Raw genomic sequence first — 57,671 nt, forward strand, 5'->3', positions numbered from 1 at the left:
CTCTACGGGGCAGGGGCTGACGGCCGTCCGGGGCGGTCGGCCAGCGACCACCGGTACGGCTCAATCGTATAGCCGTGCAACGGAAAAGAGCCGCCCTTTCGGACGACTCAAACTGTAATGGGGTTAAAAAGACTGGGGGAGTACATGAGCTGGTGAGTGAGAACGTCGCTGAGCCAGTCGTTTGTTTCCAGACTGTGTATCTGCGCGTTGGAGAACCCGTCTCGCGCGCACGCCATGTTGTCAATGGGTTACAGTATGAACGGCGGTTATGTTTCCGCCAACGCACGAGAGGGTCGTCAACAAGGAGGATGCACGACGATGCAGCGTGCCAAACAGATATCAGAGTCCATCGAGCTTGGCATTATCTTGGCGCTCGCCGGTGGCTTTATGGACGTCTATTCGTACATTGGGCGCGATCATGTTTTCGCCAACGCGCAGACAGGCAACATCCTGCTCGTGGGCGTGAGCATCTCGGAGGGCAACTGGGCACTTGCGGGACGCTATTTCTTCCCCGTGGTGTCGTTTGCCGTGGGCATTATGCTTGCCGACCTGGTACACGAACGGTTTGGCAGCGTGATTCACTGGCGCCAAGTGACGGTGTTCTTTGAAGCCGTTATCTTGCTGGGCGTGAGCTTTATCCCCGGCGGCAATTTCAACCTGCTCGCCAACTGCCTCACCTCGTTTGCCTGCGGCATGCAAGTTGAGAGCTTCCGCAAGATCCACGGTCACGGCATCGCTACGACCATGTGTATCGGCAACTTGCGCAACGCGCTGCAAAACGTGGACGATTACATCATCACCCACAGGCGCGGCTTTTTGGAAAACGGCCTGCTGTACTTTGGCGTGATCTTTACCTTTGTGTTTGGCGCCGTGTTGGGCAACTGGTGCATTGAGCGCATGGGCCTGCACGCCATCGTCGTGGCGAGCTTGCTGCTGTTTGTCGCGTTTGCCATCATGTTCATCGACCGCGAGCGCGACTTGCGCTTACGCTGGAAGGTTGCGGCCGAGGCTTGGAAAGAGGGCTGCCGAAAGTAACCGAATGCGGCAAAGGGGCTGTCCCTTTGCCGCAATATTTTTCATCGTCTGTTGAAACGCTTTAAATAGTTTGACGTTCTCACGCGTTTTTTGTTTCAAAAGCGTTAGGATGGGACTCATAGCGTGGGGCGTAATGGATGCCCCGCACACGATGGGAGGCTATCAATGGCTAATCGTTTCGTTCTCAATACCATCTCTTATCATGGTTCCGGCGCCATCAAGGAGATCCCCGGCGAGCTCCAGCGTCGCGGCTACAAGAAGATCTTCGTCTGCTCCGACCCCGATCTGGTCAAGTTTGGCGTTACCGCTAAGGTGACCGACGAGCTCGACGCCGCCGGCATCGCTTGGAGCCTCTACTCCGAGATCAAGCCCAACCCCACGATTCAGAACGTCAAGGACGGCGTCGAGGCCTTCAAGGCCGCCGAGGCTGACGCTATCGTGACCATCGGTGGCGGCTCCTCCATGGACACCGCCAAGGCCATCGGCATCATCATCAACAACCCCGAGTTCGCCGATGTCCGCAGCCTCGAGGGCGTTGCTCCCACTAAGAACCACGCCGTGTTCACCATCGCCGTGCCGACGACCGCCGGTACCGCTGCCGAGGTGACCATCAACTACGTCATCACCGACCCCGAGAAGGTCCGCAAGTTCGTGTGCGTCGACACCAACGACGCCCCCGAGGTCGCCGTCGTCGACCCCGACATGATGGCTTCCATGCCCGCCGGCCTGACCGCCTCCACCGGCATGGACGCTCTGACCCACGCCATCGAGGGCTATACCACCAAGGGCGCTTGGGAGCTCTCCGACATGTTCCACTTTGAGGCCATCAAGCTGATCAGCGAGAACCTACGCGACTCCGTTGCCGAGGCCAAGTCCGGCCAGCCCGGCTCCGGCCGCGAGGGCATGGCCCTTGGCCAGTATGTCGCCGGCATGGGCTTCTCCAACGTTGGCCTGGGCATCGACCACGCAATGGCTCACACCCTGTCTGCTCACTACGACACCCCGCACGGCGTCGCTTGCGCCATGCTGCTGCCGATCGCCATGGAGTTCAACAAGCCGGTTTGCGCTGAGCGCCTGGCCAAGGTTGCCCTTGCCATGGGTGTTGACACCACGGGCATGAGCACCGACGAGGCTGCCGACGCCGCTATCGCCGCCGTCAAGCAGCTTTCCGCCGACGTGAATATCCCGCACGTCTGCGAGGCTATGAAGGCCGACGAGATCGAGGTTCTGGCCAAGGACGCCATGGCCGACGCCTGCTTCCCGGGTAACCCGCGCGAGGCAACGCTCGACGACGTCATCGAGCTCTTCAAGAAGATCTGCCCGGCTGCCTAGCCCAGTTTGGTGGTCCTTCGCCCGTAGGTGTATGGTCTTTTGACGTGCCGCTGGCCCCGCCGTGCTACGCACGGCGGGGCTTTTTGTGCTGCGTCGATGCCCTGAGACGGACAAAACCAAGGCGTACTGCCCGCTGCGGATAGGTGGTGCACTTCCCAGCGTGCATTTTTGGGAGTATTCAGCAAGCTCTTAAAAATGCATAACGTTTTGAATGGCCCGTAGTGGCCCGCAGGCGCCCATCGACAGCCATTGTGGGCGGGCTATCGATGAGTGGAGGGGGTTGTTACTGAGTTTTTGCTTTGCGACGACCTGCAACACTGCTGTAACCACGTCGTTTTGTCGTTCGTGATGGGGCCGTTGGGGCCCACGGTGCTGAATACTCCGTTTTTTGCACGGCCCAAGGTGGGGTACCCTGAGACGAAGCAAAAAGACTCCTCATTTCTATGCAGATACCGATAGGATTTATGCAAGATTGGGATTGTAAGCCGTGCGCGTGCGCAAAATCGGCGCGAGGACGTCTGGAGGTGGCTCGGCTCCCAGAGCCTTGCGCGTGCAGAACGGTTAAAATCGGGACTCGGTCTTAGTTTTGCTTGGAAGGATGCACATGGCTTCTGTAATCGATGCTTCTCTAGAGGAGACGCTCTCCTATATCGCGGGACAGCTTAAGACACTGACTTCTATTGCTTCGCCGACGGGCTATACCCGTGCGGCGACTGATTATCTGATGGAGACCCTGCGCGATATGGGGTTTGGGCCTGAGCGTTCCAATAAGGGTAACGTGCTCGTTGAGCTTGGTGGCGAGGGTGAGCCGCTCGTACTGGCGAGCCATGTCGATACCCTGGGCGCCATGGTGCGTTCCATTAAGGACAATGGTCGCCTGCGCCCCACGACGCTCGGCGGGCATCAGTGGTCTACGGCCGATGGCGAGAACTGCACCGTCTACACGCGCGACGGCAATGTCTACACGGGCGTGGTCCTCAATACCGAGCCTTCGGCGCATGTGGCCGACGAGCCGGTCAAGACCATCGAGAAGAACATGGAAATCCTGCTCGATGAGAATGTCGACAGCAAGGACGATGTGCTTGAGCTGGGCATTCAGACCGGCGACATCATCGCTATGGATCCGCGTACCACGGTGACGGAGAGCGGCTACATCAAGAGCCGCTTCCTGGATGACAAGCTGTCGGCGTCGATTCTGCTGGGTCTGGCCCGCGCTGTTGCTGACGGCGAGGTGTCGCTTTCGCGCAAGGTGTCGCTGCTCTTTACCGTGTACGAGGAGGTCGGCCACGGCGGTGCTTTCGTGCCGGCCGACACGCGCGAGATGATCAGCGTTGACATGGGCTGCGTGGGCGACGACCTGGGCTGCACCGAGCGCATGGTGTCGATTTGCGCCAAGGATTCGGGCGGTCCGTACAACTACGACCTGGTAACCACGCTGTCCAACATCGCGCGCGAGCTGGAGCTCGATTACGCCATCGATGTGTATCCGCACTACGGCTCGGACGTTGAGGCCACGCTCTCGGCCGGCTACGACATCCGTCACGGCCTGATCGGCCCCGGCGTGTACGCGAGCCACAACTACGAGCGCAGCCACATCGACGGCGTGCGCAATACCTACGAGCTGGTCCGCGCCTACGTACAACGCTAGCGATGCAGCGGCCTCGGCTGATACGGCAGTACCGACCGAGGCCGTCCTCTCTAAGTTGCGGTGAAATAGGGACTGTTTGGCGGTTTTAAACGCTTAAACAGTCCCTATTTCACCGCAATTTATGAAGGGGATGGGGCTACTTAAGTGCGCCGGTCACCGTGCCGCCGCCCAGGACGACGTCGCCGCGGTAGACGACGACGGCCTGGCCGGGGGCGATGGCTCGTTGCGGCTCGTCAAAAGTTAGCAGCATTTGCCCGTCTTCGTCACGCGTAAGGGTCGCTGCCTGGTCTTTCTGACGGTAGCGGTACTTGGCACCTACGCGAATGCCGCCGGCATCCAGCTCGGCCTCCATGCGTGCGTCCGGCGCGCTCCAGATCCACTCATCGGCCGTGAGGGCAGCGGCGGTCAGGTCCTCGGCCTCGCCCAGATGCACGGTGTTGTTAGCGGCGTCGACGCCCGTCACATACACGGGATGCGCCATCGCGACGCCCAGGCCCTTGCGCTGGCCGATGGTATAGCGCAGCGCGCCGTTGTGGCGCCCGACCACGCTGCCATCGCGCCATACGATGTCGCCCGGTGCAGCGGGATGTCCGCAGCGGCGCTCGATATAGCCCGCGTAGTCACCGTCTGGAATAAAGCAGATATCCTCGCTTTCGGCCTTCTTGGCGTTGGCAAAGCCCTGCTCGGCGGCAATCCGGCGCACGTCGCGCTCTTTGTCCAAGCCTGCCAGCGGAAAGATTGTGCGTGCCAGGCGCTCTTGCGTGAGCGAATACAAAAAGTAACTCTGGTCCTTTTTAGGGTCCTCGCCGCGGTGCAGCCGCCAGGTGCCGTCGGATGCCTGACTCGTTTTGGCGTAGTGACCTGTGGCGACGTAGTCGCAGCCCATGTCCAGCGCCGCATCGAGCAGCGCGCCAAACTTAATGTGGCGGTTGCAGATGATGCACGGGTTGGGCGTCAAACCCTCCTGATAGGCAGTCACAAATCGCTCGATAACATTGCGGTCGAAGGTCTGCTGCAGGTCGAGCACATGGTGGGGTATCCCCAGGCGCTCGGCGACGGCCTTTGCATCGGCGATGTCGCGGTCGACTTTGCTCATACCCGTTGCAGGATCGGGCGCGGGGCAGGTGAGGCGCATGGTGGCACCGACGCATTCGTAGCCCTGGCGCTTGAGCAGATACGCGGTCACGCTGGAATCGACGCCGCCACTCATGGCGACGAGCACGCGCTTGTTGTGCATGGGGAGGTTCTCCTTGGTGGCATGTGGCCAAAAAAGAAAAGCGGCGCGGGAGGCTGGTTCCGCGCCGCAGACATTGTAGCAAGTTCGGACGTCTCGTGGGACACCCTGATTGGATGGGCTCAGGCTGCCGGGAGAGAGGAGACCGGCTCGTCCCTGGGCTCAACCTATGGGCGACAGACCTTAGTCCTGGAACAGTGCCGTGGACAGGTAGCGCTCACCGGTATCGGCGAGCAGCGCCACGATGGTCTTGCCCTCGTTCTCGGGGCGCTTGGCCAGCTGCAGTGCGGCCCACACGGCGGCGCCGGACGAAATGCCCACGAGCACGCCCTCCTTGTGGCCCACGGCGCGGCCGGTGGCAAAGGCGTCGTCGTTCTCGACGGGGATGATCTCGTCGTAGACCTGGGTGTCGAGGACGTCGGGCACAAAGCCGGCGCCGATACCCTGGATCTTGTGCGGGCCGGCCTGGCCCTTGGAGAGCACTGGGGAAGTGGCGGGCTCGACGGCGACAACCTGAATCTCGGGGTTCTGCTCCTTGAGGAACTCGCCCACGCCGGTCACGGTGCCGCCGGTGCCAACGCCGGCGACGAAGATGTCGACCTTGCCGTCGGTGTCATCCCAGATCTCGGGGCCGGTCGTGGCCTTGTGGATGGCGGGGTTGGCGGGGTTTACAAACTGGCCGGCGATAATGCTGTTGGGTGTCTCCTTCTGCAGTTCCTCGGCCTTGGCGATGGCGCCCTTCATGCCCTTGGAGCCGTCGGTGAGCACGAGCTGTGCGCCGTATGCCTGCATAAGTTTGCGGCGCTCGACGGACATGGTCTCGGGCATGGTGATGATCACCTTGTAGCCGCGAGCCGCCGCCACCGAGGCGATGCCGACGCCGGTGTTGCCACTCGTGGGCTCGATGATGGTGTAGTCGCCGCCGCGCACGAGCTTGCCGGCCTTCTCGGCCTCGTCGATCATGTTCTTGGCGACGCGGTCTTTGACGGACCCGGCGGGGTTGAAGTATTCCAGCTTGACGAGCACGCGGGCCTTGAGGTCTTCATCGGCCTCAAAGTGAGTGAACTCCAGAAGCGGAGTGTGGCCGATAAGCTGATCGATGGACGTGTAAACATTGCTCATGGTGAACCTCCAAAGTGTTCAAATGACTGGATACCGTGTGGTTTTACGGTGTGTGTAACAGCGAAACCCACAAACCTTATAGGTTGTTCGTTTGCTGTTGGCAAGCATAGTAGGCACTAAAGCCTAGTAACGCAATAGGAAATAGAAGATTATTACGAGTCGATTAACCAGCTTGACGGGAATAGGTATTTTCAAAACCAATTTTTCGGCTAGAATTTCTACGAATTAAAAGACCGAAAGGCAGCAATATATATGTTGGTTTCCACAAAGGGCAGATATGCCCTGCGCGTTATGGTTGACCTGGCCGAGCACCAGGCGGCAGGCCGCATTCCCCTCAAAGAGATCGCGGCGCGTCAGGGGATTTCTGAGAAATATCTGGAGAACATTTTGGCTACGCTCGTCCGCGCCAATATGCTCTCGGGCATGCGCGGCAAGGGCGGCGGCTACGTGCTCACGCGTCCGCCCGAGCAGTACACGGTGGGCGAGATCTTGCGCCTGACCGAAGGCAGCCTGGCACCGGTCGCATGCCTGGACGGCGACTGCAAGGGCTGCTCGCGTTCGGACGAGTGTCCTACACTCGGCGTGTGGAAGAACCTGGACAAGCTCATCAACGACTACCTCGATGGCGTGACGCTCGATGCGCTCGTCGCCCCCAACGAGGGTTACGACTACGTCATCTAGCCCCACCTGCCATTTGGGGACGGGGCAGAAATGGTAGATTTTCTTGCCCTCTGAGGCTTGACAAATGACATGGCCGCCCATCGTTGCGATGGACGGCCTTCGTTTTGGCGTGTTGTGGCGGTCCGTATCTGGTCGCTTTAGTTCCTGGCGATGCTGTCGAGAATGCTGCGCATGATGGATACCAGGATGCTGCCCATAAAGGCCGATCCAAAGCCGGCAATGGAGATACCCGCTCCCAGCAGATTGACCGACAGGTAGCTGGCCAGCTCGAGCATAAAACTATTGACTACGAGCTGAAAAATACCAAGCGTGATAATAGTGAGCGGCAGTGAGATGACCGTCAGGAATGGTTTGACGAGCGAGTCGACGATGTTGAGGAACAGTCCCACGAAGGCAGAGCAGACCCAGGCATCGGCCATGCCGAAGGGCTGAATGCCGGGGACGAGAAACGTTGCAATCGCGATGGCGATTGAGGTCAAAAGCCAGTTGAGCAAAAAGCGCATGGTGGAGATCCTTTCTTGCGCAAGACGTGGCAAAGAGGCGTGAGAGGCGCATGCCTTTGCAACTCGGATAGATGCGCGGGCACGGTCCTGTTTGGGCGCCCATTGTCTCAGATATTCGTGGAGCTTGCGTGCGCATTCGGTTTCAAACCGGCGTTCGTCCTAAAAAACGCGCCGCTGGCAGAGAGTCTTGTCGCTTTAGTTTGGTGGTGTGCTACACTGCTACGGGCAAAAGCCACAGGCGTTGCCCTATTGCATAGAACGGGCGAGCGATGCCCGATGTCAGTATCAACTTCGATGCCTTTTGGCGGGTTTGGCGGTGATCGATGAATATCGAGAACATGTTTGACAAGCCTGATGTCAAGCAGCTGGTCCACGCATTTAGCCTTTTGGACGACGAGAAAGATATCCAAGCGTTTTTGACCGATATCTGCACGCCGCGCGAGATTTGCGATCTATCGCAGCGTCTGCAGGTCGCGCGTTACCTGGACGAGGGCGAGCCCTATGTCGAGGTTCAGGCGCGTACCGGCGCTTCGTCCACCACGGTGAGCCGTGTGTCCAAGGCGCTCAACGGCGAGTACGGTGGCTACCGCAAGATCCTCATTAAGCTGGAGGATGGCGAGTAAGCCGCGCCAAAAAACCGATTTGTACAAAACCGCTCCTCCGGGGGCGGTTTTTTGATCCCCTGGGGACGGAGGAAAACGGATCACGGGGTTAGACAGACCCCCTCGGTGATCCGTTTTCCTCCGTCCCCAAGGGATCAAATCTGTTGGCGTGGGGCAAATCTGTCCGCTTGGGCGGGTAGGATGGATGCATTGATTATTGCGAACAGTTTGAGCGGAGGACCATGCCTGTTCGAATCTATACCACCAATGACGGCACGGATTTGAGCGATGCCGAGTCGGCGTTGCTTGCCGATCTTATTGCCCGCCACGGGCGTGCCGTGTTGCTGGCACCTACGTTTGCCGAGCTCGACCTGTGCCGTCATGATGCGGCGGAAGCCGGCGTTTCGCTGGGTATCGACTACAAGACGCCTACATCGTGGCTTCGCTCGCTTTGGGAGCTTTTGGGCGACGGGCGCGGTTTCGTCGACAACCTGCAGCGCCAGATGCTGTTCTCGGACACGGTCACGCGTCTCGACGATGCCGACCTGCAGCCGCTTTCGCGCAGCCAGGGCACGGTGCGCATGCTTGCGCGCATGGCCCGCGATGTGCTGCCGGGTGTGGCGGGGACGACGGCCGAGCGATGCGGTGGCAACAATTGCCAGCCTGAGCCAAAAAGCGATGCCGAGGCTCGCGTGTTCGAGCTTTTGCGCGCCTACGCGGGCGGTTTGGATCGTCGAGATATGGTCGAGCCCTGCGAGGCGGCTGACATTATGGCCGGTGCCCTGGCCGATAACCTGCCGGCGTGCACCCGCGCCGTATGCGTGCGCGGTATCACGTCGTTTACGCACGGCCTGCTCGAGCTGCTGTCTGCCGTGGCGAACAATGGGGGAGAGGTCGTCGTGCTGCTTGCCCGCGAGCAGGCGGCGATGCGCGAGGAGCTTGCCGCGGCATTTGATGCCCGCGGCGTGCTGTTTGAGGCCGCGCCGCTGGAGGAGGATGCCGTCGCGCCTGATGTCGCTTGCGGGACTGCCGCTCAGCCTGTCTTTATTGAGGTCGCCGGTCCCCATGCCCGTGCTCATGTCTATGCGGACGCCATCGATAAGTTGGTGAAAGTGCACAAGGAGTCCAAGGCCGATAAAGCTACTGCAACGCCCGCCGACCCCGTGCGCGTGCTCGTTGTTTCTGCCCGGGCACCCCAGCTGTTCGGTGAGCTCGCCTCTCGTCTGGCGGCTCGTCATATCGCTGCCGAGACGGTTGAGTTCACGGCGTTTTCCCAATCCATTGCGGGCAGGCAATTTGCGGCGCTTGCCGGCCTGATCGAGCGCATGAAGGCCGCCGATGAGGGCGTGGCGTCAAAGACCGAGTGGTGGCCCGCGCCGGAGCTTACCGACTGGATCTACAGTCCGCTTTCGGGCGCTGATGCCGTCAATGCTCGTGCCTTCGATAAGAATATGCGTCTCTCGCGCAGCAAGACTACCGCGGGCGTTAAGAGCCTGCTGCAGAGCGTTCAGGGCCAGGTGAGGGGCGCGCGCAAGGCGGCGAGCGACGACAACTGGTTTAAGAACGTACCGTGTGTGGTTTCGGACGTGTTCCAAGCGCTGTGGCGTGACAAGCCCGTGACGGCGCTCAAGGCCATGCTTGCCGTTGCCGAGGCGTTGCCCGATCGCGCCCTTGGAGGCCTTGACGGTCAGGCTCGTCACCAGGCGGAGGTGGCCTTGCTGCGCCACGTCATCGAGATCCTTATGAATGGCGCCCGCGCGCTCGACGTGTCGCAGGCCGCGACCGTACCCGTGCTCGATGGCATTCGCACCAAGGTGGACAAGCGTAGCACCGCCTACGATTACGAGACCCACGAGGTTGACCGTGCGCCACGTGCTCAGGTTCGTTTTGCTTCGCTTGCCGATGCGGCAGCTCTGCGCCCCGGCAGCTACGATGCCGTGCTGTTTGCCGATGTCGATCTGGACAGCTATCCGCTCTCGCACGAGGAGGGGCCGCTGGCCACGCTGACGGCGAGCCTTGGTCGCGAGGGCGTGACGCTTGAGCCCGCGGCCTTGCTGCGCGCGCGCTTTGGCCACGCGATGCAGGCGTCACGTGGCTCGGTTGCGCTTGCCCGCGTGACGCACGATCGCCAGGCGCGCGAGTGCTATCCGGCTGCCGTGTGGACCGAGTTGCGGGCGCATGCCGAGGCCGCTGACAACGCTAAGGCCGCTGACGACGCTAAGGCCGCTGACAACGCTAAGGCCGCTGACGCCGACAAGGCGAAGTGCGTGGGTGAGGGTGATATCGTAAGGGACTTCGATCCCGCGGCAGGCGAAGGTCTCAAGCGCGAACGCGTGACCTGTGAAGCCCCTCAGCATCTGAGTGCCGAGGCCGTGCCGTATTTGGTCCTGCGTCGTCGCGATGGCGAGGGCGAGGACGCGCCACTCGTGCCGCGCCTGACGTCCGCCTCGCAGATCGAAGCCTATTCCACCTGCCCGCTGTGCTGGTTCGTCTCGTATCGCGTCAAACCTCAGTCCATCGATGCGGGCTTTGGCAACATGGAGAAGGGCAACTTTGTCCATGACGTGCTGGAGCACCTGCATGCACGTCTTCCGCAGGAGGGCATGGAGCGCGTGACGCCCATGAATCTGCCGCGCGCGAAGGAGCTGCTGCACGAGGTCTTTGCCGAGACCCTGGCTGAGCACGCCGGCAAGCGCGGTACCGAGGGCCCGCTGGTGCCGCTCTCTCCAGTGGAGGAGCGCCAAGTGGCCGAGATCTTGCCGCAACTGGAGGGCGTGCTCGCCTACGAGTCCGAGGCGCTCGCGCCCTTCGCGCCGCGCTACCTGGAGTTTGCGTTCAACGAGCTCCAGGTCGAGTATGCCGGCTGGCCGCTCGGCGGGCGCATCGACCGCGTGGATGTGGACGCCGAGAACCGCGCTGTGGTGATTGACTACAAGCATCGTTCGGGTGTCGAGGAGTTTAAGCTCGCCGACCCCACGGTGCGCGACGAGGAGTCGGGCGAGGCCCCCATCGACGATCCGCGCTGGCTGCCGCCCCATACCCAAACGCTCATCTACGCCCAGGCCATGCGCCGGGCGCTGGGTCTAGATGCCCGTGCGGCGCTCTATTTTTCGACCAAGGGCGGCAAGCCCGCACTGCGTGGTGCCGCAAGTGCCGAGTTGCTCGAGGAAGAGCGCGGCGACGGCCGCATTCCGGGCCTTAAGAAGGGCTTTCCGGGCGAGGGCGGCAACATGGACTTCGATGCGCTGCTCGACCGCGTGGAGGCCGGCATCGCCGAGCGCTTGCGCGAACTCGAGGCGGGCATCGTCGCCGCCGTCGACCCGACGTCGGCGCAAGCCGCGCATGCGCGCTGCTCGTATAACCACGAAGGAACGTTTGTAAGGAGGGACGTGTAGACCATGGATTTTTCGACCTTGATGCCGCAACAGCTGCAAGTCGTCAAAACGCTCGACCGCCCGCTGTTTGTCTCGGCAGGTGCCGGCTCGGGCAAGACCTTTACCCTCACGCGCCGCATCGTCTATGCGCTCTCGCCCGAATCCGGTCCGTTTGTCGAGCATCTGGACCAGGTGCTCGCCATTACCTTTACCAAAGACGCCGCGGCCGAGATTCGCGACCGCGTGCGCCGTGCGCTTATCGAAGAGGGTATGGACGAGGAGGCCCTGACCGTCGACGACGCTTGGATCTCGACTATTCACGGCATGTGCTCGCGTATCCTGCGCGCGCATGCGCTGGAGCTGGGCATCGATCCTGAGTTCACGGTGCTCACCGATACCGATGAGCTTATGGATCAGGCTGTCGAGCATGTGCTGGGGCGCGCGACGGCGCCCGATGCCGCGCCCCAGCTCGCCGCCTCGCTTAAGGCCCTCTACGCCTGGTATCCCATGGCGGGCGAGGGCGGGTCGTTTGGCGCCGGTACCACCATCAAAGGCCTGGTGCGCGACCTGTTGGAGCTATCGAGCCAGCTGCCGGGCGGCATGGACGATGTGTGCGTGGCGCGCGGCCAGGCCGACACCTCGGCGCTTGCCGATGCCTATCGTGCGGCGCTGGGCGCAAGCAAGGCCACGACCGAGAAAGCGCAGGCGGCACTCGACGCCATCGACGCGTTTGAGGCGAGCGGCAAAACCATGGAGGATGCGGCGCGACTCATGATGTCGTGCAGCATGCCACGCGCGAGCAAGGCGTTTCCTAAGGAGCAGGTGGAGCTACTCAAGGCCGAGGCGGCTGATGCGTTTATCAATATCGTGCTTGCCTGCGGCGGTCCGGCGGTCGATGCGCTGGTGGGGCTTGCCCGTGCTGTGGAGGCGGAGTACCGCGCGCTCAAGGCCGGCCAGTCCGCGCTCGATAACAACGACCTGCTGCGCATGGCGTACGAGGCGCTGCGCGACTACCCGGCTATTCGAGCTGCCTATGAGGACCGCTTTAAGATGGTCATGATTGACGAGTTCCAGGATACCGACCAGATGCAGGTCGATCTGATTCGCTATCTGACGGGTGCGGGGGAGCGCGCGCTGTGCACCGTGGGCGATGCGCAGCAGTCGATCTATCGCTTCCGAGGCGCCGAGGTCGAGGTGTTCCGTCGCCAAGAGCGCAAGGTGGGCTCCTCTGCTGCGCCCGAGGCGACTGCCGTGGCCGACGCCCCTGCTGGCGAGCTCGTCAAGCTTGTGCGCAACTTCCGCAGCCATGACGAGGTGCTGCGTTACGTAGCACGCGTCTTCGACGGCGATACCGGTGGTTTGATGCAGGGGTTCTTGGATCTTGAGCCGAGTGACGATCGCGAGGACAAGTTCAAGGCAAAGGCTTCGCGCCGCCAGGCGCTGCTCGTTGCCGGCGGCAGCACCCAGGAACGAACGCAGGCGAAAGCCCGTGCGATTGCGGAGCGGTTCCAAGCGCTCGTTAAAGCGGGCCAGCCCCAGGGCAGCATGGTGTTGTTGCTGGGCCGTATGACTAATGCCGACGTCTACGCGCAGGCTTTCCGCGACCAGGGACTCGACTGCGTTATCGCGGGCGGCTCGGTCTTTGCCCAGGCAGCCGAGGTGCAGACGGTGCGTGCCCTGGTCTGCGCGCTCGCCAATCCGGCTGATACGGCCCAAGGTCTTATGCCGTTGCTGGCCTCGCCGATGTTTGCACTCGGCGTCCAGGAGTTCCTGGCGCTGGCGACCAAGCTCGACGAGCGGACGGGCGAGACGTCGCGCCGCAATATCGATGTGGGCATCATGAGCGATTCCGATGTGCCGGGTTTGCAGAACCTGCCGCTCGTGACGCGTGCCCGCGAGGTACTGCGCTACGCGCTTCGTCGCGTGGGACGCGATTCGTTCGCCGCCATCGCGCGCGACGCGGTCAATGCCTCCGGCTGGTTCGTGCGTCTGGCGCAGCGCGGCCCCGAGGGGAAGGCCATTGCCGCCAACGTGCTCAAGGCGCTCGACGCCGTGACCGAGGCAGAGGCCGAGCTCGGCAACTCGCCGCGCTCCATCGCGCTCGCCTTCGACCGCTTCTTGGCGGGCAAGGAGGCCCCGGGCGCGCTCAACGAGGAGGGCGACGGCGCGGTGCGCATCATGACCGTGCATGCGTCCAAGGGTCTGGAGTATCCGGTCGTAGCGGTTGCCGAGTGTTTTGGCGTGCGCAAATCGTCCGGTGCGGCACAGATGGGTCGCGTCGACGGTGGGGCGCATGTCGTGGCGCTGCCGGCGCGCTTCGATGGCGTTAAGCTTGCCGACGGGACCTTCGTGAAGGGCGATGACGTCAAAAAGCAGTTTGAACACGCGTTTAAGGGCAAGGGCACGTCGCTGTGGCTGCCGCCAGAGCTTATGGAGGACGTATGCGCGACGGGCTCTCCCGCCGAGGCATTTGCTCGCCTGCGCAACGACGACCTGCGGCTTTCGCTCGAGGAGCGGGCCCGCCTGCTCTATGTCGCCATGACGCGTGCGCGCGAGCTGGTGATCTTGGCGATGGATGCCGGCGTGAGCCGCGGCAAGGTGACGGCGCCGACCTTCGACGTCGAGACCGATCTGACCTATGACGTGCTGCGTCGTATTCTGCCGACGGACGGCCTGGACACGCCGCAGCTCGATAGCGACCGCCTGGTGTTCGACAACTCCCAGCCGGGCGACTACGAGCTCATTTCGCTCGCGGACTTTACCTTTGGCGAGCGGGCGTTTGAGGCCAACGCTTCGCTGGATGCCGAGGGTAGGCTCGTTCGCGGCGATGCGGAGCCGGAGGGTGCCGGTGCGGATGCCCGCGCCGCCGTTCCCGGTCCTGCCGACCCCGAGCCCGATTCGTTTGAGCTTGTGTATCCCCAGGCAGTGGGCGTGCGCATGGGCACCTGTCCATTCCCGGCGCGTGACTCATATAGCTACTCGTCAATCGCCGCGGCACTGCATGCCGAGACGGAAGACCGTGCCGCCGAGACGCGCGTGCCCATGGACGAGGCTGGCGATGATGCGGAGTCGGATGGTTCCGAGATGACGGATGCAGACGTGGCCGCCGTTGAGCCCGCCGGCAACCCTATGGCGCTGGGCTCGGCGTTCCATGCCGCCTGCCAGTGGCTGATCGAGATGGGTTCCGATGCACTGCCCGCTGAGCGTGCCGATGCGCTGGCGCGTCTGTGGTGCCTGACGCCGGAGCAGCGCGAACGCTTCGACGTTGCCCTGGACCGCTGGCTCAAGTCGGCTGTTCGTGCCGACCTGCTCGCGTGGCCGTGCGTTCGCGCCGAGGTGCCGTTCTTTTCACTGGGCTGCGAGGACGAGGACATTGCCCGCTACGGTGTCTATGCCGAGGGCGCCATCGATGCACTGGCGACCGACCCGGCCGATCCGTCGCGCGCACTGGTCATCGATTACAAGACAGGTGGCACGCCGGATGAGACGCCGGACCAGCTGCTCGAGAAGCACGCCCTGCAGGCGCGCGTCTACGCCGATGTGTTGCACAAGGCGGGCTTTGAGGCCGTGACCGTCAAGTTCGTCCGCGTGGAGCAGGCGAATCCAGCCATCTTCGTCGAACCCGCCGAACCTCAAGTGGTCACCTACAACCTCTAGCCACCTCAGGCTTTACGGTGCTATTTGGGTAGTTTTGCGGCTGTAAAGCCCTCAATCGTCCAAATGGCACCGCAACGCATGGGAGAGCCTGGGGCGTTACAATGACTCGAACGGTTCAAACGAATAAGGAGCCATCATGCAGCTCACCAAAACGCTTAAGGTGACACCGGAGGAGCTTTTTGACGCTCTGGCGGGGTCCATCATGCAGGATATCGAGAACGCCACGGGCAAGCGTCCCAGCCGCAACAAGCTCAACGGCTATAAGTACGAGAAGCGCGCCCAGTCCGCAAAAGGCAAGGCCAAGGGCACGGCGATCAAGGTTAAGATCAAGCACTTTGACTACCCGTGCCTCTATGAGGTCCGTTTTCAGTATGCGGCGGGCATCAATACCATGCGCTATGAGGCTGCACCTGCTGGCGATGGTGCCTGCGAGCTCACCTATACCGAGGATTTTCAGGGCGTGGGTGGCAACACGTCTGGCACGCGCGGCAAGCTCGGCCTCTTCTTCTATGAGCGCAAGCTCAAGAGCCACGCCAACCAGACGATTGATCAAATCGTCAAATACATCGAGGGTGAGCGTCGCGTAAAGGCTAATCCCGCCTTCGCCGATGATACTGCCGAAAACGCTTCGGATGTACTCCATTGATACCCTGTGCAAAAGCTTTACCGCTCTTCACATCAACTGTGAACACTTCAGGTTTCGAATCAGTAGCGAGCGGCCCGACAAAAATAGTTGTTGGTAGTGCCAAATGAATAAGAATGCCACTACGCAACTGCACGTCTATTCCGCCTTTTTCGTTCTCACGGGATTTGTTTTAAATCGGGGAGTGTTTCTACTTTTCCTTGCGGAGAAAGGAATGTCTGTCACGGAAATCGCGCTTTATCAAGCCCTGTTCAACATAGCAACGGTCGTCCTCGAGCTGCCAACAGGGCTGATAGGCGATTTCTTTGGAAAGAAGTTTTCGATTCAAGTGGGCGTGCTGCTGCTTTTCTTCCATACCGCCGGCATGCTGTTGCTCTCAGGCCCCTTTCTTGTCGTGCTTTCCCTTGTTGAGGCACTCGCCTACTCCCTTCAATCGGGATCCGAACAAGCACTTTTATATGAAATTGCCCGAAATGCCGGTCAAGGAGAGCGCTTCCTCACCATCAACGCTCGGCTGCTTGCCGCGCAATCAATCGCTACGGGAATGGCAATTGTGCTCGGATCTTTCATTGCCCAAGTATCTTGGAGTGCCCTCTACGTATGTGTCTCCGTTTTCTATCTCCTGCAGCTTTTCCTTCTGTATCCCATTGAGAGGACGGAAACGACCCGTTCTGAAAGATCAGAAAAGGGGAGGTTTGACGCAGCCAAGATGTTCAGGCGCGAGACCTGGCGCGTTGGAGAATCCGCTTTTGCGGTATTGCTTCTCCTCATCGGCACAAGCATGCTCGACGGATTCTACGGGAGTTATTACAACTTGAATCAGTTGGTATTCGACGCATTTGATGCTCCCGTCTCCATAATAGGAATCTTTTTCGGTGCATCCTATGCAGTAAATGCGACGGCCTACATTGCAGCAGATTTCTTCTCATCGCGTTTCGGGAAAAGAAATACCATGCTCGTCTCGATGCTAATCGAGGCTGGCCTTTTCTTGATTCTTCCGTGGCTCGCTTCAAATCCTCTGTGCTTGTTTGGCCTTAGCATGGCGCTTTGTTTCCTCCCAGAAGTGGTGTACATCACTTCGGAAAACTTAATCCAAGACGCGATAGCGGACGATCTCCGCGCGACGATCCTTTCCGTCGCATCTCTGGTAAGGGCCTTCTTTTCCGCAATGTTTTTCTTCATATTTGGACATGTGTTGGGGTTATATCCCATTCAGATAGCGCTCGGTATTATTGGTGCAATCGCGATAGCAATTACCGCCGTTGTTTCATTAAAAATGGTAGGAATGCAGGTCTCCAAGAATTGATATATCGATTGACGAGCTATCCGAAGCGTCGAGCCTTCTTGATGGACATGACTATCCGTCACAAATCATTCCGCGCATCGCCGGGGTTCCAGTAATACTCGATATATCTGGATGCCCTCATTCCCCTTTTTGAGGGTCCCAAAAAGACTACCCGTGTGGGTTTGGCTAGGTTCGGGTGCTGTCCGTGCCGTGCGGTAAAATCGTTCAGTCAGAACACGAACCCGCATCGGAGCTCATCATATGGCATTCGTCCATCTGCACAATCACACTGTTTTCTCCATGCTCGACGGCGCAACCCGTATCCAGGATATGGTCAACCGTGCCGTTGAGCTTGGCATGCCCGCCGTGGCCATTACCGATCACGGTTACATGTACGGCGTACCCGACCTGGCGCTGGCCTGCGACGCCGTCAATCACAACACGCCCGAGTACAAAACCTGGAGCCACGACAAGGCCTTCTTGGAAAAGGACCGCCGCGACGAGCTGGTGGAGCCCGATCCCGAGGAAAACCCGCGCGAGCATGCCCAGTATGTGAAGGACATGGCCATGTGGGACGAGAAGGGCAACATCGACGAGCTCAAGCCGCCCCTGGTCATCAAGCCCATCTTCGGCTGCGAGGTCTACTTTACGCCGGACGAGACCCTTGCCCGCGACCACAAGCCCGAGCTCTATCATATGATCCTCCTGGCCAAAGACCAGGAAGGCTACGTCAACCTGATGCAGACGGTCTCCGAGGCCGCCGTGCAGGGCTTTTACTACAAGCCCCGTGTGACGCTCGACAACCTGCGCCGCCATGCCAAGGGCATGATCTGCACGAGCGCCTGCATCGCGGGCATCATCCCCAAATACATCGACCGCGGTGACATGGAGGGCGCCATCAAGTGGGCTGAGACCTTCCGTGACACCTTCGATCCCGGCGACTTTTATATCGAGATCCAGGAACACGGCATCACCACCGACAACGGCCTGACCGACGAGCAGATGGACCGCACGCTCATCGACATCGCCAAGCAGGTGGGCGTCAAGGTCATCGCCACCAACGACTTCCACTACCTGCGCCGCGAGGACGCGCCCGTGCAGGACGTCATCATGTGCATCGGCATGAACGCCAAGGTCGACGACCCCAACCGCATGCGCATGACCGGCTCGGAGTTTTACATGAAGACCGAGGAGGAGATGCGGGCGATGTTCCCGTATTGCCCCGAGGCCTGCGACAACACGCTCGAGATTGCCGACAAGTGCTACGTTGAGCTGGACTGGGACTCCATCATCCTGCCGCGCTTCCCGTTGCTCGATCCCGGCGAGACGCACGAGAGCCAGTTCCGCCGCGAGTGCGAGAAGGGCCTGCGCCAACACTACGGTGACGACTGGGCCACGCGCGAGATCTGTGGCGTCAACATCAAAGAGCGCTTTGAGTACGAATACAAGGTCATCTGCGACAAGGGCTTTGCCGCCTACTTTTTGATCGTCGCCGAGTACGTGCAATGGGCCAAGGACAACGGCATCGGCGTCGGTCCCGGCCGTGGCTCGGCCGCCGGCGCTATCGTCGCCTACGCCATGAACATCACCGCGTTCGACCCGCTCGAGAACGGCCTGATGTTCGAGAGGTTCCTGTCCCCGCAGCGTACCGAGATGCCCGATATCGATATGGACTTCGACGATGAGCGGCGCCTCGAGGTCGTGGAGCACGTTCGCCAGCTCTACGGTCCCGAGAAGGTCACCCACGTCATCACCTACTCGACCATTAAGGCCAAGCAGGCCATCAACGACGCCGCGCGCGTGCTGGACTACCCGGTCTACATGGGCCAGCGCCTGTCCAAGATGGTCTCGAGCGACCCCAAGGTCAAGCTCAAGCAGGTGCTCGAAAAGCAACCCGGCAAAGAGGATCTGTTTAACCCCGACTTTGCCGAGGCCTATAAAAAGGATGACGACGCCCGCCGTATCATCGACACGGCGCTCTCGATCGAGGGCCTCACCCGTGGCGAGGGTGTGCACGCGTGCGCCGTCCTGATCTGCCGCGATCCCGTCAACGAGCATGTGCCCACCAAGCTCGATACCAAGGGCGGCGTCGAGATTACCCAGTACGAGGGCCATACCGTTGCCGACATGGGCCTGCTCAAGATGGACTTCCTGGGCCTGCGCACGCTGACGGTTATCTCCAAGGCTAAGGCAAACATCAAAAAGAATTTCGGCATCGACATCAAAGAGGAAGAGATTCCCTTTGACGACCCCGAGATCTTTAAGCTCATGGGCTCCGGTCACACCGCCGGCGTCTTCCAGGTCGAGTCCGCCGGCATGACGGCCACGATCAAGAATATGAAGCCCACCGAGTACAAGCACGTTGTGGCATTGATCGCTCTATACCGCCCGGGCCCGCTGGGTGCCGGCATGGTTTCGTCCTACATCAACCGTATGAACGGCAAGGAGCCGGCCGTCTCCTACGACGACCGCCTGGACGACATCCTGGGCGAAACCTACGGCACCATGGTCTACCAGGAGCAGGTTATGCTCATCTCCGTTGAGATGTGCGGCTTCTCCAAGGGCGAATCGGACTCGCGTATCCGTAAGCCCGTGGCTAAGAAAAAGATCAAGCTGCTCACGTCGACGGTGCTCCACTGGGAGGATGGCTCGGACGAGACCACCTACGACCACTGGATGAACGGCGCCATCAAGAACAACTACACGCGCGAGGTCGCCCAGAAGATTTGGGACGATGTTCTCGAGTTCGCGTCCTACGCCTTCAACAAGTCGCACTCCGCCGGCTACGCCATTCTGGTTATGCAGACGGCATGGCTTAAGGCGCACTATCCGCACGAGTACATGGCGGCCGTTCTGACGTCCTACACGGGCAAGACCGACAAGATCGTTCACTACGTCTCGGCATGCCGTCACGACGGCATCCCCGTGCTTTCGCCAGATGTCAACGAGTCCGGCACCGAGTTCACGGCTACCAAGGAGGGCGTGCGCTTTGGCCTGGCCGGCATCCGCGGCGTGGGCACCGGCGTGGCGCAGGCGATTATCGCCGAGCGCGAGGCGGGCGGCCCGTTTAAGACGCTGCACGACTTTGTCGAGCGCGTGGACTCGAGCCAGGCAAACCGTCGCGTGATCGAATCGCTGATCAAGGCAGGCGCCTTCGACTCCACGGGGTATCCGCGTCGCCAGATGATGCACTTTGTGGACAAGAACAACCCCGAGAACATTATCGATGCCGCCGTGAAGCGCCAGAAGGATCGTGCGAGCGGCCAGACGTCGTTCTTCGACATGTTTGGCGATGTTGAGGGCTCGGGCTTTGAGGTGAGCGTGCCCGATCCGGATGGCCAGGAGTGGGACCGCCACCTTAAGCTGAGCCAGGAGAAGGAGGTTCTGGGCATCTATGTCTCGGACCACCCGCTGCGCCCGTTTGAGTATGCGCTAGCCAAGGCGCGCGACTTCTCGTTCTCGCAGATCGACACCGGCTACGAAGTGCAAAACCCCACGGGCGGCACCATCAACCAGGAGATCCCCGAGGGCAAGGCGTTGTGGTGGGCCGGTATGGTCTCGAGCGTATCCAAGCGCGTGACCAAAAACGGCGACCCCATGGGCATCGTGCAGCTCGAGGACATGGAAGGTGAGGCCACGGTCGTGGTGTTCCCCAAGACCTACAAGGAGGCCGAGGGGTACCTGTACGGCGAGGTCGATCCCGAGACCGGCGCGCAGCTGTCCGATGCGTTTGTGCGCATTAAGGGCAAGCTCGAGCGCTCGGACCGCGGCGACCAGATCATCGCGCAGGAGATCGTGCCGCTGGAGCTCAACGAGGAGAACAACAAGCCCAAGGTGTTTGAGGTCATGGTGCCCAACAGCCGCTTTAGCCAGGGCAATATGGCGCGTCTTGCCACGGTGCTTACCGCCAACCCGGGCGGCGACCGCGTGGAGATCTTTATCGAGCAGGTGGACGGGCGTGTACTGCGTGCCGAGGTGCCGGCCAAGGTCAACGCGCGCTCGATTCCGCTGCTGGCAGAGGCAAAGGCCATCGTCGGCAACCAAGGCCGCGTGACGGTTATCTAAGCTACCCCGGGTGAGATTGGAGGAAGTGATGACGCAGGGGACGTTTGCGCAGGCGCTTCGCAAGGAGGCGGCGCTCAGCAGCACCTTTATGAAGGGGCGTTCGCTCATGCTCAACGGCGCCGTGCTGTCGTTTGAGGACTCCGGCTCGCGCTTCTCCAAAAACGTGAACATCGAGGGCTCGGTGCGCGGCTCGCGCGGCGACCTGTACAAGACGCACGTGGCGCTCGACATGGACGAGCACGAGGTTGTCGACTACGACTGCGATTGCCCCGCTGCCTTCCGCTATTCCGGCATGTGCAAACACGTCATCGCCACGGCGTTGGCGTATCTGGATGCCAGTGGCGCCGAGCCCGTCGAGGGTTTGCGCACGCCGGTCCGCACGTTTACGGCGCAGCCGAAACAGCCCGCGCGTACCGCGCCCAAAGCGCCGGCCGTCAACCCCAACTTTCCCTTTCCGGCGCCCGTCCCCACGAGCCCCAGCCTCATGGCGGCGCTCTCCGACCTTTCGGACGCGCGCATGGATGAGCTGGCGAGCATGCGCCGCAAGCTTGCCGGTGCCGTTGATCCCGACGCCCCCAAAGCGGCGTTGGAACCCTCGTTGGTGCCGTACTACAATCCGCTGTTCGCCGACCGCTTTAGCTGGGCGCTCGAGTTCCGCATCCGCTGCGGTTCGGTGTCCTACGTGGTCAAGGATATCGACGGCATGGCCGACGCCTATGTCCGAGGCGGCACCTTCTCGTACGGCAAAAAGCTCACATTCCTCCATGCGCCCGAGGCCTTTGACGAGGTTTCGGTGCGTCTGCTCGACCTTGTTGTGGCAACGGTTGTGTATCTGAGCGACATCACGAGTTCGCGTTCGGCGTCGTACGATTTTGCACGCAGCGGCTTTGTCGCCGAGCGCCAGTTGCCGCTGTCCGAGCATGACATCGTATACATGCTGGACTTGCTGCGTGGCCGGACCATTTCCTTTGAGCCCGCCTGGTCGCGGGGAACGACGACGCATCGCACCTATGACGTGGCGGTTGAACTGTCTCCAGAAGGGGAGGACGAGGCGCCGTCTAAGCGCCCACCGCTCCTTGCCGCCAAAATCGCGCCGGCGGCTGGTGGCAGCTACGATCTGCGCCTGCCGGCCGATGCATACTGCTTTGCTTCGGGCGACGTTGCCTATCTGGTCGACACCCGCCGTGCGCGCCGCACCGATGTGGCGTTTGCCCAGCATGCGGCGCCGTTCCTATCGCGCTTGCTGCCCTGCCGCACGCCGGTCCATATCGCTGCCGACCAGGTGGGGGAGTTCTGTCGTATGGCGCTGCCCATTTTGCGCGACTACACCGACCTTACCGCGCCCGCTGCGCTCGATACCGTGGCGCCCGAGCCGAGCTTTGCCATGGCGATCGGCGTCGACGATGGGCTCGTGACCTGCAAAATTACGGTTACCTACGGCGACTGGTCGGCAGATCTCTTTAGCCTGGGCGCTCCGGGCAGCCCCTTCGAAGAGCAGCGCCCGGGCGTGCCGCCGCGCGACGAGGTGGCAGAGTTTCGCGTTATGGATACGGCGGCCCTGTATTTCGACTTTTACGAGGGCGGCCTGGCGTTTGAGGAACGTGATGACGAGAGCCTGTTCCGCTTGCTGACCGAGGGCCTGTCTGCCCTGTCCGAGCTGGGCGAGGTCATGCTCAGCGACCGCCTGCGCCAGATTTCGGTCCGCCCTGCGCCCAAGCTTTCGGTGCGTGCGACTGTCAAGAGTAACCTGCTCGACGTCGAACTGGGCGCGAGCGGACTTTCGGCGGCAGACCTTGCCATCTATCTGGACTCCTACAAGCGTCACCAGACGTTTGCGCGTCTCACGTCGGGCGACATCGTACGCCTGGACGAGGGGGCGCGCGCTGCGTTTGGCCTTGCCGAGGATCTGGGGGTCGATGCTGTCGACTTGCTCGACGGCGTGTCGCTCCCCGCGTCGAGTACCCTGTTCGTTGACAGCATGCTTGCGCGCACGCCCGCGCTCGAAGCCGATCGCGACGCTGCATTCCGTCGTACCGTCGAGCGCTTGGATACGCTCGGCAAGATGGACTTTACGGTGCCGGTCTCGCTCAAGGCCACACTGCGCGGCTATCAGGTCGACGGCTACCAGTGGCTCGGCTCGCTCGAGCACCTGGGCCTCGGCGGCATCTTGGCCGACGATATGGGCTTGGGCAAAACGCTGCAGATGATCGCGCATATCCTGGCGCGCGTGGAAGCGGGGGACGCTAAGCCCACGCTTGTGGTGTGCCCAGCGTCGCTTGTGTACAACTGGACCGCCGAGCTGGAGCGCTTTGCCCCGTCGCTCGATGTGTGCGCCATTGTGGGCGCCAAGGCCCAGCGTCGCGTGCAGATCGCCGGCGTGGCCGAGCATAACGTGGTCGTGACGTCGTATGACCTTATGCGGCGCGATATCGACGAGTACGTCGAGCAGGACTTTGCCCGCGTGGTGCTCGATGAGGCCCAGTACATTAAAAACCCGCTCACGCAGGTGGCGCGCGCCGCAAAGCGCCTGCCTGCCGGCGTGCGCTTTGCCCTGACGGGCACGCCCATCGAAAACCGCTTGTCCGAGCTCTGGAGCATCTTCGACTTTTTGATGCCGGGCCTGCTTGGCACGCGCGAGTCGTTTGCCAAGCGCTTCGAAAGCCCGGTCGAGCACGCCGAGGGGGACAGCGCCGCTCGCCTGCAGGCGCTCGTGTCGCCGTTTGTGCTGCGCCGTGTCAAGGAAGACGTGGTGGCCGATCTGCCCGAAAAGATCGAGGACACTGTCGTGGCTCAGCTCACCGGCGAGCAGCGCAAGCTGTACCTGGCAAACCAGGACCGCATCGCCCAGCAGGTGCAGCACCGCGAGGCATCCGAGTTTAAGAAAGACAAACTCAAGGTGCTCGCCGAGCTCACCAAGCTGCGCCAGATCTGCTGCGACCCGCGTCTACACTACGAGGATTACAAGGCGGGGAGCGCCAAGCTCGATACGTGCATGGAGCTCGTGCACGGCGCACTCGACGGCGGGCATCGCATCCTGTTGTTCAGCCAGTTTACGGGTATGCTCGATATCATCGGTAAACGCTTGGCCAAGGAGGACATCGCCTTCCTTAAGCTCACGGGCGCTTCGTCTAAGGAGAGTCGCGCCAAGATGGTCGCGCAGTTCCAAGCGGGCGAGGTGCCGGTCTTTTTGATTTCGCTCAAGGCGGGCGGCGTGGGCCTTAACCTGACGGCGGCCGACGTGGTCATTCACTACGACCCGTGGTGGAACGTGGCCGCGCAGGACCAGGCGACTGACCGCGCACATCGTATTGGCCAGATGCATACCGTGACCGTGTACAAGCTCATCGCCAAGGACACGATCGAGGAACGCATTATGCAGATGCAGGAGTCCAAGCGCGACCTGGTCAACAGCGTGCTCGGCGGCGACGGTATCTCGTCGGCGCTGTTTACCCGCGAAGATGTTTTGGCGCTGCTGGGCGGCGACGGGCGCTAACCCGCTCGGGTGGGGCCGCCAGGGCGGATGCACACGCTGCCCCATCGTCCCTGCCCGTTATGTGTTCATTTGCCATGCCGTGGATGGTTCGCCTGCCTTTGGGCATAAGAACCATCGAGAACATTGGCACATCAGCAAAGGAGAACATCATGGCGAAATTCTTTAAGGACCCCGATGGCAAGCTTATCGCCGCCCTTGGCGACGACGTTGCGACCCCTGCCGGCTGCACGGAGCTGACCGCGAACACCGAGGACGCGGCGCACGAAAAGCACGTGCCGGTCGTTGAGAGCGAGCGCGACGGTCACGTGATCCGCGCACGCGTGGGCTCGGTCGAGCATCCCAGCCTGCCCGAGCACTACATCGAGTGGATTGCCCTTGAGGCCGAGGGCCGTCTGGAGGTCCATTACCTTGAGCCCGGCATGAAGCCCGCGACGTTTTTTGCCGGTGGCTCTAAGACCGGTACCGTCTATGCCTATTGCAACCTGCACGGGCTGTGGTCCGCGACGTTCTAGGAGCGCGCTCCCGCTCGGGGTATCATAGCTAGCATATGCACATGCGAGCGCCGACTGCATCATGCGGCCGGCGCTTTTACTACGACAACGATGGTTTACGACGGAAAGGGCTGAGCCATGAAGCTCGCACTTGCACAGATCGATATGCGCCTGGGTGATATTGAGGGTATCTGCGGTCGCATCGAGGACCAGGCGCGCCTGGCCCACGAGCGCGGTGCGCGCGTGCTGTGCGTCCCGGCTCCGCTCTTTATGGGCGCTTTGCCCGGCGGCTTGGTGGGCGCTGCCGACTTTGAGCACGACATGCTTGCCGGCTTGACCGGCGTCGCCGAACGTATCCAGGAACTCGATATGATCTGCATTGTGCCCGCGGCAGTTTCGTTTGAGGGCCAGCCCCTGCTCGACTACATGATGCTCAAGGACGGCCATGTGGTGCCGGCCCGTTCGAGCATTGCCCTGCAGCGCGGTGGGACCGGCGATGCCCGTTGGGCGCCGCCGGTCTTCGATGTGGACGGCGTGCGTATCGCCGTGATCTTCGACTTGGACCGCGAGCTCGAGATGCTGCCGACCGGCGTCGACCTCATCGCCTATTTCCAGTTCAACGCGTTTGATATGACCGACCGCGAGAGCGCTGCGATCGCCGCCGTGCGCAGCGGTGCCTACCGCAAGATCGCTTCAAAGCGCAGCGTATGGTTTGCCTGCATGGCGCCGGTCGGTGCGTATGACGAGTCGGTGTATACCGGCGGGTCGTTTGTGCTCGACGATTGCGGGCGCGTGGTGGCCCAAGCGCCGTGCTTTGAGGAGAGCCTGTTGGTTCAGGAGATCCAGCGCGGCGTGATGCTCGATGCCCTGGAAGATCACGAACTGCCCGAGTTCCGTTCCGAGGAGTGGCTGTGGCAGGCGCTGGTGCTCGCTGTGCGCGATAACGCCCGTGCCCATGGTACGTCGCGCGCTGTGGTGGCGCTCGAGGGCGATCTGCCGTCGTCTTTGCTTGCGGCGCTGGCTGTCGATGCATTGGGCTCGCGCAACGTGATCGGCCTGGTGTTGGACCGCAACCGCATCTTTACGCCGGCGCAGGAGGAGGCCGAGGCCGCCCGTTGTGCCGCCGTTCGCGCGATTGCCGAGCGCCTGCATATTCGCACGGTTGAGCGCGATGCGCCGGATGCGGCGCGCGTACTCGACCGCGATGTGTCGGCGGGCGATGCCGAGCGCCTGCGTTCGCGTGCGCTGGGCCTCATGTTGGAGGACACGGCGCTCGAGCTGGGCGCGATGGCTCTGAGTCCGCTTTCCAAGACCGAGTACGCGTTGGCGGCACCGGCGCTTTGCGGTGGCTACCAGGGCGATTACGCGCCCTTTGGCGATGTGTATCTGTCGACCCTCGAGTTTGTGGCGCGCGTGCGCAACCGCACGTCTGCCGTGGTGCCGCAGGAGCTCGTGACGCTCAACGCGGTGGAAGATTGCATGGAACGCGTGCTGGCGCGGGCGCTCTCGACGCTCGACGGCCCGGTCGACATGCTCGATCGCGCGGCGCACCTGCTCGGTGGGCTTGAGCCGGGCGAGGTCGATGGCGCGCTCGAGGCGCACGTGGACCGCAACCGACCCTTCGACGACATCCCAATGGCCGCCGGCAAGCCCGAGGCTTGCTCGCTGCTGCTGATGCTCGTACGTCAGGGCGAGGCCGCCCGCCGCATGCTGCCGACGGCGCCGATCGTCTCGGCCCGCTCGTTTGTCGAGCGCGCTTGGCCGTACATGCTCGCATGGTCCGACCTGGGGTTGAGCGGCAAGGAACGCATGACGGTCGATGCGCTGGCGCGCGCTGAGGTGCGTCGTTTTGCCGACGAGGATACAAGCGAACGCATGCGTGGCGAGATGATGGGCTTACTGGGTGACCTGTTGGGTATTTCGCCCGAGCAGATGGAAGAGCTGCGCTCCGAGGATGGCCAGCGTCGCCTGCATGAGGGTATGAAAAAGTTTGAGGGCGAGGTCCAGGACGCCATCGAAAAGATGATGGGCGGCCAGGGCGGACCGCAAGGTGGGCCCCAGGGCACGCCGATGCCGCAACCGCCGGTGGATCCCCGACAGTTCCCGTTCTTCTCTCAAAACTAACTATGGAATAGGATTCGCTCCCAACCCCGATACTTCAACTAAGCATCGTGTCCCCGTTGTGTTATTCTAGAACAGACGTTCGTGAATAGTGCGCGGGACCTTGTCTTGCGCCGTGCGTGTGGCGAGGGGAGGTTGGCTTGGTCATTTTGGGTATCGACCCCGGTTTGGCCCATACGGGCTGGGGAATTATCGAGGAGCGGCGCGGCGAGGTTCGCTGCCGTGCCTACGGTTGTATCGAGACCAGCGCGGGCAGTCCGCTCGCGGTGCGCCTGTCGCATATCGCCCGCGACCTCAAGGGTGTCGTGGAGCGTTATCGACCCGATACCGCTGCTATCGAGAGCATTTACTTTGGCGCCAACGTTCGCTCGGCCATCCCTACGGCGCACGCCCGCGGTGCTGCACTCGTGGCGCTTTCGGAATGCGCGCTCGAGATTGGCGAGTACACGCCTATGCAGATTAAGCAGGCTGTTGTGGGCACCGGCGCCGCGGACAAACGGCAGGTCGCGTATATGGTTCGTACGCTCACACAGCTCGATCACGACCCACATCCCGACCATGCCGCCGATGCCCTGGCCTGCGCCATCTGCCACGTTAACCTCAGCCGCACCCGGGCGCTTACCGGCGGCGAGTTCTATCAACAGAGAGGAACCGGATACTGATGATCTCCCAGCTCCATGGAACGCTTGTCGAGGCCACGATGAGCTCGGCCGTTGTCGATGTATCGGGTGTGGGCTTTGAGCTCGGCATCTCGGGCAGCACTGCCGCCACGCTGCCTACACCCGGCGGCGAGGTGCGCCTCTATACCCGTATGCAGGTGCGCGAGGACGCCATGACGCTCTTTGGCTTTGCCTCTAAAGACGAGCGCACGATGTTCGACCGGCTCGTGTCCGTGTCGGGCGTTGGCCCGCGCCTGGCACTTGCCGTGCTCTCCACCTATACCGTGGGCCAGCTGTATTCCCTGGTAATGGCCGAGGATGACAAAGGCATGGCCAAGGTTCCCGGTGTGGGCAAAAAGACTGCGCAGCGTCTGATCCTGGAGCTCAAGAGCACCTTTGCCAAGGATAAGGGCTTTGTGCCGGTCGACGTGATTCCCGGACAGGTTGCGATGCCCGTGCCCGCTGCCGCTCCCTCGGTGATCGATGATGCTCGTGCGGCGCTCCTTTCCATGGGCTTTAGCCCGCAGGAGACCGATGTTGCCCTGAGCGGGTATGATGGGCAGAATATGCGTGTCGAGGATCTGCTCGGCGCGGCGCTTAAGCGACTCGGAATGGATGCGTGATGTGGGAAGCCGATGACTCTCAGGACTTGTGGGCGACGCCCGGTAACTCGCCGGCGGCATCCATGGCGCACGGCGAGCGCATGGTGGGCTCGGAGCTGACGGCCGAGGATCTCGATGTCGACCGCACTTTGCGCCCTCAGCGCCTGGACGATTACTGCGGCCAGGAGCACATCAAGCAGAGCCTGCGCGTGTTGATCGAAGCGGCGCAGAGCCGTGGCGAGACGCTCGACCACGTGATCTTCTCGGGTCCTCCGGGCCTGGGCAAGACCACGCTGGCCACCGTTATCGCCAACGAGCTGGGCGCTCAGATCAAGACCACGAGTGGCCCTGCCATCGCGCGCACGGGCGACCTGGCGGCCATCCTTACTAACTTGCAGCCGGGCGATGTGCTGTTTATCGACGAGATCCACCGCCTCAACCGTTCGGTCGAGGAGGTCCTGTACCCCGCGATGGAGGACTTTGCCCTCGATATCGTGATTGGCAAGGGTCCGGCGGCGCGCTCGATTCGCCTGGATATCCCCAAGTTTACGCTGGTGGCGGCAACGACCCGCTCAGGCATGTTGACCGGCCCGTTGCGCGACCGCTTTGGCATTTCATATCGCCTGGATTACTACACGGTCGAGGAGCTCGCGCAGATTGTGACGCGCTCGGCGACTATCCTGGGCGTGACGATCGACCATCCCAGTGCACTCGAGATCGGCTCGCGTTCGCGCGGCACGCCACGTCTTGCCAACCGTCTGCTCAAGCGCGTGCGCGATTACGCACAGGTGCGCGGCAACGGCCCCATCGAGCTCGATATCTGTCGCCAGGCGCTCGAGTTCTTCGAGATCGACGAGCTCGGTCTGGACTGGATGGATATTCGCATTTTGGAGACGCTCGCCAAGACGTTCTCCGGTCGCGCCGTGGGACTTACGACCCTTGCCAGCGCGGTGGGCGAGGACCCGGGCACGCTCGAGGATGTCTATGAGCCCTATTTGCTGCAGTGCGGATTGATGATTCGTACGCCGCAGGGCCGTCAGGCAACCCTCCGCACCTTTGAGCACCTGGGGATTGAACCTACCGTTTAGGGCGTTTTGTTTTGGCGGGCTGTTGGACTATCGCTGGGCATCGGGTAAACATATCGCCGTTCATCGGTTATGGGCGTTTTACTATTGCGCGCCCGTGCTATGCTGAATTGGTCTTTTTCTCATTCGGTAACGAAAGGACCGCCCATGCCTACTGACATCGAAATCGCACGTTCTGTCACGCCGCTGCCTATTACCGAGGTGGCCAAGAACGCCGGCGTCGACGTTAAGTACCTTATTCCGTACGGCTTCGACAAGGCTAAGGTCGACTATTCACTGCTCAACGAGCCGACTGATCACCAGGCCAAGCTCGTCCTCGTGACCGCTATCAACCCAACGCCCGCGGGCGAGGGCAAGACCACCACGACCATCGGTCTGGCCGATGGCCTGCGTCGTCGCGGTATCAAGAGCGCCGTGGCCCTGCGTGAGCCTTCGCTCGGTCCCGTCTTTGGCGTCAAGGGCGGTGCCGCTGGCGGCGGTTGGGCCCAGGTCATTCCCATGGAGGACATCAACCTGCACTTTACCGGCGACTTCCATGCCATCGGTGCTGCCAACAACCTGCTGGCCGCCATGCTCGATAACCACATCCAGCAGGGCAATCAGCTCGGTATTGACGTTAAGCGCATCACCTGGAAGCGCGTCGTCGACATGAACGACCGTCAGCTGCGCCATGTTATCGATGGCATTGGCGGTAAGGCCCAAGGTGTGCCGCGCGAGGACGGCTTCGACATCACCGTTGCCTCCGAGGTCATGGCAATCCTGTGCCTGTCTACGAGCATCAACGATCTCAAGGAGCGCTTGGGCGAGATCGTCGTCGGCTACAGCTATGCCGGCGAGCCCGTCCGCGCCCGCGACCTCAAGGCTCAGGGCGCCATGGCTGCGCTGCTTAAGGATGCGCTCAAGCCCAACTTGGTGCAAACACTCGAGGGCACGCCCGCGTTTGTCCACGGCGGCCCCTTCGCCAACATTGCCCACGGCTGCAACTCTATCATGGCCACGCGTATGGCGATGCGCTTTGGCGATGTCGCCATTACCGAGGCCGGCTTCGGTGCCGATCTGGGTGCCGAGAAGTTCCTCGACATTAAGTGCCGCATGACGGGCGTTCGCCCCAGCGCCGTCGTGGTCGTCGCGACCGCTCGTGCGCTGAAGTACAACGGTGGCGTCGCCAAGGCCGACCTCAACGAGGAGAACCTCGAGGCACTCAAGGCTGGCATGCCCAACTTGCTGCGTCATGTCGACAACATCCAGAACGTTTATGGTCTGCCCTGCGTGGTCGCCATCAACCGCTTCCCGACGGACACCGAGGCTGAGCTTGCACTCATCGAGTCCGAGTGCCAGAAGCTCGGCGTCAACGTTAAGCTTTCCGAGGTCTGGGCCAAGGGCGGCGAGGGCGCGCTCGAGCTGGCCGATGAGGTCATGCGTCTGATTGAGCAGCCGAGCGAGCTCAAGTTTGCCTATGAGGACGGCGCTGATGTCGCTGATGCCCTCGAGGCCGTTGCCACCAAGGTCTACCGCGCCGACGGCGTTGACTTTACGCCGGCCGCCAAGCGCCAGCTCGCCGAGCTGCGCGAGAACGGCTTTGGCAACCTGCCGGTGTGCGTCGCCAAGACGCAGTACAGCTTTAGCGACAACGCCAAGGTCCTGGGCGCTCCCGAGAACTTCCGCATCACCGTGCGTGAGCTCAAGGTTTCTGCCGGCGCCCACTTTGTGGTCGCGCTGACCGGCAGCGTTCTGACCATGCCGGGCCTGCCCAAGGTGCCCGCGGCCGAAAACATCGACGTCGACAACGACGGCAACATCACCGGTCTGTTCTAAGCCTGCCGCGCATAGCCGCTTGATTGCCCCGCCGTGCCCCATGGCCCGGCGGGGCTTTTGTTTTCTATCCGCGCTGAAGGCCGAAGAGTTTGGCGTTGCGCTCGGCGACCATCATGTTGATATCGGCGATTTCCATCTCGCCGTCAATGTAGGGCTGGTAGGTACCGTACGGGTCGCCTGCCCCCAAGCTGCAGCTGCCGCAGTTATCGCAGCTGCCGTTGCCGCAGCCCGCGAGTGCCAGCTTGATGATTTCTTCACGTTCGGCGCGCGTTGTGTCTTTGATGAGCTTGCTTTTTGCCATGACGTTTCTCGATTCGCTTGTAACCGTCGGCCGCGCATGTCTTGTAGATACCGACGGCCTTTGCCCATCATAGGCTTTTGCGCGGGTAGAATGCATGGATAACTTGATGCTTACAGGCGACGGAAAGGAAACGTTGCATGGACCAGGACAAGACGACCGTGATGGGCGGATATGGCTCCGCACAGGCTGGCGGCAGCGCCGATGCGACCCGCATCGTGTCGAACCCCGGCAATGCTGCTCCCGATGCGACGCAGGCGTCTGCCGAACCCACACGGGTTATGGGCTATGGCGATACACCACGGGATCCGTTTGATTATGCACCGCAGGACCCGTATGGCAATGCGGCTCCGGACCCGTATGGCAATGCGGTGGCAGATGCCTATAACAACCTGCCGCAAAATCCCATTCCGCAGCCTCAGCAGACGACGTATATGCCGCGCACGGCGCAGGCCCAGCCTCGTTATGAATCGCGCGATCCGTATGCGCGCCAGCCCTATCGCGAGTATCCCAAGTCGATTCCGCAGTATGGTGAGGACGAGGAAGAGGCTCCGTCGCGTTCGTCGAGCGTTATCAAGAAGATCCTCATTGTGCTGGCGATCTTTTTTGCGCTGTCGGTTGTGTTTGCCATCGTTTCGGGCATGCTCAACAAGCGAGGGAGTTCAACGGCCGATACCACTGCCGAGCAAACCGAGTCTGCCCCGTCTAGCACCGTCGATCTGGGCGATATCCCGGGGCAGTACTGGTCTAATGCCAAAAAGCTCCTCAAGTCACGCGGGGCTGATCTTTCGAATGCTGTGATTCTGACTGACGACGGCTCGACGCCCGTCGTCGATGCCAACTGGGTTGTTACTTCTGCCTACTATAACGACAACGGTAACCTCGAAATTCAACTCACGCACAAGAACGGCTCGGGCAACTCGTCCGACGGCCAAAGCGGCACCGACGATTCGAGCTCCAACACGCTGGAGGACCTGAGCAACAAGGCACAGGAGTTGGGAGACAAGGCGCAAGAGCTGGGCGATACGGCGCAAAACCTCGGCGATACTGCTCAGAATCTGGGCGATATGGCTACCAATGCCTGGGACGCGCTGCAAAACGGTATTTCGGGCGCACAGGAAAACTAGCGGCTGAGTGGGGCTACAACTGTTCGGCCGGACGCTCGGGCGAGCTAAAGCCGGAGTCAAACGTGACGACGCATGATGCATCGGGCCTGCGCTCGTGCACGATATGCGTCACGCGTTCCAACAGCTCGTCGTCGGAGATGTGAAAGTCGTCGGGACGCACCAGGTCAAATGACACAAGGTCATCGTGTTCGTGCAAGTCGTGGATGGAAAGCGCGGGGTCGATCTGCGCTACGCCGCGCTTGACCCAGCCGCGTAGATCGTCACCGGTTGTTGCAATGGGGTCGCAGTGCAGCGTGATGGCGATGCCCATCTGACGTTTGATGTCGTGTTCGATGGTGTCCAGAATCTCGTGGTGCTCAAAGGCATCGCCCTCGCCGGGCATTTCCACGTGTGCACTGGCAAACTGACGGCCGGGGCCGTAGTCGTGCACCATAAGGTCGTGCGTGCCCAGGACCTGGGGGTACGACATAATCCTGTCGCGGATTTCCTGGACGAGCTTGGGGTCGGGCGCTTGTCCCAGCAGCGGGCTGATGGCGTCGCGCACCAGGCCCATGCCGCTGATGCAAATGAAGATGCCCACGCCCAGACCTGCCCAGCCGTCGAGATCAAAGCCTGTCGTCTGCGAAATAAGCGCCGCCGCCAAGACCGAACCCGAGGCGATGACATCGTTTTTGGAGTCCTGCGCCGTGGCGATGAGCGTCTCCGAGTCGATGCGATCGCCCAACGTGCGGTTGAATGCGGCCATCCAGAGCTTAACGAGCATGGATGTAGCCAGTGCCGCAAGGGAAACGAGCGTGTAAGCGGTGGGGGAGGGCTTGATGATCTTGGTAATGGACTCGAGCACCAGGTTGATGCCGACGGCACAAACGAGGACGGCGACAAACAGACCGGCGAGGTATTCGTAGCGGCCGTGGCCATAGGGGTGACCTTCGTCGGCCGGGCGGCTGGCAAGGCGGAACCCGAGCAGGCTCACGATGTTGCTCGAGGCGTCGGAGAGGTTGTTGAAGGCGTCGGCGATAAGCGAGACAGAGCCGGCGAGCAGACCCGCGATGCCCTTGGCTAGGCACAGGGTAATGTTGAGACCAATGCAAATGAGGCTTGCGGCAAAGCCCGCGTTGGTGCGGCAAGTCGTATCGACCGGCTCGTCCTCGCTGCCGGGAACAAGCGTATGTACCAGCCGATTTACAAATAGCATGGCGTATCTCCTCGCATCCTCGTTTAAGGGGATAGTGTAGCTCGCGTGGGCGCGCCGTGCGCCGATGCTCAGAAAATGCAGCAATGGTCTGCTGGAGCTAACGAGCGGCCCTTCTTGTCCGACCAGGTGCTCCATTTTGGGCCACATGGGTATGGGCATGTGCTTGCCTGCCCGACATACTTAATGTCGACAGCCCCTGCGTAAAGGAGGACGTATCCATGGACGAGATGTTTGCCATTAAATGCCAAAACTGCGGCGGCCCTATGTACTCACACCAGGCTAAACGCAGCTTTGAGTGCGCCTATTGCGGCACGGTCGTTCCGTGGCAGGCCGATGCGGGGGAGCCAAAGAGCGCCCTGGGCATTCGCCATACGCCGCTGACGGTTGTCGATGGACTGCTTAAGCTCACCCATGTGTCGCAACTTGAGCGCCCGGAGGACCCGGACTGGTATTTCTTTAATTCACACTGGCGCAACCAGTCGGTTCTGGAGCATCTGCTGTGGGAGGATCGCGGCACGGCGCAGGAGTTCCAAGAAGCCACGCACGTGAGCATTCCCTGCCCCTTCTGCGGCGCGTCCTTTGAGGGGTCATCGACCCAGCGCGTGTTTGAGTGCCCGTCCTGCGGCAATAAGATCGGCGTTGCCGACCTGCTCAAGCCCGGTACCTTTAGCAAGCGTCTGACCATGGGCGTTGGTGCCGAGTACGTGCCTGAGCAGGGTATTCCTTGCGAGATAACGCCGCAGCAGGCACGTGCCAACGCGCTGCAGCTGGTGTGCCAGTATCCCGATGCCTTTGCCGGGCACGACGTGGAAGACGCGATTCAAAATGACATGATGCTCTTCTACTTCCCCATGGCGCTCGCGGACCTGCGCATGATGGCAAGCTTCCCGGGCAAGGGGCTGAGCAAGGAGACCTTGGTGTACTACGAGGTGCTCGACTGGGCGTATCCGCGGGCAAACTACCTGGACGTTCGCCTTATGGGCATTTTGGAGCCGTGGGACTTTGCCAAGGTTGGGCCGTTTGACCCGGCCATGCAGGAAGGCGACTTCCGCGTTGTCTCCGTCGATGCGTCTACCAAGGACCAGGTGGTCATTGATAAGCTGGCGCTCGACATTGCCGGCAACGATGCCGAGGCGGTGCTGGGGCTCAATAAAAAGAGCATCCGCACCTGGGCGCGCAAGGCTCGCAAGCATAAGGACGGCCTGGTGATGGTACCGGTCTACTTTGTCGATCGCCCAGCGACGGACAGCCGCGATGGCGAGCAGGTGCGCATTGCCGTAAACGGCCAGACGGGCCGCGCGGCCGCGGTGGCGTTTAGCGACAAGCGTGAGACGCATGTGGTGGCGCCGCTCAACCCGAGCCTGCATCTATCGAACGAAAGTACCGTGCATGCCACGCCCATCGAGGTCAAATACGTTAAATCGCCCTTCCTATACCAGATCGTGCGTCGTGGAGACGGCGAACAGCCGCGTCAGGTGGCAGCGGTTGCCGAGGGTTCCTACCGAGAAGAAAAGCCCAAACGCAAGGGGCTGCTTGCAACGATCTTTGGGAAGTAGGGGAACGGTACGGGACAGTGCGCAGTAGTGCGAGCTGTCCGTCGTGGTAGATCTAAATAAACGGTGGGACGGCTGCAAAAGAGCCGCCCCACCGGGCAAAATCAAGGTGTGCCGCGGAACCCGCTCCTCAGTCGGTCAACTTTGGAAGCGCGGGCAACGCAGGTGCTAATGTCTAAAGGGCCGGGGCAACCGGCCCTTTTCTGTGGCAGCGGGGATTCGAATACCAATACGGTGCACGGTCCCACGGTACTTTGCTCTGTGACGAACGGACCCATGACGGCGCATTCTGTAATCATCATTTATGCGGTCCCTTAATCATTTGCGTTGACTGACATTGTCTTCGTTGAAGGCGTGTCCCAAAACAAACACTGCTCTATCAACTCTTTACCGCGCAGGGTATCGATCCACTCCTGCGGAATTGCGTCGATACCGTAGGCCGTGCCGGCGAGGGCGCCTGCGACGGCTGCGGTGGTGTCGGTGTCGTCGCCTAGGTTGACGGCGGCAAGCACGCAATCTTCGTAGCTGTTAGTGTTGACGAAGCACCAGGTGGCTGCCTTAAGCGTGTCGCGCACGAAGCCACCTGACTTGATCTCCTGCTCAGGCATGCCTTTCAGATGGAGTGCCCACGAGGGGAGCGCGTCGTTCATCACATCCCTCATCAGCTCGACAAATATGATGCATGCGTCGGTCGACGTTCTGTGGGCGTGCGTAATTGCGGAGACCTCGCGGATCTCGTTGTTCGTCGCATCGGTGAACGCCAGGGGAGCGATACGCATGAGCGAGCCGTTGCCGTTGTCGCGCTCGCCGGAGCCTCCTTTGCCGGTGTGCAAGGCGCGGGCGGTCGTGCCGCCGTAATCGAAAACGCCGTCGATTGTATACTCGCCACGGGCAATCCAGCCGATGAACTTGTCGCGCATGTCCGCGGTGTCGATGTGCCCGAGCTCCCTAATCGAGTCACAGGTAGCAAGCGTCATGGACGTGTCGTCGCTCCAGGTGCCGGCGGGCTGCCCATGCGTGCCGTAGCCGATCATGTCCGTGCATTTGAACGTGCCGCGGGGCCTAAACTCGTAAGGAACGCCCAGCGCGTCGCCGACGGCAAGCCCATAGATGCAGTCGCGTAGCGTTGCCTTTGATGCCTCTGCCATGTATGACTCCTCCTGTGTCGAGCGATTAAGGATGCGTCGAATTTGTCTTCCTCCGCAATGGCGTATCTATTAACTGAACCATAAAGCCTCGCGCGGACACAAATCTAGATGCCTCCAACCGCCTTCGCGTGGGGGTCTCGGAATGACTAAAATGAGGAGTTAAAGGTAGTTTGCGCGAGTCCATGGGGAGCGATGCGTATGGACAACAACACTTTGCTGTTCCAGGACAAGGGTTCGGGCGGGTTTAAAGACGTCAAGATCTACCCTAACCGTATCGAGGTGCTCAAGAAGGGCACTTTCGGCGGCAAGCACACCGAGATTGTCTACCTTAAGGACATCACGGGGGTCAGCAGAATCAAGGGCCGCAATGTTTTTCTGCGCAACATGCTGTTGACTGCTTGTGTCTTTAGCCTCAGCAGCCGCTCCCAGGCCCAGGAATTTGTGAACGTGCTCAATATGGTGATGTGACCGGGCGCTTTTGAACACAAAAACCGGGATGCAAGGAGTTGCACCTTGCATCCCGGCTGAGCTAAAACGGCGTTGCTGCATACCGTTGGAGCTTTAGCGCTTAATCTCGATATCCTCGAGCTTGACGTCCATGGCCTCGGTCTTGGCCTTGGCGATATCATCGGCAAATTCCAGGGACTTCATCATGGTCTCGACGGCGTCCTTGTGCTCCTCGACGTTGTCGATGCGCACGTAAACGCTGCCGCCTTCAACGTCGGTAAAGTACTCGGTCGTTACGCCGCCCGAGTGCGTAAAGTAAGCACTGCGCCAGGTCTTGCCGTTGTATTTAACGGGGTCGCTCTCGGTCCATCCGGAGTTGGCCTTCCACTTTGCCTCGTAGTCGAACAGTTCGTCGGCGTTCTTATCGGGGTCGAAGACGGGAATGAAGCGGTCGCTCGCATGCTCGCTCTCGGTGAACTTAAACTGGGCCCTGTCGGCGGTGTCGCCGGCAACGTCGGTGATCTCGACGCCCTCGGGGACCTCGACCTTAAACCAAATGAAGTCGGTCCTCATATCCACGGCTGGCTTTTCTGCTCCGCCGCCACCGCCACTGCCGGTAGCGCCGCCGCTGCCGCCGCAGCCCACCAGGGTAACCGCGGCAAAGAGACTGATGCAGAGGGTGAGAATCGCAAAGGCCTTCTTTTTCATGGTCGTGTCCTCCTCGATCTGTAACCGCCCATGGATTACCTGCCTTTACTGTACGCGCGAGCGGCTCGTTCGGGTGGGCCACATGTCCCATTCTGGGGGCAGGATTTGCGCCGACAAGTGGCAATATGTCGCAATATAAGTAGGGGAGGATCGGCTGATCCGATCCTCCCCCGGCTGGGCGTCCGATCATGTAATGACTGCGCATGCGATGCTGCGTGCGAGCCCCTAATGCTTGATCTCAATGCTCGAAATCTCGACTTCGCGTGCCTCGGAAACCGCCTCCGCCATGTCATCGGGGAACTCGATGGAGTTGAGGAGCGTCTCGGCTTCTTTCTCGTGCTGATCGAAGTTCGCGATGAGAACGCAGACGCTTCCCGGTTCAACGTCGGTAAAGAGATAGGTATGGGTGCCGCGGTTGTCCTCGCACGTTCCGGTGAGCCATGTCCTGCCGTTGTACTCGACGGGGTCGCCAACTTTCCACTGGAACATGCTGTTCTTTCGACCCTCATCGGCAAGAGCTTCTTCTGCCGTCATCTTCTCTTCCCAAACGGGGATAAAGCGGTCGACTGTGGTGTTCTCGTTCTCGGGGAAGGTGAGCTGGACCCTGTCGGCGTTCTTGCCGGCGGAGTCGCTCACGCCAACGCTCTCGGGCATCTCGACCTTAAACCAGATAAAGTCAGTCTTTTCGGCGACGGGGGCCTTTTCCTTGCCTTCGCTCTTTGAGGTGCTGCTGCCTCCGCCCGATGCGATCCCGCCGCAGCCCACAAGGGCGAGCGCGGCAAAGAGGGCGATGCAAAGGGAAAGGATCGATAGGGTCTTTTTCTTCATGGTGGCGTCCTCCTTGTCTGTTAGGGGCATCGTGTGCAGCGGTTCGCCAATCGGCGGTTGCGCTTGCACATGATGGCTTTATTTGCTGTGTGGTGATTCCTCCGTTCTGTGTCCGGCGCCGTGGCGAGCGTTGCCCCAGCATGGGGCTCCTTATCTATATGTATGCCCCAGTTGCCGCCGTCCGAGAGTCCCGAAACGTGGGCCATGTGTCCCATGTTTGCGTCGCTGCCGCCTATCGTGTGTCATAGAAATCCGCGATGGCCAGGTGCGCTGACGCTCATGTGCTTATGGGCTAGACTTAGCACCATTACGTGTTCGATGCGGTTGGTTGGCGGTTGCCGCCCGACCGATGTATATGACTTGAAGGTGCGTGCGCATGAGCCAAGAGATGATGGATAAAACCTGTCGAGAGTTTGCCGAGGCGCTTGCCGCACGCGAGCCGGTGCCCGGCGGCGGCAGCGCGAGCGCCTTTGTGGGCGCGCTGGGCGCCTCACTTTGTGGGATGGTTGCGCGTTACGGTGCGACCAATCCCGCGCTTGCCGATCGCGCGGACGATCTGACACGCGCATTTGCCCAGGCAGACGAGTTGGCGCAGGAACTTGTGGGTCTGGTTGCCGAGGATGTTCGTGCATACGGCCAGGTGTCCGCGGCATACGGTATTTCCCGTGATGATCCGGCTCGACCCGCGGCGATTCAGGATGCGTTGCGCGTGGCGGCCATGCCTCCGTATCGGATTATGGATGCCTGCGGACGCGCACTGGCGCTGCTCGAGGACATGGCCGACAAGGGCTCGCGCCAGTTGCTGTCCGACGTGGCGTGCGGTGCCGTGTTCTGCCGCGCCGCCATGCAGGGCGCGAGCTTGACGCTTTTTGCCAATACCACGTCTATGAAAGACCGGGGGCGCGCCGAGGAACTCGAGGCGGCGTGCGATAAGCTGCTGGATACGTGGCTGCCGCGCGCCGATGCACTGGCGCGCCGTGCTGCTGACGCCGCAAGGAAGAGGGGGTAGCCATGGCCGAGCTGCTCAAGGGTGCTCCCGTTGCCCGCGCGTTGACCGAGGAACTTGCCGCTCGTTGCGCCGCCCTGCGCGAACAGGGCATCGTGCCGACGCTGACCATCGTGCGTGTGGGCGAGCGCGAGGACGACCTGTCCTACGAGCGTGGCGCACTCAAGCGCTGCGAGAAGACTGGCATTGAGGCTCGCCGCGTTTTGCTTCCCTCCGATGTTTCGCAGGACGAGCTGCTGGCGGCCATCGAGGACATCAATGCCGACCCCGCTGTTCATGGCTGCCTGATGTTTCGCCCGCTGCCAGCCGGCCTTGACGAGGATGCGGTTGCCGCGGCGCTCGATCCTGCCAAGGACGTTGACTCCATGACGCCGGCCTCGCTGCTTACCACGCTTTCGGGTCGCGGCGAGGGCTTTGCTCCCTGCACGGCCGAGGCCGTGCTAGCGTTGCTGGACTATTACGGCGTTGAGCTGGATGGGGCCAAGGTCGCGGTCGTTGGTAGGTCGCTGGTGATTGGCCGTCCCGTTGCCGCCATGCTTACGGCTCGCAATGCCACGGTGACAATGTGCCATACGCATACGCGCGACTTGGCTGCCGAGTGCCGCGCGGCTGATATTGTGGTTGCGGCCGTTGGACGCGCGCGTACGATTGGCGCGGATGCGGTTCGCGAGGGCCAGACGATCATCGATGTTGGCATTAATTGGGACGAGGCCGCTGGCAAGCTGGTCGGCGATGTCGATTTTGATGCTGTGGAGCCGATCGTTGGCGCAATTACTCCCGTGCCGGGTGGCGTGGGCGCTGTAACGACGGCGGTTCTCGCCAAACACGTGATTGAAGCGGCGGAGTGCGCATCGAAATAGGCGTTTTAGGCTGTATAGAGGGTCAGTTATATACCCACTGTGCAAAAAACGCCAAATATGAGTACTGTTGCAAAGATAGTCACATATGTTTTATGACATTTGGGCTTCCTAGTGATATCCATTATCGTTAGGAAGCTCATTTTATTGAACCTATGGGGAATAACGTTGTCTTGCTTTTGGACAAATAGGGATTTTCGGCACTCATTACAAGGAAATTTGCTGCTACTAAATTGGTGACAGTACTCATATTTGGCATTTTTTGCACACAGAGGTCCCGAGGGGGTTCCGAGGGGCCGCGGTTTCGCCCTTTTTGCGCCGAAGCGATACACTGTTGCCGTTTGATTTCTTCGCTCAAGGAGGATGCGCATGCCGTGCACAACGATTTTGGTTGGTAAGAACGCGAGCTACGACGGGTCGACGCTGGTTGCCCGCAACGAGGATTCGTCCAACGGGGTGTTTGAGCCCAAGCGCATGCGTGTTGTGCACCCCGACGAGCAGCCGCGTGTCTACACGAGTGTCTTGAGCCACCTGACCGTTGAACTGCCCGACAATCCCATGCGTTACACAAGCGTCCCCGACGTCATCCCCGGTCACGGCATTTGGGCCGAGGCCGGCTTCAACGAGCTCAACGTTGGCATGTCCGCAACCGAGACGCTCACCTCCAATGAGCGCGTCCGCGGCGCCGATCCGCTCGTGGACTATGTGCCCGCAAAGGGCAACGAGGGCGAGGACGGCTATGTTCCGGCGCAGCCCGGCGGTCTGGGCGAGGAAGACATGGTGACCCTGGTACTGCCGTACGCCAAGTCCGCCCGTGACGGCGTACGCATCCTTGGTGACCTGCTCGAGCGCTATGGCACCTACGAGAACAACGGCATTGCTTTTAGCGATGTGGACGAGATCTGGTGGCTCGAGACCATCGGCGGCCACCACTGGATCGCCAAGCGCGTGCCCGATGACGCCTATGTGACCATGCCCAACCAGCTGGGTATCGACAGCTTTGACCTGGACGATGCTGAGGGCGCGCAGGCCGACCACATGTGCTCCGCCGACCTGCGCTCCTGGATGGCCGAGTGGCATCTGGATCTGACGCTGGGTGTTAAGGGCGACGGTCCCGCCGCGGTCTTTAACCCGCGCGAGGCCTTTGGCTCGCACAGCGACAGCGACCACGTCTACAACACGCCGCGCGCCTGGTACATGCAGCGCTGCCTCAACCCCAGCGATGTGTGGGACGGTCCCGACGCCGACTACACGCCCGAGAGCGACGACATCCCCTGGAGCCGCGTGCCCGAGCGCAAGGTGACCCTCGAGGACATCAAGTACGTGCTTTCGAGCCACTACCAGGGCACGGAGTTCGACTGCTACGGCAGCAAGGGTACGCCCGCCACACGCGGCGCCTATCGTCCCATCGGCATCAACCGCAACAGCCAGCTTGCCGTGCTGCAGCTGCGCCCCTATGCGCAGCCGGCGTATCGCGCCGTACAGTGGATGGCGTTTGGCTCCAACTCGTTTAACGCGCTCGTGCCGCTGTATGCCAACGTCGAGACCATGCCCGAGTACTATGCCGACACGCAGGCTCGCGTGACGTCCGAGAATTTCTATTGGGCAAATCGTCTGATCGGTGCCTTGGCCGATGTTCGCTTCCATGAGTGCGGTCGCGCGGTCGAGGACTATCAGGAGAAGGTCGGCGGCATGGGCCACAAGCAGATTCACGACGTTGACGCCGTCGTAGCCGCGATGCCCGAGGCCGAGGTGCCTGCCGAGCTCGCCCGCGCCAACGAGGCCTTTGCCGAGCTTGTACGCGTGGAGACCGATGCCCTGTTGGGCAAGGTGCTCTACACCACGAGCTGTGCCATGAAGAACTCCTTCGCGATGAACGACAACGTAAGGTAAAGACAGCCTTGCGGCGAACGAGCGGGGCAAACGCCGTCAAAGGCTTTGCCCCGCTCGATTCCTACCTTGGCGGTAAAACGATTTTGTGCCGTTCGCCCAATCTTGGGTACAAGAAGGCCAATGCAGTTGTTCATGATTGGAGCCAACCATGGTTATGAAACTCGATCAGCTTGTTAACGGTGCCATCAACGTGGGCTTCGGCGCTGCCGCCGTTGCCGTTGAGGGTGGCAAGAAGGTCCTTGACGACCTCGGTACCAAGGGCGAGCAGATCCGTAAGGATGCCGGCACCCCCGATATCGCCCGCAGCGTGTCTGACATGTTCGAGCAGGCGGGTGGCACCATCTCCGACCTGACCGAGCGCCTGGGCATGCAGGGCGAGACTGCGGCGCAGCGCGTGCTCGACGAGCTCATCCTGGCCCGCGTCCGCGTCATGACCGCCCCCGAGCGCACGGCCTTTTTGGCCCATGTGCGCGACATCGTCGATTCGGTCGAGGACAACGTGACCTCGGTGCCCGTCGAGTCCGTTGAGCCCGACGATGCAGAGGACACCGAAGAGGCCGAGTAGCAGCGCAGATGGCAGATTCCACCACCGATTACAACAATCTAGATCCCTTGGGTGACGAGGCGGCGGTTGTCGATGAAGTCGATGCCGCCGTCTCGGGCGCTCGCAAGAAGCCGCGCGCTGTCGATATGGTCCCCGAGGAGCCCGACGCGATGGCACCGGACGAGGAATACCAGCTCACGCCGGCGGGCCGCCGCGAACGCATCGGTCAGATCGTTCGCCTGGTCAAAAAGTACCGCGTATGGGATAACCTCACGCCGGTGCGCCTGCGTCGTCTGCTCGAAGAACTCGGCCCCATGTTCGTCAAGATGGGGCAGATTCTGGCTAACCGCTCCGAGATTTTGCCGCAGCGGTTTTGCGACGAGCTGCGTCGCCTGCGCTCCGACGTGGAGCCGGTGCCGTATGAGGTGGTGCTCCGCTGTCTGGAAGAGGAATACGGCCAGCGCCTGGGGCAGATGTTCGACGCGATCGACCCCAACCCGCTCGGTAGCGCGTCGCTCGCACAGGTGCACCGCGCCCGCCTGGTGACGGGCGAGGACGTGGCCGTTAAGGTGCAGCGTCCCGGCGCGCAACAGGTCATGGCGCAGGACATCGACATCATCCGTTCGGTGGTGCGCATCGTTTCCAAGTTCGTCAACACCGACCAGTTTGTTGACTTACACGCCGTCGTCGAGGAGCTGTGGGCCTCGTTTCGCGAAGAGACCAACTTTTTGGCCGAGGCCAAAAACCTCAACGATTTCTATGAGTTCCATAAGAGCGTCCATGGCGTGTCGTGCCCCAAGTCCTATCTGGATCTGTGCACCGAGCATGTCGTGGTCATGGACTACATTGACGGCATCTCGATTGCCGATCCCGAGCGCCTGGTGGCCGAGGGCTATGACCTGGAAAAGATCGGCTCGGCGATTGTCGAGGACTATTCGACGCAGGTGCTCGACGACGGCTTTTTTCATGCCGACCCGCATGCGGGAAACATCATCCTCAAGGACGGCGTCGTTTACTTTATCGACCTGGGCATGGTTGGGCGCATGTCGAGCCACGACCGCGGTATCGTCAAGGATATGATCTTTGCCGTGGCCGAGGGCGACGTGCCCAAGCTCAAGGATTCGCTCATGCGCTTTGCCGTGACGCGCGGCGATTCGGCCGAGCTCGACCATTCGGCCTTTTTGTCCGACTTGGACCTTATCGTCGCCGACTTTGCGGGGCTCGATCTTAAGGACCTGGATATCGGCGAGTTTTTGACCTCGCTGCTAAACCTGGCGCGCAAAAACGATGTTGAGCTGCCGAGCGTGGTGACGATGTTCGCCCGCGGCATGGTGACACTCGAGGGTCTGCTGACCGAGTACATGCCCAACGTCAACATGATCCAGATCATCCAAGCGCACATCAAAAACGAGAAGAGCGCCTATGCGCGCGTCCGCGAAATGGGGCGCGACTTTGCGGCGAGCAGCTATCGCGCGGCAAAAGGCTCGCTCGAGGCGGCCGAGTATCTGGGCTTGGCGTCGCGTATGCTCACGCGCGGCCAGCTTAAGGTGAACACGCAGATCATGAGCAGCGATAAGGCGCTGCGGCAGCTGGGTGGAATCATCGACCGCATGTCGATGGCAATTGTGATCGCCGGTCTGTTTATCGGTTCGTCGGTGGTGTACTACGCGCGCATCGAGCCGGTTGTGTTTGGTATCCCGGTGATTGGCTTTATGGGCTACGTGAGCGCGCTGGTGCTGGCGCTGATGCTGGGCCGCGAGATCTGGCGCAACAGCCACGGCGGCAAGCGTTAGCGATTTCCCGGGGTCGGGGAAAGACGGATCCTTTTGCTCGGCATTCCATCCTCACCCTTTTCTATCGCAAACCATAGCTTTTACCTTGGGCTTCGCCTGTGTGCGGGGCCCTTTTGCGTGATACCATACTGACAGTAATAATCGATGGCCTAGATGGTGGTGCGGAGACGCACGAATGCGTGGTTTTCCTGCGCGTTTGGGAGAATCGGGGTGCAAGTCCCCGGCTGTACCAGTAACCGTAATTCCTCTTGGCCCGGGATAGTCGCGTCGCAGATCGGACGGCGCGCCCGGGTCGGTAAGGTTAAGTCGGATCGCCTCCCATCTTGTACGCGGCCGCGGCGCATGCCGCCGGTACGCGTTGGGCTCTGGAGGGAAGGGGGACCCCGATGGGGGTACTCGAGCGCAATGTGCGCGATGACGTGGGGCAGCCGCTGGGCAATGCTCCAAGTTCAGACAATAGGAGACAAATGGATATGTTTGAGGACGAGTGCCAGCGCGCCTCGTGGCGTCGCCATGGAGCGATTGCCCGTGGCGTAGCCAAGCGCGGTCTGGTGGCGTTCCTGGCTTTTGCCATGGCTTTTGGCACCACGCCGGCGCAACTTTGGGCCGAGGGCGCCGAGGGCATTGCCGAGGCCGTCGCTTCGCAGGATGCGGAGCCGACGGGGGAAGATAGTTCCACGGCGACCGATGCTGACCAGGCGGCGACCGAGGATGAGAAGCCTGCAAAGGGCGCGGATACGAGTGATTCTGCCGCTTCTGCTGGCGCGCAGGAGAGCGGGTCGCAGGATGCTTCGCAGCCCGCTGCAAAAGTGGAGGCTGCCGCCGAGGCAAGTGCCAAAGTCGAGTCCGCTGTGCCGAGCGATGATGACGAGTCGGATATCGCTACCGCAGCATACGTGACGGTCGACTCCGTCAGTCTACTGAATGCCAAGGACCAAGATATCGTTTGGGGCTCTGCGTCCAATACTGCTCTCAAGGTTGGCGATACGATTAAGGTCGGCGCCTACTACGAGGACGACTGGGGCGACGACGAGGAGATTCTCGATTCCGAGTATGATTGCCTTACGTACCAGTGGTACGTGGGCGACAAGCAGAGTTCCGCCCCCACTGCCTCAGGCTACACGCCCATCGAAGGCGCAACGTCGCGTGAGTTCAAGCTCACGGCCGCTCAGGCGGGCAAGTATGTTGCCTGCAAGGTGACCTATGGCTCGAGCAAGTGGGACAACAAGTTCACCGCAAGCACGAAGCTGGCGATTGTCGAGGACGAAGGCGCCACCACGCCTGCGACGCCCGATGCCAAGACGCTTGCCGAGGCCAAGCAGAAGCTCTCCACTTGGAAGCCGAGCCCGGTCTATGGCACCGACACCAATATCGTCGACATGCTCTCGGCCAAGCTCAAGGCGCTCGGCTACGCGAACGTGAAGCCGACTCTCAAGTCTGTGACCTTCGGTGCGACCGACCCGGTCCAGCAGGGTGGCATCGCTGCAGATGGCACCATCACGTACTTCTTCCTGTCCAATGCGGAGAAGACCGTATCCGCGGATTGGTCGGTGCTGCGCCAGTTCAAACCTACTTATACGCTGACGCTCGGCAGCGAAATCGTCGAATTCACTCCCGAGTTCAATTCGACGCTCGCGTGGGATCAAGCCAAGGTTGAAACGTATCTGAGCGAACAGCTCGACGCCGCGACTCTTACCGCCTCGGTCAAGGCGGGCATCGCGCCTTCGACTGCCAAGGAAGAGGTGCTTCCCGGCGCGCTCTATGTGGGAGGCAAGAAGGTTGCCGACCTCACCTGGACGAGCGATTCGTCTGCGGCCAAGCTGACTTTGAGCTACGATTCCAATTACAACACGGTCTACAAGGTCGCCTACACTCATGGCAATGGCGACAAAAACGTGACGTTTACCGCGCGGGCAACACTATTTGTCCCTGGTTATGGCAACCCTCCCTCGACTGCAATTACGCGCGACTACCCGGTCAAGGTAGCCTCCAAGTCTGCCGAGGACATCGCTGCCGAGAAGGCCGAGCTCGAGGCCGCGCTTGCCAAGATTGACGGCCTGGTGAAGGACTATGCCGACTCGAGCAAGAGCGTTGACCTCTCGGCGATCGAGGGCGACTTCATCTTGCCCACGACGCGCAAGATCGGTGCCGGGTCTGCTAAGCTCTCGTATTCTTCCAATAACGAGTCCGTGGCAAAGGTTAACGGCTATCGCGTCATCGTCACCCGTGATATCGCCGGTGGCTCCAACACCGCCACCATTACGGCAACGCTCACGCGCGATGGCATCACCGCCACGCGCGACATCACCGTGACGGTCAAGCCCATCGACGAGTCCGAGATCGACGCTGCCGTAGCACAGATGCAGGCCGTCAAGGATGCCTACGCCACTTCAATCCTGGGCGCCAACACTTCCGCTCATGCGGTGAGTGCGAATCTCAGTCCCTGGAGTTCCGCCATGGTCGCCGAGGACGGCACCATCTCGTACTCCAAGACGTACCAGACCGGCCAGATTCATGCCGACGATCTGCCTGGCTATGATGACATGTCCGGCACCAATTGGCGCACGTACCGCTCGAGCGACACTTCTGTCATCGCGGACGAGACGCTGCGCGTGACCCAGCCCGAGGCTGACACGCTCGTCACGGTGGAGAGCTCGCTTACCTATGAGAAGTATGAGGCGCTCGCCAAAGCTCATCCGGATAACGCCAAGCTTCAGAGCCTGGTCAATCAGTCGGTTAAAGCGACGTATCGTGTGGTGGGTACGACCGACCACTCCGATCCTCAGATTTCGGTCAACTTCAAGCTTGTGGGTGTTAGCGCCGACGGCAGCGATGAGGTTTGGTTCGACGGCGCGCAGAGCGTTGGCTACGGCTCAACTGCCGATGCCCTGATTGAGCAGATCTTGGATGCCCAGGGTCTCGCTCACACCTCCGGTACCACGGAATATGGTTACTATCTCTCCGATATCACCTCAAGCGATGGCCGTACGCTTGGCTGGGATGCAGCCACGCGTAAGTACTGGCAGCTTTTCGTAAACGGTAAAGCATCCGAGGTTGGCGCCAGCAGTGTGACGCTTGGCGCGGGCGACTCTATCGCTTTGTACTACTCTGCCCTTGGCGCAAGCCTTGATGATGCGAATAAGGCCACCGTTAAGGCGTCGGTGAGCTTCATTGGGCCAGATGAGAATGGCGGCAACTCCGTGTGGGCGTCTGCCGCTGACGTCAAGATGTCTGATGGATCCACGGCAGCCGACCTTACCGAGCAGCAGCTCAAGGCAGCAGGTCTCACCTATGACAGCCAGGGTACTTCTGGGACTTCGTTCTACCTTGCCAGCATTACGCGCGCAGGCAAGACGTATCGCTGGGACCAGTCGACCGGCAGGTACTGGCAGCTCTATGTCAACGGCGAGAAGTCTCAAAAGATGGCGGGCCAGGTTACCCTCAAGCCGGGAGACAAGCTTCAGTGGGTTTACGCTGCAGATAGCGAGAAGCCCCTGGAGGGCCCCATTGTCAATCCCTTTGCTCCCCGTCCGGACTGGACCGCAAGCTGGAACGGCTTTGGCAATGCGGGCAGCACGACGCTTGTGAATACCCCGACGCCTACCGAGTCGGCTACGGAGCTGTGGAAGGTCAATCTGGCAACGGCAGCCGACAAGTGGGTTTCGCTGGGCGACCCCATCATTGCGGGCGGCTACGTTTTCGTTACCACGAACTCTGAGCTCGTCAAGATCGATGGCACGGGCAAAGTTGTCGCGCGTGTTTCCAAGGGCGGCACCACTTCGTATTTTTCGCGTCCTGTATACGCGGATGGTCTGATCATCTCGGCAAACGACGACGGTTCTGTGTACGCCTTCTCCGCTGAGACGCTTGAATGCGTGTGGAAGACGCCTGCGCTCAAGGCTCCTGCTGCTGGCGGGCGCTATCAGGCAAATTCGACTATGACGGTGGCAAACGGCTGCGTGTATGCCGAGTTTGTCACGGGCGCTGGCGCTTTTGGCACCGCAACTGGCGGAGCTATGCTTTGCATCGACATTGCGACGGGCAAGATCGTCTGGTCGGACGTCACCACAAAGAGCGGCTCCTCCACTGGTGAGGGTTATTACTGGGCGGGCGCTGCCGCTTCTGATTCCGATCTTGTTATCGGCGACGAGGGCGGTTGCGTGAAACTCATCGACGGCAAGACCGGTAAGGTCAAGTCTTCTGTCGGCCTGTCCGGCAATCCCGTGCGCGCAACGATCGTCTCTGCTGGCACCGAGAACGGTAACCCGGTCTTCTTGGCGGTTGGTCGCCAGCCGGCAACGCTCTATAAGATTGTGCGTGAGGGCGACACGCTTCGTATTGCCAGCTCTTGCGCATTTGCGAACACTTCGACTTCGACGCCGGCCGTGGCAAACGGCAAGGCCTATATCGGCGGAAGCGACGCTTCGAACAACGGCCAGTTCACCGTTATCGACCTTGCGTCTATGACGGTCGAAAAGTCGTTTGACATGGGAAAATATGCCGAGGTCAAGGCTTCACCGATTGCATCCGTGCAGGCTGGCGGCGTTTATGTCTACTATACGTGCAACAAGACTCCCGGCGCCTTGTACTGCTTCAACCAGTTGACCGGCGAGGTTGCGGAGATCTATACGCCGTCCGGATCCAATGCGAATTACTGCACCGCAAGTGTAATCGCGGATGCCAGGGGCAATCTCTACTACACCAATGATTCCGGCACGCTCTTTGCTCTCAAGGCGGTTCCGGGCTTTACGGTTTCCTTTGACGCGCGCGGCGGCAGCGCGGTCCCCAGCGCGCTGACCGCGCAGAACAAGACCATGGTCGCCCCTGCGAATCCCGAGCGCGCCGGCTTCACCTTCGCCGGCTGGTACAAGGACGCCGCGTGCACCCAGGCCTGGAACTTCGCCAAGGACGTCGTGACGGCCGATATGACGCTCTACGCCAAGTGGACCAAGAATGCCGTTACCCCTGGCGGTAACGGTGGCTCTGGCTCCAATGGCGGCAATGGCGGCTCGGGTAATGCCGGTGCTGGTTCTGGCTCCGGTAACGGCACAAACGGCCAGCAGACTGGCGGTGCTGTTGCTCCGGGTCAGAAGCCGGTGTCTGCCACGACTACAACGGAGACCAAGGACGGCAAGGATTCCAAGAAGGATTCCGACAAGGGCGACAAGAAGGACAGCAAGAAGTCTGACAAGAAGTCCGGCAAGTCCAGCTCCAAGTCCGATACGGGCTCGTCTGCTACGACCGCTGCTAAGAAGTCTGCCGAGGCTTCCGCGCAGGAGTCTGGCGTCAATCCGCTCGCCATCGTTGGTGTGACGGCTGGCGTGGTCGGACTCGCCGTCATCGGTGTGTTCGTGCTCACCAAGCGTCGGTAGGTGAGGGCCGTGTCCAATAAACCACAGGACGCCGACTCCAAGCAGCCCGACTCGTCGTTCATTCAGCTCGACGATGCAAAGCAAAAGGGCGCCGCTTCGGCGGCGTCCGCCCCTCGGCGCAAGGCGCTTGTTGGCGTCCTGACAGCCGCCTGTATTGCACTCATCGTCGTCTCGTTGGGTTTTGTACACCCCTCTGCCAGCGGTGCATGGTCTATCGATTGGATTGCTCAGGCCGTGACAGGGGAGAGCGTTGTTGACAAGGATGCGTCGGTTTCCGGCTCGACTACCACTTCGGGCAAGGCTGCGCCCAAGGACTCCAAATCCTCGGACAATGCGAAGGGCGGGTCGAAGGACTCAAAAAAGGATTCGAAGGAGAAGAAGTCCGAAGGCAAGGGCGGCAAGAAGTCCAACAACACGTCTGCCGAACAGGGTTCGGAATCCACCGGCGGGTCTAGCTCTTCTGACGGCGCCTCTTCGGGCGCTGGCTCGGCGACCGGTGGTGGGTCTGCATCTAACGGCGGCAATGCCTCGTCGGGTAACCAGGGCGGCTCACAGCAGCCTGGCTACGTCACAGTGACGGTTTCGGTCACATCGAGCGCCGTGGGCAATCCTGTGTCTTCTGGCGGCACCTTCACCTTTAACGAGGGCGCTACGGTCTACGATGCCCTGTGCGCTCTGGGCCTTTCCGTCAATGCGCACGGCTCGTCATACGGAACGTATGTTGCCGCTATTGGCGGTCTAGCCGAGAAGGAGCACGGCAGCACGAGCGGCTGGATGTACTCCGTTAACGGTGTGGCGCCCAACACGGCGTGCAGCAACTACGTCCTATCTAACGGCGACAGAGTTGTCTGGTATTACGTAACGGGCTAAATGCCTCGACATAACACGCCAAACGGGCGGTTCGGATAAACATCCGAGCCGCCCGTTTTTCATGCGAATGGAACTGGGCCGCCGGGTCTCTTGGCAAACAAAAAAACCGGCTGGAATGGAAATTCCAGCCGGTTGCGAATGCAAGGGTATGTTTGGTTGACTACGACTGCGCGCCCTCGAGGAAAAAGCGACGGCTAAAGTAGTTGTACCAGGTGACCAGGAACGTTGCGATGGCCTTCATGGCCTGGTAGCCGATGCTCAAAAACGTGACGCCCACAAACATGTACAGGTCGTTGAGACCCAGGCCAATCACCGACAGGATGGTGAAGATCGTGAACTCGCGCTTGCGGCTCATGCCCTCGCGGTGGTCGAACACGTACTTCATGCTGAGCCAGTAGTTAACCACGACGGATGTGGTAAACGAGACCGTGGTGCTCATCAAAAAGTCGAGGTGGAACAGCTCGACGAGCGCAATGAGCATACCCCAGTCGATGCCAAAGGAGATAAGTCCCACGACAGCGAACTTGAGGAACTGCTTGGTATGAGGTTGTGCCAGTGCCTTGCGCACGTAATCACATCCAATGCGTTGATGAATCGAGCAACGAGATACTTTAGAGCTTTTGCATGGGAAACGTAAGGTCTTTGGCAAGAACTATACGAACTCGCCAAATACTCAAGAGGTAATCCGCAAACGTTGCAAATCTTCCCGTAAACGAGCAAGGCCCACGAGCAACGCAGCACTCGACGCGCGTCATCCGCAGGTCCCGTAGTGCATCGAGGAGACCGGGCTACTTGGTCTGCTCGCCCTCCAGGAAAATTTTGCGCGTTACAAAGTTGTAGACCATGACCAGTGCGGTGGCGCAAATCTTGGCGATATTGGCCTCGAGGCCCAGGCCGGCGTTGAGGGCCAGCACGATGCCGTCGTTGAGCGCCAGGCCAATAACGGACAACACGACAAAGATGATGAACTCGCGGCGGCGGCTCATGCCCTCCTTGTGTGCAAACACGTACTTCATGCTCGCGACGTAGTTAAAGATGAGCGAGACGATAAAGCCGCTGGTGTTGGCGATCAGGATATTGAGGCCCAGACCGTAGTGGAGCAGATTCATGATGCCAAAGTCGATGACGGTGGCAACGACGCCGACGACGCCAAACTTCATGATCTGCGCAAGGAGCTTTTGCATGACACCTGCCTTAGGGTGGCGCCGCAGCGCCGTGGGGATGGCAAACTCAGCAAGTTTAGCCAAACCCCGTAGGCGGGGCTAGGCGCGCTCCTCGATAGCACCGTTTCTATATGCATCGAGCAGTTGGCGCAGGTCCTGGATCTGGCTGCGAATCTTGACGCCGGTATCGGTGTCGCTCACCATGCGGCGCCGGTCGGCCTCGTCAAAGCGGTTGGTCTCGCTTTCGATGTCGATGTTGCGGGTGAGCGCCTCGGCAACGGTGGTAAAGGCCTGGTGCGACTTGAGGCGGCATCCGCGCGAGCTCGAGATAAGCGTGTAGCCGGCGATGCCCGTTTTGGGATGGTAGGCGCGACAGAAACCGCCGTCGATGACCAGCAGCTTGCCGTTGGCACGGATGGGCTGCTCGCCCTTGGTGGTCTTGACTGGGGTATGGCCGTTGATGATGTGGCCCGTCGGCGAGCAGGCCATGGGGGCGACGCCAAACTCGCGCATGATGTCGTCGCAAACGGACGAGGACGTGGTGAGTGTATAGTACGGGTCCATCGGCTCGACCCACGTGCTCTTGTCGGCAATGTAGGCGCGCTCGAACGTGCGTACCACGCGTCCGCTGGCGGGTGAGTTAAAGCCGATCCACAGGTACCACATCCAGTCGAGGGCATCGCGGTCGCCGACGCGCCAGGCGCGGCGGGCGATATGGTCGCAGAAATCAAAATAATCGCGGCCGGCGTGCCAGGTGCCCAGGCAGTTCATGCTGCTAAAGGTGCCGTCTTCGTTGAGCGGCACGCAGCCGTGGAAGAGCAGGTTGCCGTTGGCGACCTTGTACATGGAGCCGTGGGTATAGAGGAAATCGATATGGCGATGCAGGTGGTCGGCAGTGACAAACTCGGACACGAGCTTGTCGATGATGTGCTGCTCCTCGGGCGTGAGCGCGTAAGGGTCCGCCGGATCGACGGTGGGGAAGTCGTTGGTCGTGAGCGGCCACACGCTGCCGTCGGCGAGCGTGACCGTGCCGGTGTCGTGATCGATCTTGTCGAGTAACAGACGGTCGGTCATGTCGAACTCGGGATGGCGCTGGATAATCTGCCCCTCGAGCTTAAAGAGCAGCACGTTGATGGCTTTGATCAGCGGGCTGATGCACTCGCCGGCGGTATAGGTGGCGTCGGCGAAGGCGACGAGCTCGCGCAGTGAGATGCCGTAGTCGTTCTCGAGGATCTCGTAGTTGTCGTAGCGCAGGTTGTTGCGCAACACCGTGGCGATGCAGGCGGGCTCGCCGGCAGCGGCGCCCATCCACAGCAGGTCGTGGTTGCCCCATTGGATGTCGAGCGAATGATAGGTGAGCAGGCGGTCCATAATCTTGGCCGCGCCGCCACCGCGGTCGAAGATGTCGCCCACCAAGTGCAGGTGGTCGACGGCGAGGCGCTTGATGAGCGAGGCGAGCGACTCGATAAAGTCGTCGGCGCTGGCGGTCTCCAAGATGGATTCGATAATGCGCTCGTGATAACGCACGCGGTAGTTGTTCTCATCCGGATGCGTGTGCAGCAACTCGTCGATGATGTAGGCGTAATCGCGCGGGATGGCCTTACGCACCTTGGAGCGGGTATAGCGGCTCGAAAGCGAGCGGGCGACCACAATGAGTCGGTCGAGCATGGTCTTGTACCAGGTGGGCGAGTCCTCGCGCCGGCTGCGGACAAGATCGATCTTCTCGCGCGGATAGTAGATGAGTGTGCACAGCTCGCCCTTTTCGTCAAAGGAGAGCATGTCGCCAAAGATCTCGTCGACATGCTCGCGCACGACGCCCGAGCAGTTGTTGAGGATGTGCATAAAGGCTTCGTACTCGCCATGCACATCGCTCATAAAATGCTCGGTGCCCTTGGGCAGGTTGAGGATGGCCGAGAGGTTGATGATCTCGGTGAATGCGGATTGCTCGGTGGGGAACTGTCTCGACAGCAGGCGCAGATACTTGAAGTCTTGCGGATTGCGATCGAATGCGACCATGAAACACCTTCCGATGGGGCTGGTAAAACTGATAAACAGCGTCAAACGTTTATCAGTATGCGCCGCTTTTGTTTCGATTTTGCGCCAGCGGCTGAATTGTCGGCTGAATGGTTTGGTAAATCGATTTAGTGAAGGTAGATGTGTTGGTTGGGTGGAGACGACAGAGGGTGTTTTCTCAGATATTTATGCGTGGGGCCGGTGGAGACGATGGTGGTAAAGATGTTCACTATTTTTGGTTCGATTTGGTAAATAGTGGACATATGTACCGCATGTAGGCTCACTGTGCGATAATTTGCGCAGCAATGAGTAAGGAGCCTCATATGAGTGATTATGTCCTGACCTGTGAATCCGCCGCCGACCGAACCCGTGAGTTCTTTGCGTCGCGCAATATCCCTGTCGTGTGTTTTCATTACGAGATCGACGATGTTGTCTATACGGACGATCTGTATCAGTCGATTACGCCGGACAAGTTTTTTGCCCAGATTGCCGCGGGCGCCATGCCCAAGACGTCTCAGGTGAGCGTGGGCGAGTACGAGGAGTTTTGGGAGCCGTTTGTTGCCGAGGGTAAAGACGTGCTGCACCTGACGTTGTCGTCGGGTATTTCGGGCACGTATGGATCGGCCTGCGTCGCGGCGCAGATGCTCGCGGATCGCTATCCCCAGGGCGGCAAGGTGCGCGTCATCGATTCGCTGGGGGCGTCTTCGGGCTTTGGCCTGTTGCTGGAATATGCCTCCGACGTGCGCGATAGCGGGGCTTCACTCGACGAGACGGCTGCCTGGATCGAGGAGCACAAACTCAACCTGCACCACTGGTTCTTCTCGACCGATCTGTCGAGCTACCTACGAGGCGGTCGCATTTCGGCTGCGAGCGCGATCATCGGCACGGCGCTTAAGATTTGCCCGCTTATGACGGTCGATTGCGAAGGTAAGCTGTCGCCACGTGAGAAGATTCGCACTAAGAAGCGCGCGATTTCCGAGATGGCCAAGACCGTGATGGCACACGTGCAGGACGGTGTGGATTATTCGGGTAAGTGCATCATGTCGCACTCGGCGTGCCGTGAGGATGCCGAGGCAGTTGCGGCGCTGATTGGGGAACAGGTTCCGCAGCTTAAAGGCAAGATTGAGATCAATGACATCGGTACTCTGATTGGCTCGCATACCGGACCTGGTACGGTGGCGCTCTTCTTTATGGGCGACAAGCGCGTGGATTAATTTGCCCCATCACGTCGCTGCATGATTGCTCAAACGAAAACGGCCCGCCTCACGTTTGTGGGGCGGGCCAAGATGTTTTGCTAGCGCTTCTTTCCGCGGAAGAAAAAGCCGTGCAGTGACGGCTTGAGGCCGCGGTTGGCGCGATGCTCCTCGACGCGCTCGTGGATCGAAGCGACGCGCTCGATGACTTCGTCGGGAATCGGCACGTCGGGATTCATGTTCTCGACCTGGCTGACCTCGGCGGCGGCGACCTGGTCGATAATGGGCACATCGTCGCGCGAGATGACAGGTGTGGCGTCTTCCTTCATCTTGCGATAGCGTTGCATCATGTCGGCCTGTAGCTGCTGGGCCGAAGGCGGCGTCCAGATGATGGCGTTGGCACCGGCGGCGATGGTTTCGCGGATGCTCTCGGGCGTCTTGCCGCCCGGCGCGATGAGCGGCAGGTTGGGATAGTGCTCGCGCAGCTCGCGTAGGACCTGCGGTGTGTTTTTGCCGGCCGCGATGTTGAGAATCTTGGCTCCGGCGCGCACCTTGGCATGCGCATCGTCGTCGCAACGTACGACCGTGGCGATGACAGGGATGTCGGCGATGTTGGTGATGTGCTCGACCATCCCGGCGGTGGCGGGGGAGTTGACCACGCAGCCCGCCGCGCCCTGCATCTCGGAGACGGCTGCCATCTGCACGGAGCGCTTACCGGTCGTAGTTCCGCCGCCCACGCCTACAAAGACCGGGCACTCGGCGACGGTCAACAGTGCCTGCGTAATGGCCGGCTGCGGCGTGAAGGGGTAAACGGCAAAGACGGCATCGGCGTTGGAGTTGCGGATAACCGCGACATCGGTGGTGTAAATGAGCGACTTGATGCGGCGGCCGAAGAGCGTAAAGCCGCTGGCCTCCTCGATCTCGTCGGGCATGCGAAGGGCCGCCTTGCGCAAACGTCCGTCGATGGGCAGTGGCTCCATGGGGAGCAGTCCGTTGGGGGTCACGGCTACCTGGGGCTCGGTGAACTCGTCTGCGAGCTCGACCTCGGAGAAATCGACCGAGGCGACGATGTCCTCGTGAACCTCGGCGGGCACATCGATGGGAGCTTGGTCGTTTGCCGCGGCAGGCGTGTCGAAGGAGCTGGTGCCGACGAAGGCGTCGACGCGCTCATTTAGATCGTTGAGGGTATCCATGGAGGCTCGATTCTATGTGATAACGGCCGGCGCTATGCAGCCGGAATTGCGAATGCTAAATCGTTTGACGAGTTGATTTTTCCCCGCCGCGCCATCCGTTAGACCGAAGGGCCGGCGAACGTGAAGGAGCTGTGGTGGCGGGGATCGAGGTGCTATCTTGAAAGTCCCGTTTAAAAGAGAGGTGACGCGGTATGGAATTGACAGCAATGTTTGGCTCGATTGGCCTGTGTGTGGGCGCAATCGTTGCCGCCGCGGTCATCTACTTTGTGGTCACGGCCATTAAGGGCAAAAGGGCCGAGCGCAAGGAGCGTGCGATGCTTAAACAGCATCGCGACCAGCAGGGCAAACGCGCACAGAAATAGCTTGTTGAGTTTTGGATCCGTGCGCTAGCTGCGTTTTCGGATCAGGGCAATGTAGAAGCCCTCAAAGTCGCGGCTAGGCGGAATGGTGAGCGTGCCGGGCAGGCCGTTGGCGATGGCCGATACCTGACCGGCGGCAATGGCTTCGGTCAGAGCGTTGGACTCGATGCGCGGCTCCTCGCCGGCATCCTGGGCGCGGCGTGCTTCACTTTCGCTTGGCGTGCCGTCGAGGGGGATGAGCTCGCAGTCCATATGCTTGTCGAGGGCCTCTTGCAGGGCGTCCTCGTTTTCCTGCGGCAAGATTGAACAGGTCGAATAGACGAGCGTGCCGCCCGGTTTGAGGGCTCCCATGGCGCGGTCCAGAAGCGCGCGCTGCGAGCGGGCGCACTTGCTCAGCAGCTGCTCGGTCAGGCCGCGCAGGCTTTTCTCGTTGCCGCTGATGACGGTGCCCGTGCCGGTGCAGGGAGCGTCGAGCAGGATGCGGTCAAAGCGGAAGAACTCGTCGAGCTCGCGTGCGTCGATACGCATGACGGGCACGTTTTTGGCACCCTGGCGGTGGAGGTTGGACTCAAGCTTTTCGGCGCGGGGAATGCTCATCTCACAGGCGGTGAGGTGCGCCTGTCCCTGGGTGAGGGCGGCGATCTGCGTTGTCTTGCCGCCGGGG

At 60.9% G+C, this 57,671-nt stretch carries 42 protein-coding genes (1 of these 42 running past the window's edge); 29 read left to right on the plus strand and 13 right to left on the minus strand.

Going from position 1 to position 57,671, the window contains the following annotated elements; genetic code table 11:
• Positions 1–318 precede the first annotated feature (318 nt).
• The 3 genes from NBH09_RS06635 to NBH09_RS06645 all read left to right on the plus strand — a co-directional run bounded on the left by NBH09_RS06635 (position 319) and on the right by NBH09_RS06645 (position 4,015).
• Positions 319–1,035, plus strand: a complete 717-nt coding sequence (locus tag NBH09_RS06635; protein WP_055310199.1) for a YoaK family protein — start codon at positions 319–321, stop codon at positions 1,033–1,035.
• Between the two features lie 165 nt (positions 1,036–1,200).
• On the plus strand, positions 1,201–2,367 hold the full coding sequence (gene fucO, locus NBH09_RS06640; protein ID WP_195234670.1) for a lactaldehyde reductase: 1,167 nt from the start codon (positions 1,201–1,203) through the stop codon (positions 2,365–2,367).
• A gap of 604 nt (positions 2,368–2,971) precedes the next feature.
• The gene (locus tag NBH09_RS06645; RefSeq protein WP_250787427.1) at positions 2,972–4,015 is read left to right on the plus strand and encodes a M42 family metallopeptidase; all 1,044 of its coding nucleotides are present in this window, start codon (positions 2,972–2,974) and stop codon (positions 4,013–4,015) included.
• A gap of 136 nt (positions 4,016–4,151) precedes the next feature.
• Here NBH09_RS06645 and mnmA read toward each other — a convergent pair whose 3' ends face one another.
• Both mnmA and cysK read right to left on the minus strand, forming a co-directional pair.
• Complete coding sequence (mnmA, locus tag NBH09_RS06650; RefSeq protein ID WP_284703122.1) at positions 4,152–5,375, minus strand: tRNA 2-thiouridine(34) synthase MnmA; 1,224 nt, start codon at positions 5,373–5,375, stop codon at positions 4,152–4,154.
• Positions 5,376–5,432: 57 nt separating this feature from the next.
• Complete coding sequence (gene cysK / locus NBH09_RS06655) at positions 5,433–6,371, minus strand: cysteine synthase A (RefSeq protein WP_250787430.1); 939 nt, start codon at positions 6,369–6,371, stop codon at positions 5,433–5,435.
• A gap of 252 nt (positions 6,372–6,623) precedes the next feature.
• On the opposite strand from cysK, the gene NBH09_RS06660 reads away from it, so the two are divergent.
• Positions 6,624–7,052, plus strand: coding sequence for an RrF2 family transcriptional regulator (locus tag NBH09_RS06660; RefSeq protein ID WP_250787431.1), 429 nt, complete (start codon positions 6,624–6,626; stop codon positions 7,050–7,052).
• Positions 7,053–7,189: 137 nt separating this feature from the next.
• Here the strand turns inward: NBH09_RS06660 and NBH09_RS06665 are convergent, their stop codons facing one another.
• Complete coding sequence (locus NBH09_RS06665; RefSeq protein WP_250787433.1) at positions 7,190–7,555, minus strand: phage holin family protein; 366 nt, start codon at positions 7,553–7,555, stop codon at positions 7,190–7,192.
• Positions 7,556–7,878: 323 nt separating this feature from the next.
• Here NBH09_RS06665 and NBH09_RS06670 point away from each other — a divergent pair, with 323 nt between their 5' ends.
• From NBH09_RS06670 to NBH09_RS06730, 13 genes are all read left to right on the plus strand, one after another.
• Positions 7,879–8,178: a YerC/YecD family TrpR-related protein gene (locus tag NBH09_RS06670; protein ID WP_022094855.1), complete on the plus strand. Its 300-nt coding sequence runs from the start codon at positions 7,879–7,881 to the stop codon at positions 8,176–8,178.
• 221 nt (positions 8,179–8,399) lie between these two features.
• Entirely contained in the window at positions 8,400–11,552 is a 3,153-nt protein-coding gene (locus NBH09_RS06675; protein ID WP_250787434.1) for a PD-(D/E)XK nuclease family protein, read from the plus strand.
• A 3-nt stretch (positions 11,553–11,555) separates the two neighbouring features.
• Entirely contained in the window at positions 11,556–15,188 is a 3,633-nt protein-coding gene (locus NBH09_RS06680; protein WP_250787436.1) for a UvrD-helicase domain-containing protein, read from the plus strand.
• Between the two features lie 136 nt (positions 15,189–15,324).
• A complete protein-coding gene (locus NBH09_RS06685) occupies positions 15,325–15,834 on the plus strand; it encodes a DUF3284 domain-containing protein (RefSeq protein WP_250787438.1) in 510 nt (169 codons plus the stop codon).
• A 103-nt stretch (positions 15,835–15,937) separates the two neighbouring features.
• Positions 15,938–17,137: an MFS transporter gene (locus tag NBH09_RS06690; RefSeq protein WP_250787440.1), complete on the plus strand. Its 1,200-nt coding sequence runs from the start codon at positions 15,938–15,940 to the stop codon at positions 17,135–17,137.
• A gap of 240 nt (positions 17,138–17,377) precedes the next feature.
• A complete protein-coding gene (gene dnaE / locus NBH09_RS06695; RefSeq protein WP_250787442.1) occupies positions 17,378–21,181 on the plus strand; it encodes a DNA polymerase III subunit alpha in 3,804 nt (1,267 codons plus the stop codon).
• Positions 21,182–21,209: 28 nt separating this feature from the next.
• Complete coding sequence (locus tag NBH09_RS06700) at positions 21,210–24,674, plus strand: DEAD/DEAH box helicase (protein WP_250787443.1); 3,465 nt, start codon at positions 21,210–21,212, stop codon at positions 24,672–24,674.
• 149 nt (positions 24,675–24,823) lie between these two features.
• The gene (locus NBH09_RS06705) at positions 24,824–25,186 is read left to right on the plus strand and encodes a desulfoferrodoxin family protein (RefSeq protein WP_250787444.1); all 363 of its coding nucleotides are present in this window, start codon (positions 24,824–24,826) and stop codon (positions 25,184–25,186) included.
• Positions 25,187–25,303: 117 nt separating this feature from the next.
• Positions 25,304–27,289 carry an NAD(+) synthetase gene (locus NBH09_RS06710; protein WP_250787445.1) on the plus strand — a complete coding sequence of 662 codons (1,986 nt, stop codon included), beginning with the start codon at positions 25,304–25,306 and terminating at the stop codon, positions 27,287–27,289.
• A gap of 137 nt (positions 27,290–27,426) precedes the next feature.
• Complete coding sequence (ruvC, locus tag NBH09_RS06715; protein WP_035137351.1) at positions 27,427–27,948, plus strand: crossover junction endodeoxyribonuclease RuvC; 522 nt, start codon at positions 27,427–27,429, stop codon at positions 27,946–27,948.
• A complete protein-coding gene (ruvA, locus tag NBH09_RS06720) occupies positions 27,948–28,568 on the plus strand; it encodes a Holliday junction branch migration protein RuvA (RefSeq protein WP_250787447.1) in 621 nt (206 codons plus the stop codon). Before ruvC ends, ruvA begins: the two co-directional genes overlap by 1 nt.
• Positions 28,568–29,635: a Holliday junction branch migration DNA helicase RuvB gene (gene ruvB / locus NBH09_RS06725; RefSeq protein ID WP_022095140.1), complete on the plus strand. Its 1,068-nt coding sequence runs from the start codon at positions 28,568–28,570 to the stop codon at positions 29,633–29,635. The genes ruvA and ruvB overlap by 1 nt, the downstream gene beginning before the upstream one ends.
• Before the next feature lie 144 nt (positions 29,636–29,779).
• Entirely contained in the window at positions 29,780–31,447 is a 1,668-nt protein-coding gene (locus NBH09_RS06730; RefSeq protein WP_250787449.1) for a formate--tetrahydrofolate ligase, read from the plus strand.
• Between the two features lie 64 nt (positions 31,448–31,511).
• Here the strand turns inward: NBH09_RS06730 and NBH09_RS06735 are convergent, their stop codons facing one another.
• Positions 31,512–31,748: a hypothetical protein gene (locus tag NBH09_RS06735; RefSeq protein WP_035137347.1), complete on the minus strand. Its 237-nt coding sequence runs from the start codon at positions 31,746–31,748 to the stop codon at positions 31,512–31,514.
• Between the two features lie 137 nt (positions 31,749–31,885).
• Here NBH09_RS06735 and NBH09_RS06740 point away from each other — a divergent pair, with 137 nt between their 5' ends.
• On the plus strand, positions 31,886–32,872 hold the full coding sequence (locus NBH09_RS06740; protein WP_250787451.1) for a chromosomal replication initiator protein DnaA: 987 nt from the start codon (positions 31,886–31,888) through the stop codon (positions 32,870–32,872).
• Between the two features lie 13 nt (positions 32,873–32,885).
• Here the strand turns inward: NBH09_RS06740 and NBH09_RS06745 are convergent, their stop codons facing one another.
• Positions 32,886–34,067: a cation diffusion facilitator family transporter gene (locus tag NBH09_RS06745; RefSeq protein ID WP_250787452.1), complete on the minus strand. Its 1,182-nt coding sequence runs from the start codon at positions 34,065–34,067 to the stop codon at positions 32,886–32,888.
• Positions 34,068–34,285: 218 nt separating this feature from the next.
• On the opposite strand from NBH09_RS06745, the gene NBH09_RS06750 reads away from it, so the two are divergent.
• On the plus strand, positions 34,286–35,623 hold the full coding sequence (locus tag NBH09_RS06750) for a TFIIB-type zinc ribbon-containing protein (RefSeq protein ID WP_250787454.1): 1,338 nt from the start codon (positions 34,286–34,288) through the stop codon (positions 35,621–35,623).
• A gap of 311 nt (positions 35,624–35,934) precedes the next feature.
• Here NBH09_RS06750 and NBH09_RS06755 read toward each other — a convergent pair whose 3' ends face one another.
• Complete coding sequence (locus NBH09_RS06755; RefSeq protein WP_250787456.1) at positions 35,935–36,768, minus strand: ADP-ribosylglycohydrolase family protein; 834 nt, start codon at positions 36,766–36,768, stop codon at positions 35,935–35,937.
• A 198-nt stretch (positions 36,769–36,966) separates the two neighbouring features.
• Here NBH09_RS06755 and NBH09_RS06760 point away from each other — a divergent pair, with 198 nt between their 5' ends.
• Positions 36,967–37,236: a hypothetical protein gene (locus NBH09_RS06760; protein WP_250787457.1), complete on the plus strand. Its 270-nt coding sequence runs from the start codon at positions 36,967–36,969 to the stop codon at positions 37,234–37,236.
• A gap of 93 nt (positions 37,237–37,329) precedes the next feature.
• On the opposite strand, the gene NBH09_RS06765 is transcribed toward NBH09_RS06760, so the two are convergent.
• Both NBH09_RS06765 and NBH09_RS06770 read right to left on the minus strand, forming a co-directional pair.
• On the minus strand, positions 37,330–37,923 hold the full coding sequence (locus NBH09_RS06765) for a hypothetical protein (protein ID WP_250787458.1): 594 nt from the start codon (positions 37,921–37,923) through the stop codon (positions 37,330–37,332).
• 225 nt (positions 37,924–38,148) lie between these two features.
• Positions 38,149–38,751 carry a hypothetical protein gene (locus NBH09_RS06770; RefSeq protein ID WP_250787460.1) on the minus strand — a complete coding sequence of 201 codons (603 nt, stop codon included), beginning with the start codon at positions 38,749–38,751 and terminating at the stop codon, positions 38,149–38,151.
• 376 nt (positions 38,752–39,127) lie between these two features.
• Between NBH09_RS06770 and NBH09_RS06775 the strand changes: the two genes are divergently transcribed.
• From NBH09_RS06775 to NBH09_RS06805, 7 genes are all read left to right on the plus strand, one after another.
• Positions 39,128–39,760 (plus strand): cyclodeaminase/cyclohydrolase family protein, encoded by a 633-nt coding sequence (locus NBH09_RS06775; RefSeq protein ID WP_250787462.1) that lies wholly within the window; start codon positions 39,128–39,130, stop codon positions 39,758–39,760.
• A gap of 2 nt (positions 39,761–39,762) precedes the next feature.
• Positions 39,763–40,617 carry a bifunctional 5,10-methylenetetrahydrofolate dehydrogenase/5,10-methenyltetrahydrofolate cyclohydrolase gene (locus tag NBH09_RS06780; protein WP_250787463.1) on the plus strand — a complete coding sequence of 285 codons (855 nt, stop codon included), beginning with the start codon at positions 39,763–39,765 and terminating at the stop codon, positions 40,615–40,617.
• A 366-nt stretch (positions 40,618–40,983) separates the two neighbouring features.
• Positions 40,984–42,507, plus strand: a complete 1,524-nt coding sequence (locus NBH09_RS06785; protein ID WP_250787466.1) for a C69 family dipeptidase — start codon at positions 40,984–40,986, stop codon at positions 42,505–42,507.
• A 148-nt stretch (positions 42,508–42,655) separates the two neighbouring features.
• Positions 42,656–43,072 (plus strand): hypothetical protein, encoded by a 417-nt coding sequence (locus NBH09_RS06790; RefSeq protein ID WP_250787468.1) that lies wholly within the window; start codon positions 42,656–42,658, stop codon positions 43,070–43,072.
• A gap of 8 nt (positions 43,073–43,080) precedes the next feature.
• Positions 43,081–44,844, plus strand: a complete 1,764-nt coding sequence (locus NBH09_RS06795) for an ABC1 kinase family protein (RefSeq protein WP_250787470.1) — start codon at positions 43,081–43,083, stop codon at positions 44,842–44,844.
• 467 nt (positions 44,845–45,311) lie between these two features.
• Positions 45,312–50,216, plus strand: a complete 4,905-nt coding sequence (locus NBH09_RS06800; RefSeq protein WP_250787472.1) for a DUF4430 domain-containing protein — start codon at positions 45,312–45,314, stop codon at positions 50,214–50,216.
• Between the two features lie 9 nt (positions 50,217–50,225).
• Positions 50,226–51,086 carry a DUF4430 domain-containing protein gene (locus tag NBH09_RS06805; RefSeq protein ID WP_250787473.1) on the plus strand — a complete coding sequence of 287 codons (861 nt, stop codon included), beginning with the start codon at positions 50,226–50,228 and terminating at the stop codon, positions 51,084–51,086.
• A gap of 160 nt (positions 51,087–51,246) precedes the next feature.
• On the opposite strand, the gene NBH09_RS06810 is transcribed toward NBH09_RS06805, so the two are convergent.
• The 3 genes from NBH09_RS06810 to NBH09_RS06820 form a co-directional block, all read right to left on the minus strand.
• On the minus strand, positions 51,247–51,654 hold the full coding sequence (locus NBH09_RS06810) for a GtrA family protein (protein WP_117806352.1): 408 nt from the start codon (positions 51,652–51,654) through the stop codon (positions 51,247–51,249).
• Positions 51,655–51,874: 220 nt separating this feature from the next.
• Positions 51,875–52,270: a GtrA family protein gene (locus NBH09_RS06815; RefSeq protein WP_250787475.1), complete on the minus strand. Its 396-nt coding sequence runs from the start codon at positions 52,268–52,270 to the stop codon at positions 51,875–51,877.
• Positions 52,271–52,348: 78 nt separating this feature from the next.
• On the minus strand, positions 52,349–54,265 hold the full coding sequence (locus tag NBH09_RS06820) for a fructose-1,6-bisphosphatase (protein ID WP_250787476.1): 1,917 nt from the start codon (positions 54,263–54,265) through the stop codon (positions 52,349–52,351).
• A 320-nt stretch (positions 54,266–54,585) separates the two neighbouring features.
• Between NBH09_RS06820 and NBH09_RS06825 the strand changes: the two genes are divergently transcribed.
• Positions 54,586–55,476: a DegV family protein gene (locus NBH09_RS06825; protein ID WP_250787478.1), complete on the plus strand. Its 891-nt coding sequence runs from the start codon at positions 54,586–54,588 to the stop codon at positions 55,474–55,476.
• A gap of 80 nt (positions 55,477–55,556) precedes the next feature.
• Here the strand turns inward: NBH09_RS06825 and NBH09_RS06830 are convergent, their stop codons facing one another.
• Entirely contained in the window at positions 55,557–56,648 is a 1,092-nt protein-coding gene (locus NBH09_RS06830) for a beta/alpha barrel domain-containing protein (RefSeq protein ID WP_250787479.1), read from the minus strand.
• A gap of 191 nt (positions 56,649–56,839) precedes the next feature.
• Between NBH09_RS06830 and NBH09_RS06835 the strand changes: the two genes are divergently transcribed.
• The gene (locus NBH09_RS06835) at positions 56,840–57,010 is read left to right on the plus strand and encodes a hypothetical protein (RefSeq protein WP_215694795.1); all 171 of its coding nucleotides are present in this window, start codon (positions 56,840–56,842) and stop codon (positions 57,008–57,010) included.
• 24 nt (positions 57,011–57,034) lie between these two features.
• Here the strand turns inward: NBH09_RS06835 and NBH09_RS06840 are convergent, their stop codons facing one another.
• Positions 57,035–57,671 carry the 3' portion of an RsmB/NOP family class I SAM-dependent RNA methyltransferase gene (locus NBH09_RS06840; protein WP_250787481.1) on the minus strand. The gene runs 467 nt beyond the window's last position, so 637 of the gene's 1,104 nt are visible here — the last part of the coding sequence; the start codon falls outside the window, past its right edge; its stop codon occupies positions 57,035–57,037.

The sequence above is a fragment of the Collinsella sp. BG-O-102 genome (assembly GCF_023656745.1).
Taxonomy (GTDB): Bacteria; Actinomycetota; Coriobacteriia; order Coriobacteriales; family Coriobacteriaceae; genus Collinsella.

Excerpts from the sequence above, each read along its gene's own strand:
- dnaE (WP_250787442.1), top strand. The coding sequence starts at position 17,378 with ATGGCATTCGTCCATCTGCACAATCACACTGTTTTCTCCATGCTCGAC.
- NBH09_RS06780 (WP_250787463.1), top strand. The coding sequence starts at position 39,763 with ATGGCCGAGCTGCTCAAGGGTGCTCCCGTTGCCCGCGCGTTGACCGAG.
- NBH09_RS06665 (WP_250787433.1), bottom strand. The coding sequence starts at position 7,555 with ATGCGCTTTTTGCTCAACTGGCTTTTGACCTCAATCGCCATCGCGATT.
- NBH09_RS06645 (WP_250787427.1), top strand. The coding sequence starts at position 2,972 with ATGGCTTCTGTAATCGATGCTTCTCTAGAGGAGACGCTCTCCTATATC.
- NBH09_RS06690 (WP_250787440.1), top strand. The coding sequence starts at position 15,938 with ATGAATAAGAATGCCACTACGCAACTGCACGTCTATTCCGCCTTTTTC.
- NBH09_RS06825 (WP_250787478.1), top strand. The coding sequence starts at position 54,586 with ATGAGTGATTATGTCCTGACCTGTGAATCCGCCGCCGACCGAACCCGT.
- NBH09_RS06735 (WP_035137347.1), bottom strand. The coding sequence starts at position 31,748 with ATGGCAAAAAGCAAGCTCATCAAAGACACAACGCGCGCCGAACGTGAA.
- NBH09_RS06670 (WP_022094855.1), top strand. The coding sequence starts at position 7,879 with ATGAATATCGAGAACATGTTTGACAAGCCTGATGTCAAGCAGCTGGTC.
- NBH09_RS06750 (WP_250787454.1), top strand. The coding sequence starts at position 34,286 with ATGGACGAGATGTTTGCCATTAAATGCCAAAACTGCGGCGGCCCTATG.
- NBH09_RS06635 (WP_055310199.1), top strand. The coding sequence starts at position 319 with ATGCAGCGTGCCAAACAGATATCAGAGTCCATCGAGCTTGGCATTATC.
- ruvB (WP_022095140.1), top strand. The coding sequence starts at position 28,568 with ATGTGGGAAGCCGATGACTCTCAGGACTTGTGGGCGACGCCCGGTAAC.
- NBH09_RS06815 (WP_250787475.1), bottom strand. The coding sequence starts at position 52,270 with ATGCAAAAGCTCCTTGCGCAGATCATGAAGTTTGGCGTCGTCGGCGTC.
- NBH09_RS06755 (WP_250787456.1), bottom strand. The coding sequence starts at position 36,768 with ATGGCAGAGGCATCAAAGGCAACGCTACGCGACTGCATCTATGGGCTT.
- NBH09_RS06730 (WP_250787449.1), top strand. The coding sequence starts at position 29,780 with ATGCCTACTGACATCGAAATCGCACGTTCTGTCACGCCGCTGCCTATT.
- cysK (WP_250787430.1), bottom strand. The coding sequence starts at position 6,371 with ATGAGCAATGTTTACACGTCCATCGATCAGCTTATCGGCCACACTCCG.
- ruvA (WP_250787447.1), top strand. The coding sequence starts at position 27,948 with ATGATCTCCCAGCTCCATGGAACGCTTGTCGAGGCCACGATGAGCTCG.
- NBH09_RS06685 (WP_250787438.1), top strand. The coding sequence starts at position 15,325 with ATGCAGCTCACCAAAACGCTTAAGGTGACACCGGAGGAGCTTTTTGAC.
- NBH09_RS06705 (WP_250787444.1), top strand. The coding sequence starts at position 24,824 with ATGGCGAAATTCTTTAAGGACCCCGATGGCAAGCTTATCGCCGCCCTT.
- NBH09_RS06760 (WP_250787457.1), top strand. The coding sequence starts at position 36,967 with ATGGACAACAACACTTTGCTGTTCCAGGACAAGGGTTCGGGCGGGTTT.
- NBH09_RS06700 (WP_250787443.1), top strand. The coding sequence starts at position 21,210 with ATGACGCAGGGGACGTTTGCGCAGGCGCTTCGCAAGGAGGCGGCGCTC.
- NBH09_RS06795 (WP_250787470.1), top strand. The coding sequence starts at position 43,081 with ATGGCAGATTCCACCACCGATTACAACAATCTAGATCCCTTGGGTGAC.
- NBH09_RS06775 (WP_250787462.1), top strand. The coding sequence starts at position 39,128 with ATGAGCCAAGAGATGATGGATAAAACCTGTCGAGAGTTTGCCGAGGCG.
- NBH09_RS06835 (WP_215694795.1), top strand. The coding sequence starts at position 56,840 with ATGGAATTGACAGCAATGTTTGGCTCGATTGGCCTGTGTGTGGGCGCA.
- fucO (WP_195234670.1), top strand. The coding sequence starts at position 1,201 with ATGGCTAATCGTTTCGTTCTCAATACCATCTCTTATCATGGTTCCGGC.
- NBH09_RS06765 (WP_250787458.1), bottom strand. The coding sequence starts at position 37,923 with ATGAAAAAGAAGGCCTTTGCGATTCTCACCCTCTGCATCAGTCTCTTT.
- NBH09_RS06675 (WP_250787434.1), top strand. The coding sequence starts at position 8,400 with ATGCCTGTTCGAATCTATACCACCAATGACGGCACGGATTTGAGCGAT.
- NBH09_RS06680 (WP_250787436.1), top strand. The coding sequence starts at position 11,556 with ATGGATTTTTCGACCTTGATGCCGCAACAGCTGCAAGTCGTCAAAACG.
- NBH09_RS06785 (WP_250787466.1), top strand. The coding sequence starts at position 40,984 with ATGCCGTGCACAACGATTTTGGTTGGTAAGAACGCGAGCTACGACGGG.
- NBH09_RS06770 (WP_250787460.1), bottom strand. The coding sequence starts at position 38,751 with ATGAAGAAAAAGACCCTATCGATCCTTTCCCTTTGCATCGCCCTCTTT.
- NBH09_RS06740 (WP_250787451.1), top strand. The coding sequence starts at position 31,886 with ATGGACCAGGACAAGACGACCGTGATGGGCGGATATGGCTCCGCACAG.
- NBH09_RS06820 (WP_250787476.1), bottom strand. The coding sequence starts at position 54,265 with ATGGTCGCATTCGATCGCAATCCGCAAGACTTCAAGTATCTGCGCCTG.
- NBH09_RS06660 (WP_250787431.1), top strand. The coding sequence starts at position 6,624 with ATGTTGGTTTCCACAAAGGGCAGATATGCCCTGCGCGTTATGGTTGAC.
- NBH09_RS06710 (WP_250787445.1), top strand. The coding sequence starts at position 25,304 with ATGAAGCTCGCACTTGCACAGATCGATATGCGCCTGGGTGATATTGAG.
- NBH09_RS06830 (WP_250787479.1), bottom strand. The coding sequence starts at position 56,648 with ATGGATACCCTCAACGATCTAAATGAGCGCGTCGACGCCTTCGTCGGC.
- NBH09_RS06800 (WP_250787472.1), top strand. The coding sequence starts at position 45,312 with ATGGATATGTTTGAGGACGAGTGCCAGCGCGCCTCGTGGCGTCGCCAT.
- NBH09_RS06745 (WP_250787452.1), bottom strand. The coding sequence starts at position 34,067 with ATGCTATTTGTAAATCGGCTGGTACATACGCTTGTTCCCGGCAGCGAG.
- NBH09_RS06790 (WP_250787468.1), top strand. The coding sequence starts at position 42,656 with ATGGTTATGAAACTCGATCAGCTTGTTAACGGTGCCATCAACGTGGGC.